The following is a 57,671-nucleotide window of genomic DNA, read 5'->3' as shown; positions in this document are numbered from 1 at the left end:
CAATAGAAGATAGTGAGAAACTCTACCGAATTCAAGGTTGGGGCGAACCGTATTTTTCGATCAATGCAGCCGGTAACGTTACAGTTTCTCCCAAGGGCGATCGCGGCGGTTCCCTCGACTTGTGCGAACTGGTAGAATCCCTGAAACAGCGAAATTTGGCTTTGCCACTGTTGATTCGATTTTCTGATATTTTGGAAGACCGGATCGAGCGCTTAAATTCTTGTTTTGCCCGAGCGATCGCTCGGTACAATTACAAAAATGTCTATCGCGGTGTCTTTCCAGTTAAATGCAACCAGCACCGACAATTGATTCAAGATTTGGTGCGTTTCGGTGAACCCCATCACTTCGGACTGGAAGCGGGATCTAAACCCGAGTTAATGATAGCTTTGGCGACCTTAAAAACCCCAGGCGCTTTGTTAATTTGTAACGGTTACAAAGACCGCGAATACATCGAAACTGCTATTTTGGCGCAGAGGCTAGGGCAAACTTCCGTAATTGTGCTGGAGCAAATAGAGGAAGTAGAACTCGCAATCGCCGCGAGCAAAGCATTAGGAATTAAACCGATTTTGGGAGTGCGAGCAAAACTCACTACCAAAGGGGTTGGTCGCTGGGGAGGTTCCACGGGCGATCGGGCAAAATTTGGCTTGACAATTCCTGAAATTATGCGTGCAGTCGGCGAACTAGAAAAAGCTGGAATGCTCAATTGTTTGCAGTTACTGCACTTCCACATCGGCTCCCAAATTTCCTCAATTAGCGTCATCAAAGACGCCATTCGAGAAGCCAGCCACATTTATGTAGAATTGGCTAAATTGGGAGCTAATATGAACTACTTGGACGTAGGCGGCGGACTCGGTGTTGACTACGACGGCTCTAAAACAAACTTCCACGCTTCCAAAAACTACAATATGCAAAACTACGCTAACGACGTAGTAGCGGGAGTGAAAGATGCCTGCGACGAGCGCAAAATCCCGGTTCCAATTATCATTAGCGAAAGCGGGCGGGCGATCGCTTCTCACCAATCAGTGTTAGTTTTTGACGTACTCGGTACTAGCGATGTCCCCAGAGAAGTACCAGAACCAGTAGATGAAAACGCGCACCAAATTCCGCGCAATCTCTACGAAATTTACCAATCTATCAGTCCCGAAAATTACCAAGAAGTTTATCACGATGCTATCCAATTCAAGGAAGAAGCAGTCAGTTTATTTAACTTAGGCTATTTGGGAATTGCGGAACGGGCGAAAACCGAACAGTTGTACTGGGCTTGCTGCGATAAAATACAGGCGATCGCGCGGCAAAAAGAATATGTATCGGAGGATTTGGAAGACTTAGAAAAAGTGATGGCGTCCATTTATTACATTAACTTATCTGTTTTCCAGTCTGTACCGGACAGTTGGGCAATTAACCAATTGTTCCCAATTATGCCAATTAACCGACTCGATGAAGAACCAACTCAACGCGGTATTTTAGCCGATCTTACCTGCGACAGCGACGGCAAAATAGACCAATTCATCGATTTGCGAGATGTAAAGTCGGTTTTGGAACTGCATACTCTCAAACCTGGAGAACCTTACTATTTGGCGCTATTTTTGGGAGGTGCTTATCAAGAAATTATGGGCAACCTTCACAACTTATTCGGCGATGCAAATGCAGTTCACATTCAGCTAACACCTTCTGGCTATCATATCGAACACGTTGTGAAAGGAGACACTATGAAAGAAGTCCTCAGCTACGTACAGTACGATTCAGAAAGTTTGGTTGAAAGCATCCGCCGTCAGACAGAAGCAGCTTTGCAGCAAAATAAAATTACTCTTTCCGAGGCCCAACTTTTGCTGCAAAATTACGAGCGGAGTCTCAGCCAATATACTTATCTTCAGTCTTAAAATGTAGGGTGCAACCTAAGCACCTTGCCAGAATTGAAAGCTGAGATAATAACCGTAAAAGTAAGGTGCGCACTGCGCACCTTACCTTGAGCAATTACCAATTACCAATTATTCAGGATGACTACCGAGAATTTCTGCGATCGCCCGCCGCTCTTCTCCGTGTTGAGTGGGTAAAACTTGGCGAGCGTCAGTAATCAGCCAATCGAGAGCCGCCGCTTGCAAATCGATCGCAGCCCCAGTTTTATCAACGCAGTAGCGCCCGAACACCAGTTTATCAACCAACCGCACCTCCGGACCCAAACGGGAATACTCAAAAATTACGCTGTTTTCCACAGTGGCACCACTGCAAAGCCAACAATTTGGCCCGATCATTGTCGGGCCGACAATTTTTGCTCCATCCTCAATGATCGTCATCCCCCCAATGTACACAGGCCCAGTAATATCAACCTTATCCCAGTTGACAGCTACATTCAAACCAGCGTAAATGCCGGGGCGCACTTCAATTCCCGGAATCGAAACATTTTTAACTTGTCCGAGCAGGACGCTCTGAATTGCCCGCCAATAGTCAGGAACTTTGCCGATATCCACCCACTCAAAGTCCATGCTAATCCCGTAAAAAGGCGCGCCTGCTGCTACTAGCGCGGGGAATAACTGCGAACCGATATCGTATTCCTTACCCGAAGGGATGTAATTGAATATTTCCGGTTCAAAAATATAAATACCAGTGTTAATGTCGGTACTCAGAGCTTCTTCTACAGAAGGTTTTTCTTGGAAAGCTTTAATTTTGCCAGAATCGTCTGTTACCACCACTCCGTAACTGGGAACCTCCTCGCGGGGAACCGATTTCATAACAATAGTAGCGATCGCCCCTTTTTCCCGGTGCCACTTCACAGCAGCAGTCAAGTCCAAGTCAATCAAAGCGTCGCCGCAGAGCACCACAAAAGTATCATCAAAAAACGGCGAGAAGTCCTGAATTCGTTTCATGCCGCCAGCCGAACCGAGAGCGTCTCCAATCATTTCTCCCTCCTCAATTCGCCCTTCAAAAGAATAGGCAATTTGTACCCCAAACTTTTGACCGTCGCGGAAGTAGTTTTCAATCACGTCTGCCAAATGGGAAACATTGACCATAATCTGGTCAAATCCGTGCTGGCGGAGTAATTCAACCAAAAACTCCATCACTGGCTTTTGCAGGATGGGAATCATCGGTTTGGGTATTGTCTGAGTAATGGGACGGACGCGAGTGCCTTTACCGGCCGCCAGAATCATCGCTTTCATTCTTAACTTCCTCAACCCTCTGTTAATTGATATAAACTCAACAATTAGATGCTAGCGGTTGCGATCGAATCGATCGATCGCAGCAAAATCCTGACCTGTTTATAGGCGACATCGTACCAGGCTATCAATCATTTATTGCTAATTTACCTAGATTTAACGAACCAGAAATCAGAAATAATATCAAGTCCGGGTGAATGCACGTACAATTGCCGTAGGAGCGGGTTCGCCTGGATAGCTGTCAAGAGTTCGAGAGACTGGTAAACCCGCCCCAAAACCCGATCTGATGCTCCTCCAAGCTCAAAGCGCGCGGATTTTGAGGTCTTGGTAAAACTCCTCTTGAAGCAACTCTACTTTAGACTGAGCCGACAGCAGCAACAACGCCCAAAAAATACCCACGCGGTCATGATTTGGCAAGTGAAATTCCCCAGTCGATACCGGGACTTCTGCGTCAACAGAGGAGTGCAAATCCTTATGATGCCAAAGTTCCAGCAGTTGTTCCAAGTCGAGCCAACCCTCGTCAATTTCCGAGCCCCGTTCTGCCAGAAACCGATCGAGTTCACTAGCAGTTTCCACCAAATTTTCTTGGTGAGCTAGCTCAAAGATAGCCTGGGCTGCTTGCGAGCGCATTTTTGAGGTAGGGCGGCGCCGGGGGGTAACTGTCTGCTCCATTGCTGCTTTCATTAGCTGCAACTGCTCGATCAGTTCTGGGAGGGTCACCGGGCGTTTTTGCGGTAGTTGAGCTACACCCCGACGGCGCAATTGCCGCTCCAAATGCTGGGGCAAGTGTCGCCCTCCTGAGTGCTCTGCGTCTTCGAGTGTCGCCTCGTCGGCCGAGTCGGAATTCGCGGGGGGTTCTGAGAGGACGATACTTTCTGCTTTGAGCAACACCAGCATTGAAGCGTACAAAAATGCTTGGCCGGAGTGAGACAAATCAGAGAAATCCGTCGTCTGATCGGCATCGCAGGCGTTCGTAAGCTTGCTCAAACATCGATCGAACACTTCAATGACCTTAACGTCCCAAGGATCGATTTCTCCCCGTTCGGCTAGGTCAATTAAAATTGCGATCCCTTCGGAAATCGTTTCTAAGCCATCTTGGTCTCGGGAAACGGCCATTAGATTTTAGATTTTAGATCTTAGATTTGAGATTTTCCCTCTCCGAAAATGAGAGAGCATATCAAGTTAATTGGCGGTCATTTCAGCAGCTTTGGCCTCAATAGCTGCTGTTTCTAAACTGATCGGTTCTGCACTTTCTAACAAAGGTTGTTTGGCTTCTACTTCTGCTTTATAGCGTTCTAGATCTTGTTCTAATTCCTGAATCCGCTGCTGTTTTTCGCGAACTTGGCGGATCTCTTGGCGCGAGGCGAGGGTTCGCTGCATTCTCGACCACAGACTGAACAGCCACGCTAGTGTTGCCCCTAATCCGGTCGCTACAATTAATTCTACGCACAGCGGAGCTTTAACTTCGACGCCTTTGATAACTTGAATCGCGACGGGCTGTGTATTTTCGATGCTGAACAATACTAGAGCCAAGCAAATCAGAAAGATAAAGAAGAAATTTAGCGATCGCATTTTCTCTGTCCCTAATTATCAATTCAGGTTAAGCAAATTGTTGGGAATTTGTCAACTGTTTTTTGGCAGATGCTCCCAGTTTTTTTGATAATATCAAATCTGCTCAATTAACCATAATATCCGGGGAGGGGCGGGTTTATTGTAGCTCTGAGAGTTGATTGAAGAGATTGGTTAACCCGCCCCTGCAGGACATATTCTCTTTAGGTTTGACCGATGTTTTGCGGTTTCTTGCCGATTCCCAGTGCGGGCAATATTTGATATTTCAAAGCAATGCCCGCCGCCACAAATAAGGCAATAATCAGCGCCCCAATTCCTACGGGACTGGGAATCCAGAATATCGCCTCCAAATAGTTAACTTCCCCGGGTTTGAGCTTCCAAACTAACTGTTTTCCCTGCTGATAGCTTTCGGGAACCAGCGCACCGGCGACAGTTTGAATACTTTCGGCGCCCCAAGGCGTGTTCAAGCTAAAGTCTAACTCCAAAAGTCCCCCCGGACTCAGCAGCAGACTGCCGTTAGAGGAAAGCAGAGAAAGAGAGCGCAAATCCAATTCTAAACTCAACCGATTTCGCAGCACCAATAACAAATTATTCTGCTTGACACTCAGGTGAGATTCAAACTTCGGCAAATCGGTTTCTAGCGGACTTGCGACCCGAGATTTTGTGGTTGGTGCGATCGGATTGTAAAATTGGTTGAACTTGTCTTGCAACTCGGCTCCATTATTGAAAGGAATTCTGACTATAACTTCTGTCTGGGAAAGCCGTTTAGTTTTTCCGTCCAGCAACCTCACCCGGCGTTCTACGCTTTTCAACCATTCTGCAACAGTTTGGCTGCTGAAGCTCGTCAACCTTTCCCCCAGTTTAATGTGCTGCACGATTTCGCCGCGAGTTTGACTTTCAAAGTTAACCCCGACATCGTACTGAACGCATCCAGTCACTAGAGTTAAAAGGCAAAAAACCAAAGGTAAAAGAAAGAAAAAGTGCTTTTTCTTCTTCCGAGTTCCATCCTTGACATTTTGCTCTTTCATTGTACCTTTTTCCCTGTTTTTCCCTATTTGCATGAATTAGCAAAGCGTTGAATGGCCGACACTGTTTCTATGTTTGTTTTGCACGTCTGGACTTACGAACCGCTTACCAAAAACCCGGTTTCTGGGTTCCAGAAAGGCGATTTCACAGAGGATTTGTGGCAGAAGCCGGTTTTGTTGACGTGAGTGCTAACATTTTGCTGGCAGCAGTGTCGGCCTTACCTGGAATTAACCGCACTGAACTTATTGCCTGGAAGCTACACCCAACTGTTGAAACAGCATACTCGGCAAATATGCCGCACCGCCTACCCATTCGGCTTCGCTGCTCAAATCTGCCAAATTTTTAAAGGCTTCAAAAATGCTGCCTGCCACCATTGTATTCTTGACGCGGCCGACTATTTTGCCTTTTTCTACTTTATAGCCTAAGTCCAAATTGACAGAAAATTCGCCAGCTAACTGATTGGACTGACCGGCACCTAAAACTTGCTCTACTATTAGACCTTCGTCCATGCTAGCAATCAAGTCTTGAGTGGCCGTATTTCCTGGGGAAATGCAAAAGTTAGTCAAATCAGGGCCTGGGCGAGACAATCCGCCACGAAAACCGTTGCCGGTCGATCGTACACCGGCGCGAGCTGCCCACCTGCGATCCCAATAAAATCCGGTGACAGTACCTTTGTCTATCAAGACTTTGCGGGTGGTGGGTGTACCTTCGTCGTCAAAGGGACAAGCAGAAGGGCCTAAAGTGGGGTCTTCAAAAAAGGTAAAGCGTTCGTCAAATAAGGTTTCGCCGATTTTGTCGGCTAGGGGAGAGGCTTTTTGAACTACTGTTTGACCTGAAAGGATGGTATCAAACAGGCTGCCGAGCGTGCTAGCTGCAGCTCTGGGGGTAAATAATACTGGGTAGGAACCGCTGATTATGGTGGCTGAATGTTCGGCGAGGCGGTATTTTTCGAGGAGTGATTGGAGGATGCTGTTGGTGTCCAGGGGCCGATCGCGCGCGACATCGTAACTGTATGCTTGCATAAAGTCTTCTCCCTGTACCAAATTTCCCGCGATCGAGCCGCTGACTATTTGGCTGCTTCTTTCGGCATACAGGTCTTGCGTGGTGGCAATTTTCACTCTGCCGCTGCGGACGTGAAAGCCCACATCTACCATAATATCGGGATTGTAGGCGTGAACTTGCTCGATCAGGTTTTTGCCGTTTTCGACTAATTCTTGAGTTGTGGGCGGAGTGTAGGTGGTTTCCGGGCCTTTAAGGTGGAAGTTGGAGGCTAGTTCAAATTCTGCGGGGTCGCCGATTTCGGCTGTTTGAATCGCTGCATCTACTAAATCGTCTATCCGCGTTAAATCTGTGGAACTAGCAAAACCGATTTTGCCATTGTAAATCAGCCGGAGTGCTACGCCTTGCAGTGCTTTGGTTTGCAGGGATTTGAGGCGATTGTTTTCAAATTCGATGGGGGTGTCTTGACTCGACAGGTAGTATACTTCAGCGGCATCCGCGCGTTGAGAGGCCAATTTCAAAATCTGTTCTATGGTTGAATCGCTCACAATAATAGCCTTTCTGGTTTGGTCTTTTTTTTATTTTAGCAATTATCGCTATTCAACTTCTGACCAAGAATTTCTTGATGGTACCCGCCACGTGATTTATCCGTGGAATCAATCCAAAATCGCAAATCGAAAATCCTCAAGCCCCCGCATTTATCCGTGGGGTCAATCTAAAATCTAAAATCTAAAATCTAAAATCGATTGACTCCTGCCTCATGCTCGATAATTAATCCGTGTTTCCGTGTCAAAATCAGTTTCGTTCCTTACTTCTTCCTTCTCCTATAATTGTAATTCACACTGTTTAAAAACATAGTTAACGGCTGCAAACAACCGCTCTAAGTCCTGAATTGTATAGAAAATTTTATTTTGAGTAAACATTTCTAATTTGAGCTTGCCAAACTGCCACATTGCCCCATTAGAAACAATACCAAAGATAGTTTGTTCGGGTTCATTGTTAAGTCGCTGCACGGCGATCATTTCTGCCAAACACTGCCCCCATCCTTCATCAAAGGCGCTCTCTTTCTTGGCTTCAACTAATATGAAATAGGGCTTGTCAAAAACTACTGTGCCGAGGGGTGAGCGCTTCGCCAATATATAATCTGGAATTCCGGACAGATTCTCATTATAGACTAAGGTTTGGTGACTCCAGAGGAGAAAATTACTTCGATAATTTTTCCAAACTTCTTTTAATACAGGATAAATGATATTTTCACAAAGGGCGATTTCCGAGTTGTCAAATACTCCGTCATTGAAAATCAATTCTAATTCATTCCGAAAAACTTCGCTGACTGCAAATTCTGTTTCGACAATGAAATTATCCCGTAGGTAATTAATTTGGAATTCTTTGGCGACGGCGCTGATACTTTTATAATTGCTAAAAGGCATTGCTTAATTTCTCTCAGTGGGGGTGAGGTGCGCGGCCAGGCGCACCCTAGAGATAGAGTTTGTGCGAATGAAAAAATGATTAATAACTAATAAATAAGCCGCCTAAAATTAGCCCTATCGCAATTAACGCCACCCAAATAAACCTATTATCTTTCGTATTAACCTGACTCAAATCTACGGGTTCTGGTACGGCTGGCTGGGGTTTAGCGTACTTGATATCAGCGTTCGGATTGGCTTGAAAACTGATTGATTGATTTTCATCTAAAGCTGCCAAATCAGGGATTTTCACCATCCATTCAGGAGGGATAGTGAGTTTGGGAGCTTCGAGAATGAACAGCAAGCGCTTTGCTTGCTGGCGGGTTTCTTGGCGGGGATGGCGGGTGAGCGAACGGCAAAGCTCGATCGCCCTTTCTGTATTGCCAGAGGCTTCGTAGGCTGTCACTAGCCACATCTGCACCTCGCCGCCCAACCGGGAATTTCGATCGACTAAACCGGTAGCTGTTTCTAAACTTTGCACAGCTTCAGCATACCGGCCACTCTCAAAAGCTACTTGCCCAGCTTGGTACTCAGTTTGAACAATTTCTAACTTTTCTGAAGTCACGAGCACCCACCCAATTCACAAATATTACTTCCCAAATTCCCCAAACGCTAGAATTCGCTGTTGTGTTGCGACATACCCGACTCGTTGTCGCGTTTGGAACCCAGCAAGTCTAAATGGTCTACCTTAATTACCGGCTTCGAGCGATTTGAACCCGTATTGCGGTCTTGCCAGCGATCGAACTTCAAAGATCCTGTTACGCCAATTAGAGACCCTTTGCGAACGTAGTCAGCAGCAATCTGCGCTGTTTTGCCCCAGATTTCCAGATTGAACCAGTCTGGTTGATCGCTGTTCTTGGTTCTCCGGTTCACTGCCAGCGTCAAACTACACTTAACTGTACCCGACTCAAAATACTTGACGTCCGGGTCGCCGCCGACGCGGCCTACTAAAGTCACAACATTAAGACTCATAAACTTTTTTGGGAATGTGGTCGATCGGTGATGTAGTTAAACAGTCCACACGCGCACTAGCCTCCAAATTGAACTTGGAATAGCGCTTCTGAGGGCTTCATCCTGATTTTACACCCAGTTAGCAGAACATATTGATGGTGGATGATTGGCAAGTCTGCGCTCAACCTGAGCTCGACAATGTACATTTCTGACTAGACTCAGGATGAAAAACGTAATAGAATCCACCTCGGTTACACTTTTGTAACAACATTATTGCACACAATAGTATTTTAGTTTTTGGGGGGGGTACAAATCAGTGGGTCTTCTCAATCGATTTTCGTTATCTAGAGATATGGGTATCGACCTCGGTACTGCTAACACGCTCGTTTATGTATCGGGCAAAGGTATTGTTCTGCAGGAACCTTCTGTAGTCGCTATCGACCAAGATTTAAAAATACCGCTGGCTGTTGGAGAAGAAGCCAAAAAAATGCTCGGGCGCACGCCAGGGAACGTCATAGCACTGCGCCCGCTTCGCGACGGGGTAATTGCAGACTTCGATACGGCGGAACTGATGCTCAAGACTTTTATCCGCAGGGTTCACGAAGGCCGAAGCTTAGTTTCGCCGCGGATAATTATTGGCATCCCCAGCGGTGTCACCGGAGTCGAGAGACGTGCTGTCATTGAGGCGGCGACTCAAGCCGGTGCTAGAGAAGTACGGTTAATTGATGAACCCATCGCCGCGGCGATCGGAGCTGGACTGCCTGTTGCTGAGGCGACTGGCAATATGATTATAGATATAGGCGGAGGTACGACGGAAGTTGCGGTTTTGAGTTTGCAAGGTACGGTGATCAGTGAGTCTGTGCGGGTAGCCGGCGACGAACTCAATGAGGCGATCGTCCAATACATGAAAAAAGTTCACAATTTGGTCATCGGCGAACGCACTGCTGAAGAAATTAAGATTCAGGTGGGTTCTGCATATCCAACTCCAGAGGATGACGATGTAATGATGGAAGTGCGGGGCTTGCACTTACTGTCGGGTCTGCCGCGAACTGTTACTATCAAAGGCCCAGAAATTCGCGAAAGTATGTCGGAACCGCTTTCAGTAATTGTGGAAGCTGTCAAGCGTACTTTGGAACGCACCCCGCCGGAATTAGCAGCAGATATTATTGACAGGGGAATTATGCTGGCTGGTGGTGGCGCGCTGATGAAAGGTTTAGATACTCTGATCAGTCACGAAACAGGAATTGTCACCCACGTGGCAGCAGATCCGCTGTGCTGTGTGGTTTTGGGAACTGGTAGGGTATTGGAAAACAAACAGTTGGAACGGGTTTTCAGCGGGCAGTCGTCGCGTAATATGTAGTTAACAAATTTGGGATTGTGGATTTAGAAATACGGCTGCAATCTCAAATCTAAAATCCTGACTTAACAATTTTAGATTAGTGAAATTATGCTAAAAAATACATTCCGAAAGTGGTGGGATCTGCGGCTGCAAATTGCTCTTTTAGGTTTAGCTGTAACTGCCGCTTGGGGAGTTCGACAAACACAAGGTGCGGCAGTATTTGAAGTTTACAATTGGGTGACTCGTCCGTTTCACGCCAACGGCTCTGGCCAAGAGGAACTCATCTCGGCGCGCACTCAAGAATTGCAAGCGCAGCTATTAGAATTAGAAAATCAAAATCAGAAGCTAAAAGAGCTTTTAGGTTACGTTTCGGGTAAGAAACCTCAAGGAATTGTAGCTCCTATTGTCGGTCGCAGCGCCGACCACTGGTGGCAGCAAGTAACCTTGGGGCGCGGCAGTAACGATGGGATTAAAACAGATTTTACTGTGATGGGTCCCGGCGGTTTAGTAGGCAGGGTTGTCAGCGTTACTCCTAATACTAGCTTGGTGCTGTTAGTCAGCGACGCTACGAGTCAATTGGGTGTGGGAATTACCCGCAGTCGCCACATGGGTTTTATGCGCGGGAAAGGCGGAAATCAGGCTGTGATGGAGTTTTTTGATAATGTTCCCAATGTCAAGCCTGGGGATGTGGTTTCAACTTCTTCTTTTAGTCAGTTGTTCCCTCCTGGTTTGCCGGTGGGAAAAGTGGTTTCAGTGGATATGAATAAAACTCCGGCTCCAGAAGCTGTAGTTGAGTTCTCTGCACCGATGAATGCTCTGGAGTGGGCGGTGGTTTACCCCCACTCTAAGCAAGCCGAACCGAATGATTCACAGAGTCAATCTTCAGCAGCATCTGAGGGAGCACAGAAACAATGAAAGCTTTATCTCGGATGTCTTCGCGATCGCGCCAATTTCTCAATTTCGCAGTTACATTTCTATCTGTGATGCTGTGCATACTGATATTGCCCACTCGGATGCCGGGAATGGAATTGCTGGGAATTGGACCTAACTGGCTGTTAATTTGGTTGGTAGCTTGGAGTATTAAGCGGAAACGTACAGTTTGGGGAGCTGCTAGCATGGGCTTGGTTTTGGGGTTTCTTCAAGATGCGATGACGGCTCCTCATCCCACCCACGCTGTCAGTCTAGTTGTTGTAGGAGTCTTAACAGTTGTTTTGCAGAAAACCTGGTCGATTCCGGCAGATATTGTTGAGAGAGATCCGATTCCGATCGCGTTAATTGTGTTTGGGATGGCGGTGGTAGCGGAAACGGTGATGGGGCTGCAATTTTTTGCTATGGGCGATCGGGCTTTACTGGAAATTTGGAGCTATCACCAGCGAGTGGCTTTGTGTTCTGCTATTCTTAGCAGTCTTTGGGCTCCGGTGATTTATTTTCCCCTCAATCGCTTGTGGGAAATGACCAGGAATGTAGAAAAGCCTTAGTTAGTCATTAGTCCTCAGTCAAAAGTTAACAGTCAACAGTCAACATTTAACTGTTAACTCATTACTGTTAACTAGAATCATTCTACTATTACTTGCTGGCCGGAACCTAATAAGTGATGAACGGCAATAATCAAGTCGCTGAGAATGAAATTAGGTTGGTGCTTTTGTAGTTGATAGCGGCTGCGAATTCCGCAGGTAACGGCAATTGTAGGTATTCCTAATGCTTGTCCTGCGAGGATGTCTGCTTCTGTATCTCCGATCATCCAAGCCGAACCCAGCGATGACTCAAATTCTTCTGCAACTTCAGCCAGCAATTCAGTTTTTAAGGCTGTATAGTTGTGATAGGCGGCATCCGCCATCTGAGTTCCGCGAATGGTGGTAAACAGTCTGGCTAAACCGTAATTTTGTAACAGTTGAACGGCTTGATTTCTCGGCCGCAGGGTGACTAAAATCAGTCGCACGCCGCGAGAGTGCAGAAGTCCGATCGCCCATTGCACTCCCGGCTGGATGCGATCTAAGTGCAACAAGTCTGGCTGATTGACAATCTGACTCACGCATCCGAGAAAAACGTGAATTTCTTCTCCCGACAAGCCGGAACTTTTGGCTATTTCAGCATCGGGCACTCGGTTCTGTTTCATTTGCCAAAACTGCTGTTTGCTGAGGATTTGGAGGTTGAGGTTGATTCCCCTAGCAAGATAAGCTGCTTGAGTGTCGGCCAATCCCTGTTGATAGGTGGCATAGTAGCGATCGGACACATCGACTATGGGCCCGTCTAAATCGCAAAATACCGTCATCCGGGGGGATGAGTCAGTCTCTGATGGTAGCTTGTACTGAAGGTTTTCGGAGTCTTGGGCGACAGCAGTTAACATAAAACGTTAAGTAAATCAAGGGAGCTATACATTTCTTGACTGTAGCAAAAAATGTATAAGTTATAATACATAATTTTTAATGACTTTATTAAAAAAACCTATGAAATTTTTGAGGATGGGGTTCAATAAAGGCGATCGAGCCTGCGCGTGGATAAATTCAAGGGAAAAAGTGATTTTTGTGGCTGTTGATATGTGCTTTAGCCATTAAAGTTTAGAATTAAGTTTTTAGTCTTTTGTAATTTACCCATGCTCAAACAAAGCGATTTTGTTAGGAATTCGGACACTAATCGAGTAGAGGTGCTGTCCGAAGCACTGCCTTACATTCAACACTTTGCCGGTCGCACCATAGTGGTCAAATATGGCGGTGCGGCGATGAAAGATAGCAATCTCAAAGACAAGGTGGTTCGGGATATTGTGCTGCTAGCTTGCGTGGGGATGCGTCCGGTTGTGGTTCACGGCGGCGGCCCGGAAATTAATATTTGGCTGGAAAAATTAGGAATTGAGCCCCAATTTAAGGATGGTTTGAGAGTGACTGATGCGGCGACAATGGAAGTTGTAGAAATGGTTTTGGTGGGGAAAGTAAATAAGGAAATTGTTTCGTTAATCAACCAAGCTGGCGGCAAAGCAGTGGGATTGTGCGGCAAGGATGCCAATCTGATTCAAGCTCGTCCGGACGGCCGGGAGGGCATTGGGTTTGTTGGTGAAGTCAGCAGCGTGAAAATCCAGATTTTGGAGTCTTTGGTGAACAGCGGTTATATTCCGGTGGTGTCGAGCGTGGCAGCCGATGAAAACGGTCAATCTTACAACATTAATGCTGACACAGTGGCTGGCGAAATTGCGGCTGGTTTGGGAGCGGAAAAGTTGATTTTGATGACCGATACTGCGGGAATTTTGGAGGATTATCACAAGCCGGATAGTCTGATTGCTAAGTTAGATATTCAAGAAGCAAGAGAGTTGGTTGAGTCGGGAGTTGTGTCTGGGGGAATGATTCCGAAAGTTAATTGTTGTGTGCGGAGTTTGGCTCAGGGTGTAAAGGGTGCTCACATTATTGACGGTCGAATTCCTCATGCTTTACTGCAAGAAATATTTACGGATGCGGGGATTGGGTCGATGATTGTGGCTTCTGAGTTTAGCAGCGCGAACTTAAGGCCTAAGTAAGGGGTAAATTCTAGCGTGGGGAGGGCGGGTGCGTGAAATGGGTAAACTCGCTGGGAGAGCGCGTATATCCTAACTAAACCTGCCCCTACAAACCTTGAGAAGGTACTTCTGGGAAATTACTTCAACTAATTCTAACCGTTGTTGGATTTCAGCTTTTCTTAAACTACGATCAAACACTTTAGAGTTTTGGATTCTGTTGCGATTCTCAAGCCAATTTCAATTACGCGATTAGCGCTAGTCGAACCAGAATACGCATCTATTTCTAGTTTGCCAGTTGGACTTGTGGGAACTATTATTGAAGTGTATGATACGGGAAAGGAATGCAGTATTTAGTAGAGTTTGCTGATAGTCAAGGGAGTGAATATGCTATGGCTATGCTAAAAGCCGATGAAATTTTAGTTCTGCAATATGAACTTGCAGTTGCTTAGTAATGTGAGGGGAATAGAAGTTAGATAAGGGCGATCGCACTTGGGGACAGAAAGGGCGATCGCCCCTCCACAGAGAGGCAAAAATGTTAATAATCTTATAGCTGATAGTTTGAGAAGGAACTTTTTGATAAGATATCAAAATTAAAACTGTCTTACCGCTCCGATTTTACCTAAAACAATAAAATCAGTCAAAATTATGTCTCGATTAAGTATCAGATCGAAAAATAAAGCTCTGGGCTTTGTCCTTGGTTTATTAATTTTTGTCATTTTCATTCCCGGATGTTGGGCTTTAACAACTAATATTGCTCCCACAGCAGCACGGCAAGTAGATAACAAAGTAGCTGTGCGTGCAGATGTACAAAATACATCAAATTCTCGCTCTTCTTTAGGAGTTGGGCTTAGTGGTATTGCTGACTACTCCACACAATTACCCTTTTTAGATGCTTTTAAATCTTCTAGACAATGGATAACTCAATGCGTCACCGGACAACCAAACTGTAAAGGTGAATGGGATACAGAGGAGTATAATCTTTTAAACCTTGATGAAAATGGGTGGGTGAAGTCTCTTCCGTCTCCCGAAGATGCTCCTAAATATACTAGGGTAAGTACCCTATTACTGAGGGAAATCCCCAATCGCTATCCTTCAGGGCAATATATTGTTACTTATGAGGGTGAAGGTGCGATCGAATATACCTATGATGCCAAAAAAGATGAGGCTGCGTCGAAACCCGGGAGGGATATCATTAATGTGGATGCCACACAAGGCGGAGGCATAATGATTACAATTACTGCTACCGATCCCAAGAAAACAGGGAACTATATCCGGAATATTAAAGTTGTTCGCTCCCAAGATGAACAGCTTTATCAAAGCGGTGAAATTTTTAATCCCCTGTTTATAGAAAAAATTAAAAAGTTTAAAGTTTTGCGTTTTATGGACTGGATGGGGACAAATGATTCTCAACAAAAAGCATGGTTAAACCGACCTAAACCCGATAGTTTATCCTATGCTTACAGAGGAAATGTTCCCCTAGAAGTTATGGTGAACTTAGCTAACAAAGTCCAAGCAGAACCCTGGTTTAATATGCCACATCAGGCTACGGATGAATATATGACTAACTTTGCTAAAATGGTAAAAGATAGTTTAGATCCAAAGCTGAAAGTTTATGTAGAGTATTCTAATGAGGTTTGGAATTGGTCCTTTCCACAAGCGAATTATGCTTTGGAACAAGGTAAAGCGAAGTGGGGAGATAAAGGCGATGCTTTTATGCAATGGTACGGAATGCGTACTGCTCAAATGTGCGATATCTGGAAAGGTGTTTTTGAGGATCAAAAGAATCGAGTTGTCTGCGTGTTAGGAGTTCAAAGAGGCTGGAGAGAGTTAGAAACTTATGCTTTAGAGTGTTCCTCTTGGGTAGCTGAGGGCAATAAACCTTGTTATCAACACGGCATTGATGCCGTAGCCATAGCTGGATATTTTAGCGGCAACTTGGGCGGGAAAGAAAGTGTCAGCACAGTAGAGTCTTGGTTGAAGGACGCAGATGGCGGGTTTGGGAAAGCTTTTAAGCAATTAAGAGAGGGCGGGTTACTTCCTGGCTTTAAAGATAGTTTGCCAGATGTTGATAATGACTTTAAGTATTTTTTAGATGTGGCTCAGAAAAAAGGTCTCAAGTTATTTGTTTACGAGGGGGGTCAACATATTGTAGGTACGGGCGGAGTGGAGAATAACGAAAAACTGACTGAGTTTTTTATGGAATTAAATAGGCGTCCCGAAATGTATGATATGTACACCCAATTACTGAATAGTTGGAAACAAGCTGGAGGCAGTCTTTTTATGCACTTTGTGGACGTGGGTGGATTTAGTAAGTGGGGAAGTTGGGGGGCTTTGGAATATGTTGAACAAAAGGGTTCGCCTAAGTATGATGCTTTGATGGATTTTATTGATAAAAATCCTTGCTGGTGGGATGGGTGTGCTGTGGAGGGATGATGAGGAATTGGGTAGAATCAAGAATCGTTCGATCGCACTTCCTCAAACTCTTCAGCATCCCCCGGTAAACCCGAACCCTCGCTACCCCTCAACCGTGGCGATTCCCCATTACTCGCACCCGCACCGTAAGCCCCAGAATACCTATCCTCCAAACCCGAATCCCTCAGCGAAATCGCACTTCTTTGACTCGGCGACAATCTCTCTGTCGATCGGCGATTTGTCCCAGACACGGGCGGCTTCCGAGTTAAAGTTTTCCAAGCAGCCTTAATCCCAGTAACCACGCTGCGAGTTGTTACCTGCACGTTTTGCGCCTGCTTTTTAGCGCTACCAATACTTCGATCGACCTGTTTGACAACCTCCCCCGCACTTTGTACTCCCTCGCTGACATCATCCGTCAACTCGCTAATTTCCAGCCCCGTCAACCGAATCGCCTCCAAAGTGGGCGGAAATTCGCGAGAAAGCGTGTCAGCGAGCTTTTCCACGCTGCGGGCCGCCCGTGCCAGCGCTTGCACTGCAGGTATTAAAGTCACTAAAACAGCAGTCAGGCTAACTGCCACTAGCAAAATCGAAAGTCCTAGCCAAAATATGGGATCGCTCACTTGAATCTGGGATTTGGGGTTTGGGATTTCATGTCATTTAGCGGACGGGAGGGCGCGACGGGGGACTCACTTCGACTTCAGTTTCCGACAGCGTTTGGCGTTCCCGCTGAGTCGCTTCCAAACCAGCCGCGATCGCCTCTTTGAGTCTAATCAAAGTTTCGTCCCAATTTCTGATTGCAGTTTCAGAAAGTCGATCGGCCTGCAACTGCACGCTAGTCGATAAATCCTCCGCCAACTCCGGCAAAGCATCGGCCGATTTTTTCAATATCTGCCGCGTCTCCTTGCCCGTTCGCGGTGCCATCAGCAACCCAGTCACTGCCCCGATCGCAGAACCCACAAGCAAACCGCCAATAAATAATCCTGAACGTTTAGTTGACATTTTTATAACTTCTCTCCATACACCAATTTTAGGCACGTTTGCCCGATCGCAGCCCTTTACAAAGGTAGAAATATTGTTGACAATCCTAGGGAGTCAGCACGGGCGACAGTTTTAGGATAGCTTACCTCAAAGGTCGAGCGCGCCTGGGCCAAAGCGTCCGTCCCAAACCCAGCAATCCCAAAAGTTGCTGAACCTGTTGCAGTTGCAATTCTAGTTGTTGATAACGCCGTCGCAGTTGGAGGGCACCTTGCTGCCTTTTAGCAAGAAAATCCGGCGACGTGCTGAGGACATTGCTGCTACAGCGTTCGATTGCTGCGATCCGAATTTCCAAACGTGCGATCGTCCGCCTGATTTTCCACACCTTAGCAGCTATATAAAAGCAGACCCCAGATATTAGTAGATTGATAATTACAACAGCAGTCAGCATTTATTACTTGTTTTTAAACTACTAACATATTCCGCTTTTTTTAGCGGGCTCAGAGCAACGGCTCACCAGATATGTTTTAGGGACACAACAATGTTGTGTCCCGATCTATGTTCTAGGGACACAACAATGTTGTGTCCTGAACTATGTGTCCCTATCCATAAGCTGGATCAATTTTTAAGCCTGAGACATAGCAGGCAAACAAACCTTAGTACCGCCCAAACCGCAATAACCGTTCGGGTTTTTAGCAAGATACTGCTGATGATAGCTTTCTGCGTAATAAAACTCAGGAGCATCAATAATTTCAGTGGTAATCTTGCCGTAACCGGCCGCCGTCAAAGCCGGCTGGTAAGCATCTCGCGAAGCTTCAGCTTGCTGCATTTGGGTAGCTGAATAGGTGTAAATGCCCGATCGGTACTGAGTACCAGAATCATTGCCCTGTCGCATTCCTTGAGTAGGATTGTGACTTTCCCAAAAAACTTTGAGGAGTGTTTCGTAACTAATTAATTTCGGATCGAACACAACCAGAACTACTTCATTGTGTCCCGTCATCCCGCTGCAAACTTCGTTGTAAGTAGGATTTGGAGTAATCCCGGCTGCGTAGCCAACAGCCGTCGAAAAAACTCCATTTTGCTGCCAAAATTTGCGTTCTGCTCCCCAAAAACAGCCCAGGCCAAACACGGCAGTCTCCATACCGTTTGGAAAGGGAGGTTTGAGCGGATTGCCGTTAACAAAGTGAGTTGCCGGTACCGACATCGACTCTGCCCGTCCCGGTAATGCCTCTTGGGGAGAGGGCAGGCTCGACTTTTTGCCAAATCCAAATAGCACCATAAGTTTGTGAGGGGGATCTCTGATAAACGTCTTTACCTTACTTAATAATATCAGATCTACACTAAAAATAGTCGCCCTCTTGAAGGTAGAATGTAAAAGCCAGAAGGCGGATTTTTTTTACGGAAAGCTTTTGGTGATACTGCTCACTGCAAACGCAGTTTAAAATCACATTAGGCCGCTGCTCGCTGTCACCCAATCATACCTAAAATATCACCTATTGTTGAGGTATAAATCACGCGGATTTTAGGCAAAACAGCCGATTATTAAAAGTATGGTGTTGTAGTAGTTATTCAATACCACTTATTGGGAGTTTGTAGAAATGGCCGCTAAACCTTGCAGTCAACCTTTAAAATCTAATCCCTTTATTACTTACCGCGACCCGATTACAGGCAAGTGGATTGTGATAAGTCAAAATTTGGCTCAAGCAGCAGAACAAGCACAGCTAGCAGCAGCTTGAGTTCTCCTATTAATTTTACCTGAAAAATCAACCCTTCTTTCCAACTTCAGGACTTACGCAAAAAGTTATTTGACGCGCTACTTATAGTCGTAAGCTGCTTAGGTTGCACCCTACATAAGTAGCATCATACTTTTAAACCTTCCTCATGTCTTTTTGCAGTTCCAAATACCGATAGAGATATTCCGAAATTATCCCGTGCAAAAACAAGTCGCGTGCCGCATTAAACGGACTGTTGGGCGCTAGCGGGTGGCGGTTAACAATTACATGATTCCAGTCGCAATTCCCGGTAATCTCGCTGACATACAGTCCGAAGTTTTCATCTAACTGAAGTGACATCACTGCTCGCGCAAATTCGTCACTTGTCAAACACAGAGAATAAAATACTTTAAACAATTCGATCGCAGATTCTAAATCCAGAATTTTTAGCCATCTGCGTTTTTCAAAGTCTATTGCAACTTCTACAGGTTGAATACTATCATAATTTACTCCCCGTTTTTTGACGACCTGCAACCAGTTAGGATTTGTCAGCATTGCCTGGTTGTAATCCCAGACAAAGTTATAGAGAATTAAGTCGTGTTCGAGAAACGCATTGTCAGCTAAATCGCTAACTGTGCGCGGATAAAGCTTTGACTTTTCAATCTGGGTGTCGGGCCCGTTGTCAATCAAGAAGTTGATAATGTTGGAGCCGGCGCAGATGTGCCGGACAATTAAATAACAAGCTTCTGGCGAGACAAAGTTATTCAGGAAAAATGCAGCAGATTTGTGCATTAAAGTGTAAGCGCGAAATTGAAAGGGCAACAGGCGCTTTGTTGTCATAATTACCGCCAGCAATACGTTAGCAATTACTTTGATTGGGATGAGCAAATAATTGCGAGTCCAGCTTTGCAAATCCCGTATCATATAGGCTTTTGCCACTAAATCGACGGGAATAGATCGATCGCAAAACAGCACGTCCCAAACATTCGGATCTCGGCGGTTGTAGGGTTTGGTAGCGTAAGGGATTTTTCGCTCATCTGGGAGATTTTCGGTATCTTGTTTTTGCAGCTTTTGCATTAGCGAATTTCCTCCAATTGCAGCAAATATAAACGAGCAGTAACGCGAGCGGTTTTGACAATACCACGGGCAATATCATCTGTCATCCATTCGGCATTAATCAAATTTTCCAGTTTGGCTAAATGCGACTCGTCATTAGATCCGTGATAAGCTAAAAACGATACTTGTTCGTCTTGCAAACCGAGAGTTTCTTGAATTTGTTTTGCCCACTTTCCCGCCAACCGATTGCCCAATCCTTCGATAATAAACATACTGCCAATTAAATCAACCGGATTTTCCCGCGATGCTTGGTGGAAGATAAAAGCTGATAGTGCTTCGCTGCCAATATTCTTATCATATTCCACAATTTTTGCCAATTCACCGCCCACAGAAACATAATTTTGTTCTAGCATTTGATAGTCGCGGTGTTCGTCTTGGGCATGGCCGATAAAAGTCGATCGCAGGCGAAAGTCACTCATGTTAGAAGCAGCGCGAGCAATCCAGCGAGATCCCTCTACAACTTGCGGCCGGAGATTGCACAGCAAAGCTTGATAATCTTCTATTGTAAACTCTCCTCGGTACAATTTGCGGACAATGGGAACAGAACGAATTTCGCGATCGAACTTCAGCCAAATCCATGCTAACTCCCGCAACAAATAAGCTTGCGGAGAGTTGGGGTGTTCTGGTTTAAGGGTTTCGAGAGGCGAAGCTTCGGGAACCTCATGAAAGTTAGAAATTTGAGAACTCATAGGCTTATGGGTATTTTCCACAGCAGTTAACATAATATATGCCGTTGTAAAGCGGCCGCTTTCCGGGACAAAACAAAAGATTTTCTGTCCAGGTTGCAACTTGTCCGAATTCAACAATTCCTCTAACATTAAATAAATCGAGGCGCAGCCTGTATTTCCCCGACTGTACAAGTTGGTAAACCATTTTTCTTCAGGAATCATGCAGCCTGCTTGTTCCAGAAGTTCTACAATTTGCCCCCGGAAAAAGTGAGACGAATAGTGGCACAGCAGCCAGTCGATTTCTTGCGGACAAACTCTCCCTGTTTTAATCAGCTGCAGCCAACCTTCAACGCCTAATTTCATTACATTGTCCAGCAAGCGAATATTCTGCCGCAAGTCAAAAGCTCCCGCTGTGGCTGCATCGAGGTAGGAGGAATAATCCAGCCAGCTTTTGGTTGATGTTTCGTTTGCTAATCCTGAATACATACAAACAGGATAGGCGTTGGCGTGAGAAACGAGTTCAATCCATTCTATTTTTAAACTAATTCCCGTGGAGTTGGGATGGTTTTGCAGCAAAAAGGCTCCGGCACCGTCTGATAGCATCCAGCGCAAAAATTCTGTATCGAAAGGCAGGGGTTTTCCCGCTTGCACTGAAGTCTCTGCTTCAAACTTGGTGCTTTTGAACAGGCGCGAGGGAAATTCGGAAGCGACGGCAATTGCTGTTTGTTTTTTGCCGAGTTCGATTTGGGATGCGGCGTAATTTAAAGCACTAACTCCGGCACAGCAAACTCCTTGAGTTGAAACTATTTCTAGGGGAGATAATTCGGAAAGTTCCCCGTGTACTGTGCTGGCAAATCCCGGTACTAATAAGTCTGGTAAAGTGGTAGCGCAGGCCAGTAAGTCGATCGCCCCTGGTTCCAGATTTGACTGGGCGATCGCGTCGCGGACGGCAAACGCTGCCATTTGGCTGTTAGAATATAGTGTTTGCTGCTGTTTGTCGATCGCGTAGTAGCGCTGTTGAATGCCGTTGCTGTTGAGAATTCGCTGCCTGACTCTTGAAGGGCGCGAGGCAATTTGGCCCAGATACTCTTCCATCTCATCATTATTAATTGGCGAGCCCGGTAAAAATTTGCCAATCCGATTGATATAAGCACTGTACATGGGGTAAACCTCTAAAGTTGCTAATTTACTCGGGTGCGTTGTTTTGTTAAATCAAGCCAGAAAATATCTAAAATTGATTGTGGCTTGGGAAGCAGTGAAGTTGCAACGAGAAACTAGCTATCTTGTCAAGCTTCTCGAAATCACAGAAATCGAGCAACGGCAAGCACAACTCACCTGAAGCATGGTGAAGTTTTTTCGGAAAGTGAGCCAATATGTAAGTAGAGTTCCTTCACTGCTTGGCAACTACAATGGATTTGGAAGAAATAAATGTTTGGTATTCTCAATCTCAACGACGCACGGCTGTCTCGCTGTTGATGAAACGAGTCGGCGTAACTCGCACTAGGGCTGAATGCTTTATCAGGCTGTGGATTTACTTATTGGTTAAACAGCTTCAGGAAAATCAGCCCCGCCTCAAACCACCGCTGGCGAAACTGGAAGTGCCAGCAACAGAAGTGCAGTGCACTCACCGGGAAGCCGCCGAACTATTTTACTGCGATTCCGATCGCGGGAGCGATCGCGCCGCCGGAATGATGTTAGATAAATTAGCAGCCCTGGGATTAATTAAAAAACACTTTGACGGTAACACTACCGAAATAGAAATTCAACCCGTTCCAGAAATTTTAAATTTCCCCGAATATCAAAATTCCGTACAACTGGAATTAGATAATTTTGACCCCCGGTGCGACCCGATTCCCGTTGCACATTTATTAGCCACCAATTACAACTGGATGAACCGCAACACTAACGCCGTTCCCTACAAAATTGCTAAAATCCTCCGGCTTTTGGCTTGTCAATACTCAAAGGGAATGCGAGTTTTGCGCCGATCCGATAATCTCAATCCAGTCGGGTTTTACTTACTTTATCCCACCGCTAGCGAATCTGAAGTAAATTTTTTTAACGCTCCTAGCAAAAGCCTTCATTTAAGTTCAATTTCCGATATCGATCCTTTCAATATGGCGCTACCAGGAGATCCAAATTGCCAGTCTGTATTTGTCCGCAGTTGGATGATCGATCCGCAGTATTTGTCAGAATACCGAATTGCTTTCCTCGAAGACACACAAAAATTTTTAGTCGAAATGCAAACAGATTTTCCCAATCTTTGCGACTTGTACACGCTGATGATTCACCCCATGTACGAAAAACAGGCTCTGGCTTTGGGGTTTCACAAGACTAGCAGTGACAGTCAGTTATCTGTTTACTGGATGTATCTCGCATTGGATAGATTTTTAGCGCTGGATATTAAGGAAGCTCTAAGAAATTTGTAATATAGTATCAATTCCGGCTGCGCCGGAATGATATAGAGGATACGGCAGTGCCGTATCCCTACGGTGATAAATTGTAGGGACACGGCACTGCCGTGTCCTGATTTCGGGTAATATTAATTCCGATGCAACCGGAATTAATATTACTCGGCGATTTCAATGGCCTAGTGACTTATAAAACCTCGCGTCCCAAGTATTGTTGCAGCACTTCCGGCACTTTTACAGTTCCGTCTGGCTGCTGGTAATTCTCCAAAATTGCTGCCATTGTGCGGCCCACAGCTAAACCGGAACCGTTGAGGGCGTGAACGAATTGAGTGCCTTTTTTACCCGCTTCTTTAAAGCGAATATTTGCCCGCCGCGCCTGAAAATCTGCAACGTTGGAACAACTGGAAATCTCGCGGTATTTGCCAGCAGATGGCAGCCACACCTCTAAATCGTAGGTTTTGGCGGCCGCGAAACCTAAGTCGCCGGTACACAGTTCGATCGCCCGGTAAGGCAATTTCAGCGCCTGCAAAACTGCCTCAGCATCCTGCACTAACTTTTCGTGCTCTGCCTCGGAGGTACTCGGATGCACGAGTTTTACCAATTCTACTTTATTAAATTGATGCAATCGAATTAATCCCCTCGTATCTTTGCCGTAACTGCCAGCTTCGCGGCGAAAACAAGGAGTATAAGAACAGTGATAAATTGGCAACTGTTCTGCTGTCAATATTTCACCTCTGTACAAATTGACAACCGGAACTTCGGAAGTAGGAATTAACCACAAATCGTCTTGGTCGCATTTAAAACTTTCTTCGGCAAATTTTGGCAGTTGACCTGTGGCTGTGAGAGATTCAGTGTTGACTAAAAATGGGGGAATTACTTCTACATAACCTGCTTTTGTGTGGCGGTCGAGCATAAATTGAATTATCGCTCTTTCCAGGGCTGCACCAGCTCCTATTAAGCTCACAAAGCGGGGCTGAGCGATTTTTACTGCGCGTTCAAAGTTGAGAATTCCTAATTTTTCGCCGATTTCCCAGTGCGGTAAAATACCGGGATTTTGGGGAATGTATTCGTCTCCCCAGCGCCGGATTTCGACGTTTTCCTCTTCATTTTTGCCGATCGGCGTTGAGGAAGCAGGCAAGTTTGGCAGCGGCAGCAATAAAGCTTCTATTTGAGCTTTTAGGTCTTTTTCCTGTGCTTGCAGTTCGTTCGACTCGGTGCCGACTGCGTTGCCTTCTGCTTGCAGTTCCTGAATTTCGGGAGATTCTAGGGGTAAACCCGATTTTCTTTTTTGACCGATGAGTTTGGCAATTTCGTTGCTGCGGGCTTGTAGTTGCGATCGCTTCCCTTCCAACTCGCGCTGCTGTTTGTCTAACTGCACGATCGGCTCGATTTCATAGTTACCTCCGCGCAGGTTGAGGCTGTCTTGCACGGCTTGCGGGTTTTCTCGGATTAATTTGAGGTCTAGCACAGATTTATTCTAAATTTTAAATTTTATCGGACTTGCGCTCATAAACCCGGTTTCTTGGAAAATCTTGGCTTTGGCAAGCATAAATCTATGAATTAACAAGGTTTCTGAGGATTCCTGCGTCTGTCCTATCTTAGGTTAAGGGGGACAATCCGCTCGGACACACAAGTTTTATCTATCTTTTATAACCTCAAGTATAATTTATTCTAATTTAAAAATTTTCCAGGGTGTAACCAATCAGGGGTGACACCCCACAATAGATGCTATAGTAAGCACATTAGTAGATGCACCCTGATAATTTTCTACCCCAGCCAGCGATGGTAGGGGTTTTTTGTTGTGTGGCATGGAATTGAAGCTCTGGATGCACTATCAGTCTAAAAAACCCGGTTTCTTGTGATTATCGTCTCAAATGAGGCAATTACGTCAAGAAACTGGGTTTTTGCGTCCAGGACTAGGTTAGTAAAATATCTTTCCGGTTAAAAGTTAAAGCCCGTGCGGAGCAACCAAACCCATTGAGTGTCGTTGCGGCTGTCATTCTCAGGATTAACAACGGCCCAAACACCAGGGGTGATGGAAATGTTGTCGTTGACCTGAAAGCGATAGAACGCTTCAATGTGATAGGAAGTATCTCGCTCGCGGCGCACATTACTGCTCGTCACGCGACCTGGCAAACCCACCAAAATCCCGGGTAGGTTGCCTTCACCTCCTACATCTGGGAAACTTATCCCGATCGCTGCATACACAATATCGGCGCGATCGCCGCCGTCAACATTTAGCAAAACCACGCCACCTCTACCATCAGAAAGGCTGCTAACACCGGAATTTTCTGCATTGGCGCGAGTATAAACCCCCCAACCGTGAACTTGCAAGCGGGGAGCAAGGCGGTAGAATCCTTGTACGGCTACAGAATCGCTGGATGTAGCAATATTGTCCCCAAACGGTCGCGCAGCCAGAAAACTGCCCGTACCGCCTGTGAGGTCGGCTTTACCGCTTGGTGCAAAGGTACGAGAATAGGCTACGCCAATTGCTCCGCGATCGCCCCGGTAGGCAAGCTGAACCAGAGCATTGTACGAACCGTTGAATAAACCGTTACTTTGCTGCGAGAGATTGGGATTCCCGGCTACATAGCCCACAGTCAGGGTGAGGTTTTTGACGATCGTCCAGTTGACAGCAGCACCGCCACCTCCCCGGCGGTAGAGGGGGCTGTATTGTCCGAACTTCGAGGGAATTCCCTCACTATCGCTGGCGATCGTGGGAGGAGTCAGCAAATCGGTAATATCGGAATACCCAACACCTGTCGGGCCGACGGTCAGCGAGAGATTAGAGGTCAGCGGGGTGACATACAATATGTGAGGGACGGTGATTGTGTTATCGACATTGCCATCAAAGTTCAAGGCCGTCATATTTGTACCCGTCTTGTCGGCAATTCTGCCCAAGTTGCCGAATTCCAAACGGGTTCTCAGCATATCGCGACCGGTGAAACTGGTTTCAAAATTTAATCGCCCCCGGTTGGCAAGAATCGTGTTGGTGCGATCGCGCGAATCCCCAACACTGTTGCCGGAGGTATCTGTTACCACCACGATAATTTCGGCATTCAGCTTAGTTGTAGTCGAGAACTGATTCGCTTCTAGTTGTGCCGTGCGTGCATCGAGAGCATCGACTCGACCCCGCAACACCGATAATTCAGTTGCAAATTCTGCTTGCAGTTTTTGGACGATCGCTAAATCTTCCCCAGTAATCTGGTTGGTTGTTCCTGTGGCAATTAGTTCGCTGACTCGATCGAGACAGCTATTCAATCCTGCTGCAAATTCGTACCGCGTCATCGCGCGGTTTCCTCTGTAGGTGCCGTCGGGATAACCGGCAATGCAGCCGTAGCGTTCTACTAGAGATTGCAGCGCCTGAAACGCCCAGTCAGTGGGTTTTACATCCGAGAGTTGAGAGACAGAATTCACCTGCGCGAAGGGGTCTTCTGCCAAGGTATTTAACGGTTCAGGAGCTACCGTTTCAGTTGACTGAGGAGTAACTGAGCTATCAAGTGGTGCACCAAAACTTGGGGATGATGTTAGTAGAAATACAGCAGGTAATCCCAGGATAAAAGCAGTAATCAGGTGAGAAAAAAGCTGGATCTGCATATGACAACAAAGCTCCGCATAAGGAACCGACCGACAGAATTAGCAATACCTTTACGCAGCGCTTGAACCGGTGCGAACTTTGTCAATCGTCACTGCGATAATTATCACCAGACCTTTGACCACTAATTGCCAGAAGAAAGACACGTTCATGAGAGTTAGTCCATTGTTGAGCAGGGCAATAATTAAAGCCCCGAGCAAAGTACCCCAAATAGTGCCAATTCCACCTGTGAAACTCGTTCCTCCCAAAATTACAGCAGCGATCGCATCTAATTCGTAGCCTTGCCCTAACATTCCCGTCGCACTGTAGAGACGTGAGGCGCTCATAATTCCACCTAAACCAGAAAGCAACCCACTCACGCCATAGACAAATAACAGCACCCGACTCACCTTAATACCTGTCAATCGTGCTGCCCGGATGTTGCCTCCCACGGCGTAAATATGCCTCCCTAGAACAGTCCGCCGCAAGACAAACCAACTCGCTAAAACTGCGAGAAAAGCGATAATAACTAACCAGGGAATAGGACCAACATAGCTGTTACCTATCCAAGCGAAATTTAGATTTCTATTGATAACTGTAGTGCCGTTAGCTACTAAATAAGCAACTCCCCGCAAAGCAGTGTAAGAACCGAGGGTTACGATGAACGGAGGCAAACCTAAATAGGCAATTAGCGAGCCGTTAAGCAATCCCAAACAGACTCCCGCTATTAACGCAGCGGGTACGGCAAACCAACCGAGACCTGGAACTAAGGAAACCAGCACCCCGACAACTGCCGTCACGCCCAAAATTGACCCAACAGAAAGGTCAATTCCGCCCGTCAAAATCACAAAAGTCATGCCGGTAGCAAGGACAATATTGATCGATGCTTGCCGAATGACGTTGATCAAATTTCCTAATGAAAGAAAGTTGGGCGTTACCAGGGAAAAAATTATACAGATGGCAATCAAAATCGGCAGGATACCCGCCACTTGGATAAAATTTCTCCAAGCTTGAGCTTTGCTGGCTTTTTGGCGATCGCTTGATTGATTTCTGGTGCTTTTTACTTCTGTTTGACTCATGATTTTTTTACCTCTGTTGCCCCGGTGGCATAAGCCATAATGTTCTCTTGCGTAATTGCTTCCCCAGTCGCTCCGCCTACTTCACCGACGAGGCTTCCTGCTCGCATCACTAAGACGCGATCGCTCATTCCCACAATTTCCGGCAACTCGCTGGAAATCATCAAAATAGCTACACCCTGTGCTGCCAAATCGCTAATAATTCGATAAATTTCGCTTTTTGCGCCAATGTCCACACCTCGCGTCGGTTCATCAAGCAAAAGTACCTTTGGATTAATGGCTAACCAACGTGCTAGTAATAACTTCTGCTGATTTCCCCCAGATAAATCCATTGCCCTGATGCCGGGACTGGCAAGACGAATGCCTAAGTCTTTAATAGCATCAGTCACAACTCGGGCCAGGTTTTTGGAATTGATAATCCCAGCTTTTGTCTCTCGATCCAAAATATTTAGCGTGATATTTTCCCCCGAACTCATGTCTAGAAATAAACCTAGATTTTTGCGGTCTTCGGGTACATAGGCAATTCCTGCTTCAATTGCATCATCTGGGCTCAAGATGTTTAATGAAGGTCGCTCTTTGATATCTTCGGGTACATAGGCAATTCCTGATTCAATTGCATTGGTTGGTTCAGAAATATTGAGATTACGACCTTCCAGTTTTATTTTACCGCTTGTCTTTCGATCGGCACCAAAAATCAGGCGGGCAAGTTCTGTTCTGCCCGCGCCAACTAAACCCGCTAAACCCACAATTTCGCCTGCATGAAGTTGAAAAGTGGCCGGCTTTACTTTGCGGCCGTCGCTTAAATTTGTTACCTCAAGAACAACTGCACCGCGTGTTGTTTGATGCTTGTGTTCGTACAAATCCTGTAAAGAACGACCCACCATCATTTCCACCAGGCGCTCGGCAGAAATTTCGTGCTTTTCCAGAGAGCCAATATATCCGCCATCTCGGATGACGCTCACGCGATCGGCAAGAGCATAAATCTCTTCCATCCGGTGGCTGATGTAAATAATAGCAATGCCTTCGTTCCGCAAGCGGCGCACCACTTCAAAAAGCTTCTCTGTTTCGCGGTCTGAAAGCGCCGCTGTCGGCTCGTCCATCACTAAAATTCGGCTCTGATCTTTGAGGGCCCTAGCTATTTCCACTTGCTGCTGTTCGGCAATGGAAAGTGTGGAAACTAGGTCTCCAGCATCAAAACTTGCGTCGAGGTTTGTTAATACCTCAGCAGCCCTACGCCGCATTCCATCTTGGTCAATGAGAGTACCTCCTTTGGTAAGCTCGCTACCCATAAAAATGTTTTCAGCAACTGTTAGATTGGGGGCGAGATTCAGCTCTTGATAAATAATGGCTATACCCAAATCTCTAGCTTGACGGGGGTCTGTCATTTTCACAGCTTGACCGTCAATTCTGATTTCGCCTGCATCGGCTATGTAGGCTCCCGCCAGAATTTTCATCAGCGTACTTTTGCCCGCACCGTTTTCACCCATCAGGGCGTGGACTTCGCCCGGGTAAACCGTGATATTTACATCGTGCAAGGCTGTAAAACCGTGAAAGGTCTTTGTAATACCTTGCATTTCGAGAACGGGCTTGGTGTTAATTGAATTGTGAGTGCTATTTACCATCGCCAATACCGTAATTTTATGCGAATTACAATGTGATGTTTGCTCCATCAATTTAGGGAATTAACGGCAGGTATATCTGTATGGTGCAATGCGCACCTCACCCCTACCAATCGCAGAAAGACTACTAAAAAGAAGTAATTTCGCAAACAACTCGGTTGCCAGTAAGTCCTAGTTTATTCACTTGTCCAGCCTTTATGTTGATTGACGTTTTCGCGAGTAATCAGCGCGACTGGAATCAGAATGTTTGGATTGGCTGGCTTGTTTCCTTTGAGAATGTCGTTGCCGACTTCAACTGCCTTGGCTGCCATGCGAAATGGATCTTGAGCTGCTGTAGCCACAAATAAACTGTTGTTCTGCTTGAGCGCATCTAAAGCTTCAGGTGCACCATCGACTCCAACAATAAAGAACTCACTCCTTTGTGCCTGTTTGGCTGCTAATTCTGCACCAATGGCACAGGGGTCATTAATTGCAAAAACAGCATCAATTTTTGGGAAGGAAGTAAGCAAATCGCTCATCACTCTCAACCCGCCATCGCGGCTGCCTTCTGCGTTCTGATCTTTGGAAAGAACCTTGAGATTGGGATATTTGGAGAAGACACTTTGGCACCCCTGAACTCGCTCTACCACTGAAGCGACGGGAGGCCCGTTGATAATCACAACGCTGCCTTTTCCTTGCAAGCGATCGGCTATATATTGACAGCTTACTTCGCCAGCTTGCACGTTATTTGAAGTAACTGTGGCATCAACGCCTCCCTCGGCGGCGGTATCAACTGCAATTATCGGAATTCCGGCTTGCTTGGCTTTTTCGACAGCGGGTGCAATGCCTTTGGTGTCCGCAGCATTGAGTACAATCATGCTGACCTTAGAGGCAATAAAGTTTTCGATTTGATTGAATTGCTGATTTAAATCATCGCCGCTGGAAACAAGAGTTGTCCTCACGTTTGCACCGCCGATTTTCTTGGCTTCGGCCTCAGCGCCCTTGCCAACTTGTACGAAGAATGGATTGCCGAGGTCGCGGACTGCTACAGCAACTGATGAAAGTTCGGAGCTGCTTGGTTTTATACTGTTTTGAGCGTTCCGGGAAGCTGCTGTGCAACTTGCCAGAGTGCTGCTGAGTAGGCTAAAAAGACTGAGTGCGATCGTTACTCGTTTCACCTCAAACTCCAATGAATGCTCGTTTGGAGAGAGTCGCTCGTACATATGACGTTGCCAACCTAAGATTAGCTTTTGTCAGGTTTAAGCTCGAATACCTAATGTTTTAGGTAACAGGCTTTTCTTCGTACATGATTGTACGAGACTGTGTTTCTTTTTTGCTAGTAAAATTTTCTCGCTCGGCTCGTTAGATTGCTTTGGTAAACGGAAAAGATATGAATATTTAATCTCTATCCTCGTTGCCAAAATAATCAACGATTTTGATGTTTTTAAATGCTGTATGAGCATTAATTTTATCAGTGTGTGAGAAAACTTTAGGAGAATATTTTCGACAAAATCTTTCAGAAATTGTTTTTTAAACCTGGCCGAGTCATAGTGAATTTAACTCTCTATGTTTGCTGATGATAACAGTTAAAAACAACCTCCATATCTATCTTTGGATAGACAATACTTTTACCGAAAACTAAAGATGCGAGATCCTCGATCGGCACCGATCTGCTAATCCTCAGTTTGGTCGGACGCGCGGCGCCAACTCAATAAATCTTAAATTTTGCTTGGTGCATAATTTTGTAAAAAATCATTAAGTTTACAGTAAATTACGGTAGATTATAGTAAACTTCAACCAAAGCCTCGCACTCACCCATGCAGCTAGTTAAAAAGCCCTAGTTAAAAAGCCGATAGTCGCTCAAAACCAACGGTGAGAGTAGATAAGTCCAATATTTTGCTGTAAAACGTGCAACTACAGTCATCTTCACATGGTTTAAAAGCTCTGAATAATGGCGATCGCCCTTTTTTGCAAAGCCACTATATAGAAATAATTGTCTGCGCTGTCAATGGGTAAATCACAGATGCGATCGACAAATTACGTGTTCTGTTTCCTAGAAATATTTGCTAGCGAAGGCGGCATTCAATCCTACGTTCAAGACATTTTCAAAGCTTATGCGTCAATAACCCCAAAGACAAACTCGCCGCCGCAAGCTGAAGTTTTGCTGTTGCGAGATACCCCAGACTGCAACAATCCTTACGAATCAAAAAATCTGAAATTTTATTACCTCAAAACCGAGAATCTCTGGTTGGGCCGTCTTAAGTTTGCTACAGTATTACTAACTCGCTTGCTGCAAAAACGACCGGAACGGGTTTTTTGCGGTCACATCAAACTCGCACCGCTAATTCAAACTTTATGCCAGCCGCTGGGAATTCCCTACACAATTTTAACTTACGGCAAGGAAGTGTGGGAACCGCTTCCGCCCAAATATCAAACAGCAATGAGACAAGCTGACAGTATTTGGACTATTAGCAGGTACACGCGCGATCGCACTTGCGAAATTAACAACTTAAATCCCGAAAATTTCCACATAGTGCCTTGTACTGTAGATAAAAATATATTTACGACTGAGCCCAAGCCACAGGATTTATTAGAGCAGTACAATCTGGTTGGTGCTAAAATATTGATGACTGTAGCCAGATTGCGATCGACGGATATTTACAAAGGCATCGATGTCACAATTCAAGCTTTGCCCCAAATAGCCAAAAATTTTCCGAATGTGAAATACTTAGTTATTGGCAGAGGAGACGATCGACCGAGATTAGTCAAACTCGCTGATGATTTGGGAGTTACCGAAAGAGTAATATTTGCGGGTTTTGTACCCACAGAAAATTTAGCAGCACATTACCAGTTAGCCGATGCTTATGTAATGCCCTCCCAGGAAGGGTTCGGTATAGTTTATTTGGAAGCGCTGGCTTGCGGAGTACCCGTACTCGCGGGAGACGCGGACGGGTCGGCCGATCCGCTGCAAGATGGTAAACTGGGATGGAGAGTTCCCCACCGAGATTCGGCAGCAGTAGCGGTTGCTTGTGTGGAAATGCTGCGAGGGGAGGATAAAAGGTGCGATCGCTACTGGTTGAGGGAACAAACCCTCGCAAGATTTAGTTTTGAATGCCTTTGTCAATCCTTACAAGGAATTTTTCAACCCTCTCACTGAGATTAACTTATAACGTAGAGAGCGGTTTCTCCCTGTATGATGGGAAGATTAACTCGAACAACTGCGTGATTTTCTCAGTAGGATAGAGTTATGCCTACGTGCAAAGACACCCAAGGAGACCACCGTGAACCAAGGCACCCCCAAAATATCTTTAAAGCTACCCCGTATTAGCAATTGGCTGATACTGCTGGGCATCGCGTGTTTGTTGGTGTCTATTGGTTTGGGTTGGGTAGTTAAATCATTGTTGATTGTAGTAGCTTTTTTGCTGCTGACACCTGTAGTCGCATTTTTCGCGCTTCAGTGGTGGCTGAAACGCAATTTAATAGAAGACAAGTGTCCAGTTTGTCAATACGAATTTACAGCTTTAAATCAAACTCAGTTTCAGTGTGCCAACTGTGGCGAACCTCTGCAAATAGAGGAAGGTCATTTTAGTCGCTTGACACCGCCCGGTACGATCGATGTTACCGCAGTTGAAGTATCATCGGTTCAACAGTTGGAAGATTAACCATTGGGAATTGGGAATTGGGAATTGGGCATGGGGCATCGGGCATGAGTTAGTTGTTGATTATTATTTGTTTGTTGTTATTTGCTATTTGTTACTTGTTGGTTCTAATAACCAATTCTCCATGCCCGATGCCCTATGCGCGATGCCCGATGCCCAAAATTACTTTTCCAATCGCACTGCATACCACTGCAAAAATTTTCCAGGCCCAACATCTAATTCACAATAAGTATTAATTAAATACTTGGCTTGAGCTTCCAGGCCAGATATTTTCTGCACGTCCTGGGGCAAATCTTCGTGTTCCTCGGCTAACACGGCTTTCAGCTTTTCTAACAGTTCCGCCGCACTCAAAAACTGCTCTGACTGGTTTGTTTCTAAGACCACAAAGGTGTCTTCGTCATACAGTGACATAGTTTCAATGGTTGAGGTTAATTATTTCTAAAGTTTCGTGAACTTAAGCGAGCGAAAGTATAAACTCTTAATTACAATTTTTCAGCCCCGGCTCGATCGTGTTACAATTAAGCACCATCAGAATTCCTAGCGGATTACCGTTATTAACTTACTTGTTAACTTACTTGTTAACCGAGTTGTCAACAGATCCGACACAGCATTTCTGAGGAGATTTGTCAAGTGCAAATTTGTCAAGTGTCAAATTGTCAAGAAATATTCGATCGGCTGTATCTAATTATAACTGGCACTATACATTCCCATGATCACATCTTCCACTTCAACCCCTGTTGCGCGCAAACCCTCTAAATCAGAAGGTCTTAAAGAACGCAGCAACTATTTACGAGAACCCGTTGCGACTGAACTGTTACAAGAAACTACCCACTTCACCGAAGACGGGATTCAGATTCTCAAATTTCACGGCTCGTACCAGCAAGACAACCGCGACAATCGAGTTAAAGGACAAGAAAAAGATTATCAGTTCATGCTCCGCACCCGCAATCCCGGCGGGTTCACTCCGCCGCAATTATACCTAGCCTTAGACAAGCTATCTGAAGAATACGGCAACCACACGATCCGCATTACAACGCGCCAAGGTTTCCAACTGCACGGCGTGTTGAAGAAAAATCTTAAAGCAGTGTTTTCCTCAATTATTAAAAATATGGGGTCAACCTTGGGAGCTTGCGGCGACTTGAACCGCAACGTCATGGCACCGCCAGCACCCTACAAAAATCGCCCCGAATACAAGTATGCGCTGGAATACGCCAACAATGTCGCCGATTTGCTGACGCCGCAAACAGGTGCTTATTATGAAATTTGGCTGGACGGCGAAAAAGCTGTTTCGGCAGAGGAAGACCCCGCAGTGAAGGCCGCGAGACAGAAAAACGGCAACGGCACAATCTTTAGCGACGACAAAGAAGAACCGATTTACGGCAGCCATTATATGCCGCGCAAGTTCAAGTGTTCCGTTACCGTGCCGGGAGACAATTCAATTGACTTGTACTCTCAGGATTTGAGCTTGGTGGTAATTACCAATAAAGCTGGCGAGTTGCAAGGTTTTGACGTGTTTGCCGGCGGCGGTTTGGGCCGCACTCACAACAAAGAAGAGACTTTTGCGCGGGTTGCGGATGAGATTTGCTATGTTGCCAAGGATGATGTTTACTATTTGGTCAAGGCAATTGTAGCAACGCAAAGAGATTACGGCGATCGCACAGACAGACGGCACGCGCGGCTAAAGTACCTGATTAACGACAAAGGCCTAGAGTGGTTCCGGGCAAAGGTGGCCGAGTATTTTGGCAAACCCCTAGAAGCCTTTAAACCGCTGCCTGAGTGGAAGTATTTTGATTTCTTGGGCTGGCACGAACAGGGAGACGGTAAACTGTTTGTCGGCATTTCTGTGGATAATGGCCGGATCAAGGATGAAGGTTCATTTCAGCTAAAAACGGCTTTGCGGGAAATTGTGCAGAAGTACAACTTGCCGATACTGGCGACGCCGCACCAAAACGTGCTGATTTACGATATTTCGCCGGATATCAAACAAGAAATTCAGGGAATACTCGATCGATGCGGCATTCAGCGAGAAACTGCGATCGACCCCTTAGTGCGCTATGCAATGGCGTGTCCGGCAATGCCGACTTGCGGGCTGGCGATTACCGAGTCTGAGCGCGTGATTCCCAGCATTTTAGAGCGGATTCGGGCACTTTTGACCAAAGTTGGCTTGAAAGACGAGCATTTAGTGGTGCGGATGACTGGTTGCCCAAATGGATGCGCCCGCCCTTATATGGCAGAATTGGGGTTTGTCGGGAGTTCCCCAGAATCCTACCAGATTTGGCTGGGCGGTTCTCCAGAACAAACGCGGCTGGCAAAACCAATTGAGGAAAAGCTGCACGTCAAGGATTTTGAAGCTTTTCTGGAGCCGATTTTTGTTTATTTCAAGCAAAAACGGCAACTGAGCGAGAGTTTTGGCAATTTTTGCGATCGCGTCGGGTTAGAATCTATCCGTCAATTTGTAACCAACTACCAATCTACTGACTCGATGACAACAGATATTAATGATTTAGATGTTACGTCTAGTAACGATGACGGGAACGAGACTGCCACTGCTAGCGGTGGCAAAGTCCGCCGTCGAATTAGCGTCCGCGATGAAATCTACAACGAGCTCAAGGAAGAAGCTGCCCGTCAGGGCAAGCCGATTACACAGCTAGCTACAGAAGCGATTTCTACTTATTTAAAAAAGATCAAGGAGGAAGCATAAGCTGATTTTCGATTTTCAATTTGTGATTTTCGATTGTATTCAATAGACTTCTGGCAAAAGTAATATAAAGGCAGAGCATTTGCAGAAAAAAACTTGAATTTGTAAGATAATTCCGGTTGTAGATGCTCTGCCTTTATTATTTTTGAGCGGTTGAAACTCAGCCTGCCTATCTCCTCTCTTTCTCTCTTTCTCTGCGTTCTCTGCGTTCTCTGCGGTTAAATAAAAAAATCTAATAGAAAACGAACAATCCCAAATTTAATGCCTCAATTACAAAGATTAGCAGTTACTGCCGCTCAAATTTGCGATCGCAAAATCGACTTAACTAGAGAACAGCAGCATTATTTAAACCGAGTGCTGCGTTTGAGTGAGGGCGATCGATTTATTGCGATGGACGGCCGGGGACATTGGTGGTGTGCCGTCCTAGAAGTGCGGGAAACCGGGTTATTTGCCTCGATAGCAGAGGAGATTTCTGTGAACAGGGAGCTACCCGTGGAAGTAACTTTGATGGCGGCATTGCCCAAGGGAAACGGCTTTGATGAGGTTGTGAGACAGGCGACGGAGTTGGGTGTGGCAAGTATTGTTCCGGTGACGAGCGATCGAACTTTGCTCAAACCGAGTTCTCAGAAGGTCGATCGGTGGAGAAGGATTGCTGCGGAGGCGGCGGAACAGTCGGAACGCCAATTTGTGCCGACGATTTTAGAGCCTATTTCGTTTGAATTTGCTGTGAAAGATTGCGGTCAAAAAAATCGATTTATCTGTGTTGCTCGCGGGGGCAATCGGCATTTGTGGGATTGTTTGAAGGGTTTAGAACCCCCCCAGCCCCCCTTGTTAAGGGGGGAGCAAGATGGAGCGACTGGTTTCGCTCCCGCCCAGCCCTCCTTAATAAGGGGGGAGCAAGAACAAGAGGAATTAGCGATTGTGATTGCTGTTGGGCCGGAGGGTGGATGGACTGATGGTGAGGTGGAAAGGGCGATCAAATTTGGTTTTGAAGCTGTTTCTTTGGGGAGTAGAATTCTCAGGGCGGTGACTGCGCCGATAGTTGCTTTATCATTGGTGGGCGCGGCTTTTGAGAAGTGCTAATATCATAGTCTTGGACGCGGGTGGCCAGAAACCGGGTTTTTTTCCTTGGGTGCGGGCTGTAACGCGTATTCTCAACAAAAAACCCGGTTTCTTTGGTTTTAATGCGTAAGTCTCGATCGCAAAATCACCAAAAATTTATAAAATAATTAGGTTGAGAGCCAATGAAAATAGAGTTGACGAAAGGTCGATCGCTCTTTTGGTCGATTCCCTACGGGATAGCTTCGCTTCACGCGCTTTTGGCAATTTTCGGTACAACATCAGTTTCTGCACAATCTCCTAGCTTTCCCATTGCTCAACAGATTAATTGCGATCGCCCTCAAGGAGATGCGCAAGTCAGAACTTGTATTCGGTTGAAGTATGAGGCATCGGATCAACGACTGAACGAGGTTTACAAACAACTGATGTCCCAATTGAGCGGCGAAGAGCGATCGCTACTTTCCGAAGCACAATTAGGATGGATTAAGTTAAGAGATAAAACCTGTGAATTTGAAGTTTATAAAAATCGTGGCGGTACGGGTTATGGAGGTTTCCTCAATGAATGTTTGGATCGCATGACTAAACAGCGCACTGCGGAGCTAGAACAGTATTTAATAAAACAGAGATAAAATACGAAGTAGACCGTACAACACCTGACAATAATAAATAGAAACAAGTATTTATGAAAAGCCGATCGCCCTTCACCCTCGCCCTCACGATCATCTCAGCAATTGTAACCACCACCGTCCCAGCAGTTTTCGCCCAGCCACAGCCATCAGCCAACGAAATCTACATCGATAAAAATTGCAATCGCAACCAGCAATTATCGCAACTTGAAAGATTAACTATCTTTAGCAGAAACGAATTTACAACTAACGGTCAAAACTATTTGTTCTACGCCGCCCGCTATCAAGATGGAGCCGTGCTTTTCTGTATCTCAAAACCCAACTTTAACCAACCTAAACTTCTAACAGCCAAACAAATACAATCCCAATTTATTGACAAAATAGTCCGATATCCCAACAACAAAACAGGCTTTATCATCGCAGTCAGAGAAGGAAATGGCCCCGGGGCCCCCGTGACAAATTACGGCTTAAATTTGAGCAATGTCGATCGACCAAAACTCACATCCCTTTCCATCTTACAGCAGCGGGGAACCCTCACAGACGGCGAATCCCGCCAACACACATTTCAAGGACGGACAGGTCAATCTATTACGATCGACCTCAAAAGCAGAGCATTCGACCACAACATAACACTGTTGGACACTAGCGACAAAATTATTGCCCAAAAAACAGGCAACTCCCAGAATGGCCGAGAGTCTCTACTCACCGTAAAATTGCCTAGTAACGGCACTTATAAAATAGTTGTTAAAGGAGGCGATCGCACAAGCAAAGGTACTTACACATTAAGCATAAATTCCAATCAGCTTTAACTGAACTTTAACCAACCCCTAAACAAATTCAAAAACAGGTGTTTCAATCACCCTAGTCGGCTTTCTATCTTCCCAAATCATCTTCTGCAACTGTTCCACAGTTTCAGGCAAAAAAAATCGCTCTCCTGTTTCCAAACACACTCTAGCTGGAACATTTTCAATAATAATAAACTTACCATTTATTTCAAGCGTATAATTTACTTTTTGTTCCACCATTGTTTCTTGCAATTTGACACGTATTTTTTCAATGCTTGTCATAGTTTCATATCATATCTATAAGTTAACACAAGAGCCAAAATTGTTAACCAGTAGCGGAACCAACCAAACATCAGCCAAGATAGAAACAACGCCATTCCCGCAACCGCCATGACAGACATCAACCAAATAGCCGCCGCCCTAGATGGCAAAGAATACAAACAAGCAGCCCAACTCATCAAACAACTGCAAAAAGAATCCCCCGAAAATCCGTGGGTGCAATACTACATCGGCCGTTACTACGAACTCACCAACAACCTCGAAAAAGCCCAAATAACCTACAAACAAATACTCCGCGACATCACCAACCCCAAAATCGTCTCCCAGACCCGCCAAGGCATTCAACGGATTGAAATCGCCCAACAAAACGTCCGCCAACAAGCCATACAAACCGCCAAAAACGACCCCAGCAACCTTGAACCCGGACTCCTCATCCTCGAACCAGTTAGCCCCGAAAACAAACCCGCAGCCATTCAAAATATCAGCAGAATCTTCAAAATCGACGCATACACAACCCGGATGCAAATCCAAAGCCGCGGCTGGAGACTCTACAAAACTGGTCCCATCGCCGAACTCAGAATTTACGGTCAAGAACTCCTCAACGCGGGCATTCCCGTATTTTGGGCCACCCTAACCGATATTCAAAAAATCCAAATCTTCCGAGTGCAACACTTCAAGTCTCTCTCTTCCCCAGCCGTTGTTTGCAAAGATCAACTCGATCGACTCGGTGCGATCGAATTTAACTGGTCAGAAGTTACCCAAAGAGTAGAAGGCTTGTTGCCGATGTTCATCGAAGTCATGGACTACTCCCCCAACCGAAGAACCGAGCAATTTCGCCACAGAGAAATCAGGCAAGATTACGCTCAAATCTGTGACTTGCACATTCCCAGCAGAAACTGCATTCTGCGAATTTGCGACCAAAGTTACGAATTTCAACAAGGAGTTGACTTCACCAAAGCTTCTGCCGATCTCCCCACTTCACCGAACCCGAAAAACAAAACATCCAGAGTCAAAAACTCTCAACAGATTCCTCAAAGTACCACCAGAATTAACTGGAATCACTTACTGGAAATATTCGAGCGCCAGCTTGACGTTACAGTTTGGTCAGAATTTACGCCCTTTGCCGAGACAGTGCTCGATTACACTAATATGTTGAGCAAGATCGAATCTCATATAGAAGTCGATCGCAAATCCGAAACTCCTTGGGACTCAGCTTTTCAGCTATACAGCGGATTAGCCTTCCTCAGAAACCAAGAAAATAGGGAATAGAACAAAGAGTTAAAATTAAAAATCAGGAATCCCATTTTTAATTTTTTAACGCCAGCATTGGGAATTCTCCAATGCCCAATTCCCTATTATCAATTCCCAATTTCCTACTTCGTTTTCACCTGACGAGCCATTTCCCGAAAATTGTTCATGCTGGGGCCAGGGCTCCGACGACTTGCATTTGATGTCGGCATTAAATTATTAGGAGCAAAAGTCCGAATCGGTTCAGCTTGACTCGGCACTTTCCCGTTATTTGCAGCAGCAGGTACCTTCGCGGGTTCTGGAGTATTGGCAGGAACGCTAGCGGCTGGTTCCTTTTCTTTCTTAGACTTTTTCTCTACCTTAGCCTTTTTAGCTGGTTCAGACTTCTCAGACTTTTCAGACTTCTCAGACTTCTCAGACTTCTCAGACTTAACAGGCTCAACTTTTGCCGGTGCGATCGTAGCAGTCTCAGCCTTCTTGGCAACAGCAGTGTCAACCTTCGCAGGCTCAACTTTTGCTGGTTGCTTCGCTCCCGACTCGCCCAAATCTAGGAAATATTCAGACTTTTTCAAGCCCAAAAGTCTGCCGAAAAAGCCGAAAATACCGCCGAAGAAATTTTTGATAAAACCAAACATTAGACTTACTCCTTTTGTTCTTTAAGAGAAATTTGTACAAGCTTGTCAACAAAGTTAGACTACGAGGTAAGGCAACTTTTGTCTACATTTCTTAATCAAAATTTACATTTGGCTGTATTTAAGCTACCTCATCCAAGCTAATTTTAGGTATAAATACCATCACAGCTTTGCACTTATTTACAAGTATCTCAGAATTTGTTAGCGATTCCCACTAATTGTCGATCGTACCTCGATCCGATTCGCTAGCTGTCCTAGTAGGGGTAAAACTCCCTAGGGGAGTGATTTATGCTGTAATCAGCAAGCAATTTTTCCCCAAAATGAACAGTTCGCTCGATCGCAATCCCGTCATCCTCCTACACGGCATCTGGGACACAAAGATTATTTTCAGCAAAATGTCCGCCCGCCTCACCCAACTCGGATGGTCAGTCCACAGCCTCAACCTCACCCCCAACGACGGCAGCCTCGGGCTCGACTTACTGGCCAAGCAACTCGCAGACTACATCTCTGAAACCTTCGATCCAGAACAGCCTTTAGACATAGTAGGCTACAGCATGGGGGGCATCGTCAGCCGCTACTACGTCCAGCGACTCGGAGGAATCAACCGCGTACAGCGTTTCATCACCCTATCTTCCCCTCACCACGGCACCCTCACAGCCTATTCCCTACGCCTACCAGGATACCTGGATATGCGCCCCGATAGTGGCTTGCTGCGCGATTTAAATCAAGATGTGACAATGCTCAAACGCATAAACTTTACATCAATGTGGACGCCATTTGACATAATGATTGTACCGTCGAACAGCTCCCAAATGCCAGTAGGTAAAGAAGTTAAAGTCAACGTTTTGCTGCACCGCCAAATGGTGACAGAACCCATAAGTATTAACGCATTAGTAGAAGAACTAAAAGCACCTCTTGAAAATAAAATTTCCACTTAAACATGAATAGCAATTTCAGCCGCAATCCAGTCTTGCTAATTCACGGAATCTTCAGAAAATCGGGAATTTTTTACAAAATGTCTGCCTACCTGACCCACCTGGGATGGTCAGTTTACACCCTCAATCTCTCGCCCCATTGGGGCAACGCCAGCATAGACGAATTAGCCCAACAAATAGCAGATTATATAGACAAAACCTTTGCGCCCGAACAGCATATAGATATAGTAGGATTGAGCATGGGCGGTTTAGTAACTCGCTACTACCTGCAAAGGTTAGGCGGCCTTAACCGAGTGCAGCGCTTTATTGCCATATCTTCTCCTCACAGCGGTACTTGGATGGCTTATACTCTGTGGGGAAAAGGCTGCGTTCAAATGCGCCCGGGCAGTGCTTTTCTGGAAGATTTAAATCGAGATGCTGCTTTGTTGGAAAAGCTTAATTTTACTTCGATTTGGACAGATTGGGATTTCATTATTGTACCCGCTTCTAGTTCCCAAATATCTGCTGCGAAAGAAGTAAAATTGTCCGTATTCGCCCATGCCATGATGGCGAGGCATTCCAGCAGTTTAAAAGCTGTAGCTGAAGCATTGTCGGAACCATTGAAAATTAATAATTAACTGGTAGAATGCGTCATCCGAAAGTTTTTTATAAAATAAATAATATTATTGTGACGAACCCTAAGAGGCTTTTTAACGAACGCCGAAGTAGTAGAGTGCGTCAGCAGAGAACTTCTCAATTACAGAAAAAATTAGACTCTGCTGACGCACCAGAATCACGACTAAAAATTTTAGACCAAAGTTCAAGCTCCCTCATTCATGTTTGGAGCCAATTCTTCAATCTAAAATCTAAAATCTAAAATCTAAAATCGACTGACGCACCCTAAGAAGCTACTACTAAACTGCATCGCCCACTTCAGCGTATTCGCTGCGGCCAAAAATTGCTTCAGCTTCGCAGTAATACTTGAACTCCAGTATATTGTGGAAAGGGTCTTCTAAGAAGAAAGTACGGTGTTCTGTAGGCAAACCGACAAATCGCCGTCTCGGTTCTTGATAGAAATTTAAGTGGTTTTGCTGGGCTTTTTCTAGCAACCCTTCCCAGTCAGCTTCGGAAGTAAAAATTAACCCAAAATGCCGGGGATAAATGCCTCGCTGAGGCGTCAAAGGTTCGTGGCTGACGTGGGCGACAATTTGATGGCCGCACAAACCCATAATCGCAGAATTCGGCGATTCGCGACCTAGTTCGCAGCCGAGCCCGTCTACATAGAACGCTTTTGTTTGCGCAATATCGGTCACGGGGAAGGCAAGATGAAATAATACTTGGCTCATGGAGGTACTAAATGCAGAATTCAGAATTGTTCTTTAATTATTTATCTTGGTCTAATCCTTGGTTGGTGGCGATCGCCCTAAATACAGTTTTACTCGCGATCGGCATCATTGCTCCTAAAAAATTGCTCACTCCCGCTGGCCAATTTCACGGCTGGGTATTGGGCGTCCTCATCTGGGGCTGTTTGGGATGGCAAGGCTATGCTGTGGTGATGTTTTATTTTCTTGTGGGATCGGGAGTTACCAGCATCGGCAAAGCCCAAAAAGAAGCAGAAGGCATAGCTGAAAAGCGTTCAGGCGCCCGAGGCCCGGAAAATGTCTGGGGTTCTGCTTTAACCGCTACTCTTTGTGCTTTGGGAGTTTTGGCATTATCTATTTTAGGAGAGACAGGCAAGATGCCTGTGCCGCAAGATGCTATTTCCCTGTTATTGCTGGGTTACGCCGCGAGTTTTTGCACCAAACTTTCGGATACCTGCGCTAGCGAAATCGGCAAAGCTTACGGGAAGCGGACTTTTTTGATTACCAGCTTGCAGCCTGTACCTAGGGGTACCGAAGGGGCCGTAAGTTTGGAAGGAACAATTGCGGGTATTGTCGGCTCAATTCTGATTGCGCTGTTGAGTTGGGCAGTCGGTTTAATTGACTTGACAGGAATTGTTTTTTGTGTTATTGCAGCTTTTATTGCCACGAACATCGAGAGCGTGATTGGGGCGACGGTGCAATCAAAGTTTGAGTGGCTGACCAACGAGGTAGTAAATTTTTTTAATACACTCATAGGAGCGATCGCAGCGATCGTTTTAGCGGCGACCTGGAGAGCTTTTTTAGCTTAGTTAATCGTCGAGGCATTCGCGACCCAAGAAACCGACTTTTTTACGATAATTCAAGGCATTAACGCAGTATTTTTTGAAAAAAACCCGGTTTCTTCCTTCAGGGCTATTAGTTATTAGTTATTAATCATTAGTCTCCAGCAATCAACTCATGACTAATGATTAATAACTAATCGAACTAAGCGTCGTCTTGCGGCCCAAAAACCATTTGTACAATCATCGTCGGTTCGCCCTGCTTGTGATAGCGATCGGCCCAATTGCGAATAATCTCATCTAATTCCTCAAGGGCTTGGTCGAGGCGTTCCGGCGGAATATCCAAAGTCTCCATAACTCGCATCACCTTCGGTTGTTTTTCCGCCCAATCCTTCATCAGCCGGAAATATCTAGCTGTATCCTCCACCATAGTAAATGTCCGCTCTTCCTGCTCTGCCGGAGAGTAAGTAGCGCGGCTGAGGGCATAAAACGGCATTCCCCAGGGAGCATCAATGCGAGTAACTGTTCCCGAATAGATCAAGCGCCGCTTGATGTGTTCTGCTAAAGCTTCGCTCAAAGGCATTCGCCTTTCTGGAGGCATATCTTCTTGCGATCGCCTGTGCAGAAACTCGATCAACTCCATAAACTGAAAAGAATTGATCAGTTGAGCGTCAGGGGGATTCGGAGGAATTTTGCCTTCGAGATATTTTTTTTCATCCGCAGTCAAGCTGTTTCCCGGAATGCGAGGGCGTCCCGGCAACCAACCATACTGTTCCAGCCAGACATAAGGAAACTGAATCAAATATCGAGGTTCTTGGGAACCCAACATTTTCAGCAATTTTCCTTGAGTCAGAGCTTCCTGGACTTCCTCAACAATCACCTTCACCCGTTTAGGCTCAATGTGATGCAAGTGTCCAGTCATCCGCAGGTTGTTTTTCTCCTCAATATAGGTCATGTAAATAGCACACTTAGCCGCCGTTGCGGCCGCGTCTAGAAACGCCCCGTGCCTGTGCCCACTGGTTCTCATGGCGCTAAACGCCAGATATAGCATGATCTGATCCATTGCACTAGGGCTGAGGCTTTTGACCAGATCCAAAGAGTCATTTTTCATCACTATCCCCGAAATAGCCAAACTTGGAGGCATCTTGTCGTCCTCCATTAAATTATTGCGAGAGCGCCGAATCAAGCATAGCCGACTGTCGCCGGAAAGCTTACCAGCTACCCTAATATTCAGGTTAGTTAATTTCCCTGAGGTAACAGGGGCATGGGCTTAAAGGCGATCCACACCGCATAAGTGGTTCTTATTGGTGGCGAATTTAAGTAGATTGCTGCACCCTCTGCGCTGACAGTTTACCTATATATAAATTAGTGATCGCACGTTAATTATAGTGCAGCCATTGAAAATTAAACCCCACCTGCGGCGGGGAGACAGTAAATAACTGTTGCGATCGGAGGAATTTGAGGCGACTCCGAGCTGATAATGTTTGAATAGTTATGGATGTCAAAACCCGGTTCGATCGATCAAAATAAGGGGTGGAGGGCAAGGCATATCGGTTGAAAGACCCGGATGCTCCCAGGCCTGTCGGTAACTCCTGTTTAATTGAAGAGTTTTCAATACAAAACCGCCATATACTAGAATCTATATCTAGGTAGATGGCGGTTCCAGGTTTATATGCTATCATCGATCACACAAAAAACAATCTCCTCATAACAGTCAACAAAAAGTTCAGTTGTCGCTTAACCTGAAAAACTAGAATCCCAGAAAATCCGATCGCTCGAATCAACAGCCCGAACCAAGTCAGTTGCGATCATCGCTTACGTCCATTGCCATTAGAAATCTTGTAGCGGATGAGTGTAAACATTAGGCTCGGTAAAATCCCTGCGTCCGCTGCCCCTATGAGGAACGCGCTCAGCCTTTTGTTGAGTTTGGGCGGATAACATATATTGGGGGGTGGCAGTTTCGAGCATTGAGAGTGGAGATTCAAAAGCTCGAGCGGCATTGGCACTCAAGGTAATGCCCAACAGGCTCAGTAAAGCAATTGCAGTATAGGTTTGCATGGGTAGTATCCGTGTCAGTGTCTATTACGTGATACGGACTTGCCCCGATCTATCAGGATAGATATCTCTACAATTTTCGGATCTCTGCAAAAAACCTTACCTCTTCAATTCTACTGATACCGACAGTAGCCAAGCACCGGCAAAATTCAGCCTGCCCCATACTGTCAGAGGCTTTTCGGTTTCGCACTTCTGTAAAAATCTGTCGGTTTCCGAGTCCAAAGTCACGAGTTGCCAAGTTTGACCGGCTAAGGATGTGGGGCTTGTCAGCATTAGCGTCCAGTCTTGTTCGCCGAGGCGGCGGAAAATCCCCGAAAATTCGCTGTGAGTATTTGCTGTTTGACTGCTTTGTTTCTCTACTGAGAAAGGACATTTGCCGCTGGCGGGATATGCTTGAGGTCGATCGAGATAATAGCGCTGCCAGTCGAGCCAATCCGATCGATCCCGTGTCAAATTAAATAAAGGAATAACCGCCGCACTCGCCTCGGAATCTTGCAGCAAAGCTTCCTGCAAAACTCTCACCGGCAAATCCCGCGGCTGACATCCAGATTCCGCGCACAAAGCCGCCGCCATCCCAGCAGCCTGTCCGATGTTCATGACAACTGGCTGCAAGCGAGTTGCACCGTTGGCGATGTGAGAGACGGAAATATTTTTTTCGCAGGCTAGCAAACCGTCTACACTCGCAGGAATTAGCGCGCTGTAAGGAATGGTAAACGGAGTTCCCGTCCAGCGGCCGCCCCAGCGGAGGGATTTGGGCTGCAAGGGAATGTCGCCACTGGTGTAGTGGTGGTCGTTGGCATAGTTGCCGATCGCAATTGTTTCACAAATGCCCTGACAATTTATCGGCAACTTCGCGACTCTTCCACCGACAACAGGCAAAATATCTTGTTCTCTGATTGTTTGTACTCCCCGCAAACGGCGGCTTTCTCGGTAGTAAGGATGTAAGGCGAAGGAAGGAAGAAGGGAAGAATTTTGTTGATTTTCGATCGTGGAAATCGGGAAAATGTTCTGTGCTAAGCCGTAGCGGGGGCCGAGTTGCGTTTGAATGAAGCGGGCAAAACTTTGAGTGTGCCACAGACTTTCTTGCAGGAATTCTTGTCGAGATGCTTCAGATTTAATGAGTCGATCGACCCCTTCACCATAATCATTACCTCGAATCGGCCAATTAATCATCAACAATCCCCCCGGAAGCCTGCCGTAATCGAGAAATTGTTCGGGAGTGTAACCGTCCCAAGCACCGATAAATCGATCGGGATTTTCAACAGGCGGCGCGGGAATTTCTGGCCCGGCTGCACCTTTACCAAAATCCTGCATGATTGCCACCCAAGTCGGAGCTTGCACCGAATAGCGCTCTGTGAGAGCATTAGAGGTAGCCGGCGCGCTGGGTTCTCCCCACTCGGCTTGGAATTCCCAACCCCAGCGGTGTCCAACTTCCGCTAAAGCCAGCAAATCTCCCAATTCCGTTGCATCTAAAGTGATTTTGGCGGAAACCGTAAAATCTGCAAACCGAACGCCAGCAATGCGATCGCCTTCCAATAGCACATCTTGAGCGATTTGTCCAGAAATCCAGTGCAAGTTCGGCAAACATTTAACCCAATCAGCAAAAATTTCAGCACCGGTGCGGGGATCGTAAGTAAAAAAACTGACCCAGCCCCAATCCAAACCTCCCGGCTGTCGCTGCTGGAGTTCCCGGAGAAACGCGCCCCACAAACCGGTTTGAAAAGCTGCTAATTCATTGCCATCGGGGGCAGAAACGCCTGCGGAAGTCAGCATTCCTCCCAGCCAGGGGAATTCGCTGACTAAAATAGTTTTGGCACCTCGGCGGGCTGCTTGGACGGCAGCAGCGGTACCGCCGGTGCCGCCACCGACTACCAAAACATCTGCTTTTAAAACGGAAGACATAGGCAATACCATTTGAGATTTTAGGTTTTAGATTGCGAAAGGCTCAGTCAGGCGATCGGTTCGCTAGGGATAGATGTTCGGTGTTGGCGATCGCGCATAGAATGTAAGGTGCACGGCCCGGCGCATCCTACGGATTTTAAGATTACCTATTTCTCATCTTCCCTCTTCCTCTGTGTCCTCTGCGTCCTCTGCGGTTAATAAAAAAATTAGTTATTGTGAAAGTCAGATCGCATCTCAAATTAAAAAGAATCAGAACATGGGGAACCGCGACAGTAAAATAATACGTCGCGTAATTTCCCCACTATTCACTACTAACCAAGCAATTGAAAATGGAAAAAGGTTTTATTTTGTGGTTCACCGGGCTGAGCGGTTCCGGCAAGACAACTATCACCAAAGCTCTCGAACCCGAATTGAAGGCAAGAGGTTGCAAAGTTGAAATATTGGATGGAGATGTCGTTCGCACCAACTTGTCAAAAGGTTTGGGATTTAGCCAAGAAGACCGAGATACTAATATTCGGCGGATTGGATTTGTAGCCAACTTACTGAGTCGCAATGGAGTTGTGGCAATTACGGCAGCTATTAGCCCCTACAGAGCAATTCGCGATGAAATTAGAGCAATCGAGCCAAATTTTGTGGAAGTATATGTCACAGCGCCGTTAGAAGTGTGCGAAAGTCGCGATGTCAAGGGACTATACGCTAAGGCGAGAGCAGGAGAAATTAAGGGTTTTACGGGAATTGACGATCCTTATGAAGAACCGCTCAATCCTGAGATTATTTGTGACACAGAGCGAGAAAGTGTGGAAGAGAGTGTTAAAAAAGTTCTGAGCAAGTTAGAAGAGTTGGGTTACATTTGATGGTGGCGGGGTAGGAAGCGGATAGGGGCAAAAGGCGATGGCGAGCAAAAACTATTCAAAATTCAATACTGTCAAAGGTTTCACGGTCAAAATTTTAACAGTTTCAGCGCTGGCTGCGGGTTCATCTCCGGCGATGGCCCAGTTTTTGCCTCCTCCTCCTCCTCCTCCTGGCTCTTCTGTTCCCGTACCCGTGCCCGCAGTTCCAGGATTTCCGGCGCTTCCGGCAAGTGCACCTTCAAGTGTAAGATCGGAAGTTTACACTTTAGGCGCGGGCGATCGCATTCAAATGGACATCTTCAACGTCCCGGAATACAGCGGCCCCAACGGTCAACACCAAGTACAGGCGGACGGTTCCTTGAGTTTGCCGTTAATTGGCAGCGTTTCGGTGTACGGGATGACCTTAGAACAAGCTTCTAATGTTGTTAAAGACAGATACGGCAAATACCTCAAACGTCCTTGGATTACGCTGAAATTGCTGGCACCGCGTCCTTTGCAAATTGCGATCGCGGGCGAAATCAACCGCCCCGGAGCCTATACAATATCCTCAGCAGCAGGCCCCGGAGGCACAGCAGAGCAAATGGGAACTCAAATGCCAACGATATCGCGGGCTCTGCGAATGGCCGGCGGAATTACCCAGTCAGCAGACGTGCGCCAAATCAAAATCCGCCGCCCCCAGCGCAACGCACCGGAACAAATTATTAGTGTGGATTTGTGGGAATTATTGCAAAACGGCGATTTGCGGGCCGATATGACTTTGCGCGACGGCGATACTATATTTATTCCCACTGTAACTAGCCTCAACCGCCAAGAAGCACCGACTTTAGCAGTAGCTAACATTACCGGACAAAGCACTCAACCAATTAATATTGCTGTGGTGGGCGAAGTAACTCGCCCCGGTACTTATACTTTGGCAAAAGAGGCTCAAAGTAGGGTACAAGAGAATGAAATGGGTGCAAATTCTGGTTTGTTTGCTGCCAGCGAAACCAACGGCGGGGAAACTGTTTTGCAGCAAACTGTAACGAGGGCAATTAAAATGGCGGGCGGCATTACGCCTGTAGCTGATATCAGACAAATACAAGTTCGCCGCCTGACGCGGGCGGGTACAGAACAAATTATTAATGTGAATTTGTGGCAACTTTTGGAAGCAGCAGATGTATCCCAAGATTTAGCGCTGCAACAGGGAGATACGGTAATCGTTCCCAAAGCCGAAAATCTCGATGCAGCCCAAGACGAACAAGTTGCTAATTCTAATTTTTCACCGGATACGATTAAGGTGAATATTGTGGGAGAAGTCGTGAAACCGGGAGCGATTGCGGTGCTGCCCAACACTACTTTAAATCAAGCGCTGGTAGCAGCGGGAGGTTTTAATAAAGCGCGGGCCCAAATGGATTCGGTGGATTTAATTCGCCTCAATCCTAACGGCACTGTTTCGCAGCTAAAAGTTCAGGTTAATTTTTCCGCAACAGCCAATGAAGAAACTAATCCCAAACTGCAAAATAATGATGTAATTATGGTAAGGCGATCGGGCCGCGCTACGTTCTCGGATAATGTAGGCGGGACTCTCGCTCCTTTAAGCCCGCTGTTAGGAATATTTCGGTTGTTCAATATTTTTCAGTAATTTGAATAGACTAGCATTAAGGCTTCATAAACCCGCTTTCTAGAAAAAAATCGGTTGGGTAACTAAATATCTAGGAATCAACCGGATAGCTGAAACTACGCAAGCGGTACAGACGTTTAAACTAATAAGTTGTAGAAATCAAATGAAACCAGGGAAAAAATCTCAACTAGCACTTTTTAATAACCATAAAAAAGTCGCCGATCTGCAAAAAACATCTTCCGTCCTTTATGAACAAGAGCAATTTTTAGGCAGAGACCAAATAGAGGAAGAAGAGTTAAGTTTTTGGGAAGTTTGCCGCAGTCGCTCCATCTTAGTCATCGGCGTAGCAGCGGCAGTGACCACGGGGGTTTTTGCCTGGACGCTGAATCAAAAAAGTGAGTACGAAGGGCGCTTTCAATTATTAGTAGAACCCGCAGTTACGCAAAATACCTTAGCAAAAATATACTCCGGTGAGCTGAAACTGCAACCAGCGGCCCCCGCGACGACAGAAAAGCCAGATTTTGATTACGAATCGCAAATTCAAGTTTTGCAAAGCCCGCAAGTGATGTCGCCGATTATTAAAGAGTTGCAGGCTAAATATCCCGAAATAAATTACAATTACCTCTTAAACCAAAAAGCAGATAATTTGCCCTTTTCTAAGCAAACGAGGCTGTCAATTAATCGCTTCAAAAATACCAAGATTATCGAAGTTAGATATCGGGATTATGACCCGAAAAAAATTCAGTTTGTTTTGGGAAAAGTGGCGCTAGGCTACCGCAACTACAGCGTGCAAGATACCACAACTCAAATTAGTCAGACTCTGGATTTTGTGAAATCGCAAATTCCCAACCAGCAAAAGCGCCAACAAGCTCTGCAAACAGAAATTCAAAAGTTGCGGCAGCAGTACAATTTCATCGACCCGCAAATTCAAACCCAACAACTCGCCGAGCAAATCAGCCAACTTCAAACGCAAAGATTAGATGCGCAAACGCAGCTCAATCAGCAGAGATTGCTCTATTCCAATCTGCAAAATCAGCTCGGGTTAAACCAGAAGCAAGCGCTGATGGCCTCGGCTCTGAGTCAAGCTCCCCGCTATCAAGCGATGCTGACTCAATTGCAGCAATTAGAAGGGCAAATTGCGATTAACTCGGCTACGTTTACAGACCAAACTCCGCAAATGCAATTGTTGCGAGAACAGCAAAAAAACCTAATTCCTTTGTTAAAGAAAGAAGCCCAACAGGTTCTGGGAACTGATTTGGCTAAGGTAAGTTCGCAAGTGCTGGCTTTTCAAGATCCGGTGCGGATTAAGTTAATCGAGCAGTTTATCGGTACTGCTAATTTAATTCAGGTGCTGGGCGTGCGGAATCAAGTTTTGGAACAAGCTGCTAAGCAGTTGAATCAATACTCTCAAGGATTACCGGTGATTTTGCGGCGCTATTCCGATTTGCAGCGCGAGTTGGATTTGACTAACAATACGCTGAATGGTTTGCTGGCAAAACAACAAGCTTTGCAGCTTGAAGCTGTGGGTAAAAAAGAGGTGGCTTGGGAAATTATTGCTAAGCCGGAAATTCCGCGCTACAAAAATGGCGAGTTGATGGCTGTTTCTCCAATTATGCCTTTGAATTTGGCTTTGGGGGGATTGGCTGGTTTGCTGTTCGGTATGCTGGCGGCGCAATTGGCGGAACGGTTTAACAATAAAACGGTGTTCCACACTCCCGAGGATGTCAAACATTCGATTCGGCTGCCTTTGTTGGGGGTGATTCCTGCTAGCGATAAAATTTTGAGGCTTCCTCCTGCTGAGACAAGTCCGGTGGATGTGGCAAGTTCGCCGGTGCCTACAGATGCTTTTCAAGAAGCTTTTCGATCGCTCAATGCTAATATTCGCTTACTAAACGTTGATAGTCCGATCAATTCTTGTGTCATTACTTCTTGTCAAGTAGCTGACGGCAAGTCTACTGTCGCAGTAAATCTGGCGCGGGCGGCGGCTGCAATGGGCCAGCAAGTGCTGTTGGTGGATGCGGATTTACGGCGGCCGCAGGTGCACGAAATGCTGGGTTTACCGAATTGGCAAGGCTTGCACAATGCGATCGCGGATGATGTGGATGTGGAACAGTTGATTTTGCGATCGCCCCGCGATGAAAATTTGTTTGTGTTAACTTCCGGCCCGGTTCCTCTCGATCCCACAAAGGTGCTTTCTTCCAAAAAAATGCAGCATTTAATGGCAGCTTTGTCAAGTCATTTTGACTTAGTTATTTACGATACTGCGCCGCTTTTGGGTTTGGCGGATGCGAATTTGTTGGCGGCTCACACTAACGGATTGATGCTGGTAGTGGGGCTGAATCAAACTGAGCGGGAGGCGCTGTTGTTGGCTTTTGAAGATTTGAAAATGGCGGGGATTCCGCTGTTGGGAATGGTGGCGAATAACGATAAAGGCAGCAGGTATTACTATCAGTCTTACGTGCAGGATTACATTCAGGAACAGTCTGTTTGAGGGAGAAGGCTTGAGAAATGTATAATAGTGGAACAGGCCTTCGGGCCTGTTAAGCGAGAATGCTGCAAGATGTCTGTTTTAATTTTTAACTTTGTATCGAAGTCTCGCTCCTCCTAAACCTCCCTTAAAAAGGGGGACTTTAAGAGATGATTGGGATCTTGAAATTGCTGCTGAGACTCAAACGAAGTCAGCACAACGCGAGATTAAGAGAGCCAGTTGAAGAACGAATTTTCTTAAGATTTGCGATCGAGACTCTGCACTATAATTAAAAGTTGAGAGTTTTAAACAAATCCCGACACTTGCCAATTGGCATGACCTGAAAACGTGGCTGGTAAATTCCCATTTTGTAATACATTGATACAACTCCCCGCCTAGCTTGAAAACAAGAGGGGAGTTTTGTGTTTTTCATACAGGAGAGGAAACAATGGCTATTGCTACTATCAACCCGGCAACGGGAGAAACGCTGAAAACTTTCGAGGCGATCGCGGATGAGGCAATAGAAGCTAAGCTGGAATTAGCACAGCAAGCTTTTAACAAATACCGCTACCTGCCGTTTGAGCAGCGATCTCTGTGGATGCAGAAAGCCGCAGACATCTTAGAGCGCGATCGCGAAATTTACGCTGAAATGATGACTCTGGAAATGGGGAAAACGCTCAAATCTGCGATCGGCGAAGTGGAAAAATGCGCTTTAGTTTGCCGCTATTACGCCAAAAATGCTGCTCAATTTATGGCAGACGTACCGGCAACCACCGACGCTAGCAGCAGCTTTGTCCGCTACCAACCGCTGGGCGCTATTTTAGCCGTCATGCCCTGGAATTTCCCATTTTGGCAAGTTTTTCGGTTTGCGGCGCCGGCGCTGATGGCGGGCAATGTGGGCTTGCTCAAACACGCTTCCAACGTGCCGCAGTGCGCTTTGAAAATCGAAGAAATTTTCGCGCTTGCTGGCTTTCCCGAAGGAGTTTTTCAAACTTTGTTAGTGGGTTCGGACAAGGTAGCTAAGATAGTTGCGGACGATCGCATCAAAGCAGCAACCCTCACCGGCAGCGAACCAGCAGGTGCTAGTTTAGCAGCAAATGCGGGCAAAAGCTTGAAAAAAGTTGTACTGGAATTAGGAGGAAGCGACCCCTTTATCGTGATGTCCAGTGCTGATTTAGCAGCAGCTTTATCAACTGCTGTGACATCCCGGATGCTAAATAACGGTCAATCTTGCATCGCCGCCAAACGCTTTATTTTAGCAGAAGATATCGCAGACGAATTCATCAAAGGATTTGTCGAAAAAATCGAGCAATTAAAAGTAGGCGATCCGATGTTGCCCGAAACCGATATCGGCCCTTTAGCTACTCCCGCAATCCTCAAAGACTTGGACAATCAAGTGCAAACTTGCATCCAATCGGGAGCAAAACTTCTGACAGGCGGCCGCCCATTGTCAGAGAAAGCGGGCAATTTCTACTTGCCAACTATTCTGGCAGACATTCCTCCGGATGCTGCGGCGCGTCAAGAAGAGTTTTTCGGTCCAGTAGCTTTAGTATTCCGAGTTGCAGGCATCGATGAGGCGATCGAACTCGCAAACAGCACATCTTTTGGCTTGGGTGCGACGGCTTGGACTACAGTAAACTCAGAGAGCGATCGGTTTATTTCCGAACTAGAAGCAGGCGCCGTATTCATCAACGGCTTAGTAAAATCAGACCCCAGATTGCCCTTTGGCGGCATCAAACGCTCCGGTTACGGACGCGAATTGAGCATCCAAGGAATGCACGAATTTGTCAACATTAAAACAGTGTGGGTAAAATAAGTAAAGCTCGATACACTGCTCGTAAAAATATCAATTAATCTGCGTTAATCCGCGTTTGTCTGCGGTTAATTAAAATTAATTGAGTATTTTTACGAGAATTTGACCAAGAGAAAAAATCCACACTTACAGAGGCAAAAACGGAAATGAACACTGCTGAACTACTCGTAAAATGTTTAGAAAACGAAGGAGTAGAATACGTCTTCGGACTTCCAGGCGAAGAAAATTTAGAAGTTCTAGAAGCCCTGAGAAAATCTTCAATTAAATTTATTACTACTCGGCACGAACAAGGCGCAGCCTTCATGGCAGACGTTTACGGTCGCCTCACGGGCAAAGCCGGCGTTTGTTTGTCCACCTTGGGGCCGGGCGCAACTAACTTAATGACAGGAGTTGCTGATGCTAACTTAGACGGGGCTCCTTTAGTAGCAATTACCGGACAAGTCGGCACAGACAGAATGCACATAGAATCGCACCAATATTTAGATTTGGTTGCCATGTTTGCGCCAGTTACTAAGTGGAATGCTCAAATTGTCCGACCCAGCACGACGCCAGAAATTGTCCGCAAAGCCTTTAAAGTAGCTCAAAGTGAAAAGCCGGGAGCAGTTCATATTGACTTGCCAGAAAACATCGCAGCAATGGCTGGTGAAGGAAATCCGCTAACCAAAGACAACCGCGAAAAAACTTTTGGCGCTTACCAAAGCCTGAATAAAGCCGCTGTGGCAATTTCCAAAGCAAAAAGTCCTCTCCTATTAGTAGGAAATGGCGCTATCCGCGCGAATGCCAGCGATGCTTTGACACAATTTGCTACTCGATTGAATATTCCCGTAGCTAATACTTTCATGGGCAAAGGCGTAATTCCTTACACTCATCCTTTGGCACTTTGGACGACGGGATTGCAAAAACGGGATTACATTAGCTGTGCTTTTGAAGAAACGGATTTAGTGATTGCTGTTGGGTACGATTTGATTGAATATTCCCCGAAGAAGTGGAATCCAGACGGGAAAATTCCGATTATTCACATAGGAGCTCTGCCAGCAGAAATTGACAGCAGTTATATTCCTCTGGTAGAAGTTGTGGGGGATATTTCTGATTCCCTCAATGAAATTTTGCAGCGTGCCGATCGCATGGAGAAAATAGACCCTTTTGCTAAGCAATTGCGGGCGGATATTCGCGCTGGGTACGAACAATATGCAGCCGACGACGGTTTCCCGATCAAGCCGCAAAAACTCATTTACGATTTGCGGCAAGTCTTGGGCCCGGAAGATATTCTTATATCTGATGTGGGAGCTCACAAAATGTGGATTGCGCGGCACTATCATTGCGATCGCCCGAATACCTGTTTGATTTCCAACGGATTTGCGGCGATGGGAATTGCGATTCCGGGTGCGGTGGCTGCAAAACTGGTTTATCCCGATCGCAAAGTAGTAGCAGCCACCGGAGACGGTGGCTTTATGATGAATTGCCAAGAATTAGAAACTGCTTTGCGAGTCGGTACTAATTTTGTGACACTCATCTTTAATGACGGCGGTTACGGCTTAATTGAATGGAAGCAGCAAGATTATTTTGGTCATTCAGATTTCATCAAATTTGGCAATCCCGACTTTGTGAAATTTGCCGAAAGTATGGGCTTAAAAGGCTATCGAGTTGAATCTGCAACTGATTTAATTCCTGTCTTAAAAGAAGCCCTGGCTCAAGATGTCCCTTGCGTGATTGACTGTCCGGTAGACTACCGGGAAAACGCGCGTTTCAGTCAACTATCTGGGGATATGAGTTGCCCTTTGTAAGAGTAGCCCGAAATCAGGAAACGGCACTGCCGTTTCCTCCATCGCCCTGTTGTTGAGGGTTATATCCGATCGCCCTTAAATCGCGCTTTTTGACAAATTGGGATGTAAGGGCGATCGGGTTTTACGTTTCTATAATTAATGAGTTTGGTACTTATAAAGTTACCGGAAATCAGGACACGGCAGTGCCGTTTCCCTACAATTAATCTGTCGATGGTCACATCCTAAAAGTGCGATCGATTATTTTGGGGTAGGGAAACGGCATTGCCGTTTCCTCCATCGCTTGTTGATGGTTATATCCGATCGCGCTCTGAGGACTTTTTGACAATTTGGGATGTAAGGGCGATCGGGCTTTTGCTCTCATGCCTCACTCTATTGACCTCTCGTCAGCAATAACTATGATATAGTATAAAATACGATATTTGTAAAAGCCATGTCTCAAGCAACATTAACTGATGTTTCCTTAGATCCAATATTAGAGCGCTTGACGCAACTTGCCCAACTAGAACCTGATTGGGATTCTTATGGTGCATTGCCCGTTTCGCCCGTTGCTTTTGTAAAAGCCTGTCAGTTGCTTATTCATATCAAATACTCTCTTTCGCCTTTAGTTGGCGATCTAATTTTACCCTATGATGCAGCACCAATTGCTAATGGTAGCCTACAACTGGAATGGCGAAGCCCACACGGCAATCTAGAAGTGGAAATTAAACCTGATATGAGTTTCAGCTATCTACTAATTAAGGGAGAAGGAAACGATAGAAAATTTGAGGAAAAAAACCAGGTATCATTATCTGAAGTCCTGAATGTGGTGTCTCAGCTATTGATTCCCTAAGTCAGGATGAGATAATGCTAGAAGAAATTGCAGACAATGATATTTTTTATCGTCGAATTCCTAATGTACATATTTATGAGGATGGTACTGTAAAATCAGTTGCTTTCCAGGTTAGAGGAAAACCTGATAACAGTATCTCAGTTGAGTTAGCGAGGCTAACAACTCCCCAAGAAGTTTTAGCTGGTGCGAGAAATCCTGACACTACAAAAGTGGGTGTGTTGGTAGCAGGATATGCCCGTTCTTTAGGTTTCATTATCCGCCACGATCCTTTGCAGGATAATCCTGCTCATTGTCTTATTGAGGGGGAAAACAATAAAGTCAAGTGTAAACTTTTGGCTGAGGCTACAACTATTTTGACTTTCCATGAATAAAGGCGATCGCGCTTTTTAGATGGCTATTAGGTCATTATTCCGCACTGTTTGCTACAATTATTTAAGTCAGCTTTAAAAACTGCCATGACCCAAGCTACCTCAATAACAACTGAATATCAAATAACTGTGAGTTCTCCAGTTTGGCAAAAAGTTGAGCAAATTGCCGGAGAATTTAACTTGTCAGTTTCTGAACTATTGGAACAGATATAGCGATCGCAAATGGTTTGTAAATCATAAATCCTGTATTATGAGGTATAGCGGTTCTCAAAAAAGTGAGGTATGCCCTATGCCCTATGCCCTATGCCCTATACCCTATGCCCTATGCCGGATAGTACCTCATCTTTCAGAGAAAGGCTATATGTGAATCTAAGTAGGAGTTGAAATGACTCAAAAGAAATCGTCAGAAAAAATCGGAGAGGATGAAGTCGAAGCCT

Annotated in this window: 56 protein-coding genes (1 of these 56 running past the window's edge); 27 read left to right on the top strand and 29 right to left on the bottom strand. The window is 45.8% G+C overall.

Annotation, left to right across the window (positions count from 1 at the left end; genetic code table 11):
* Positions 1–1,880, top strand: partial view of a biosynthetic arginine decarboxylase gene (gene speA, locus QUA78_RS14060; RefSeq protein ID WP_333304404.1) — the 3' portion only. It extends 130 nt beyond the left edge of the window; 1,880 of the gene's 2,010 nt are visible here — the last part of the coding sequence; its start codon lies off the left edge, out of view; its stop codon occupies positions 1,878–1,880.
* A 108-nt stretch (positions 1,881–1,988) separates the two neighbouring features.
* On the opposite strand, the gene QUA78_RS14055 is transcribed toward speA, so the two are convergent.
* The 4 genes from QUA78_RS14055 to QUA78_RS14040 form a co-directional block, all read right to left on the bottom strand.
* Positions 1,989–3,155: an NDP-sugar synthase gene (locus tag QUA78_RS14055; protein WP_333304405.1), complete on the bottom strand. Its 1,167-nt coding sequence runs from the start codon at positions 3,153–3,155 to the stop codon at positions 1,989–1,991.
* Between the two features lie 297 nt (positions 3,156–3,452).
* Entirely contained in the window at positions 3,453–4,268 is an 816-nt protein-coding gene (locus QUA78_RS14050) for a segregation/condensation protein A (RefSeq protein ID WP_333304406.1), read from the bottom strand.
* Between the two features lie 66 nt (positions 4,269–4,334).
* Positions 4,335–4,724: a LapA family protein gene (locus QUA78_RS14045; protein WP_333304407.1), complete on the bottom strand. Its 390-nt coding sequence runs from the start codon at positions 4,722–4,724 to the stop codon at positions 4,335–4,337.
* 200 nt (positions 4,725–4,924) lie between these two features.
* Complete coding sequence (locus QUA78_RS14040) at positions 4,925–5,749, bottom strand: DUF3153 domain-containing protein (protein WP_333304408.1); 825 nt, start codon at positions 5,747–5,749, stop codon at positions 4,925–4,927.
* Between the two features lie 51 nt (positions 5,750–5,800).
* On the opposite strand from QUA78_RS14040, the gene QUA78_RS14035 reads away from it, so the two are divergent.
* A complete protein-coding gene (locus tag QUA78_RS14035; protein WP_333304409.1) occupies positions 5,801–5,932 on the top strand; it encodes a hypothetical protein in 132 nt (43 codons plus the stop codon).
* Between the two features lie 57 nt (positions 5,933–5,989).
* Here QUA78_RS14035 and QUA78_RS14030 read toward each other — a convergent pair whose 3' ends face one another.
* The 4 genes from QUA78_RS14030 to QUA78_RS14015 form a co-directional block, all read right to left on the bottom strand.
* Entirely contained in the window at positions 5,990–7,294 is a 1,305-nt protein-coding gene (locus QUA78_RS14030; RefSeq protein WP_333304410.1) for a TldD/PmbA family protein, read from the bottom strand.
* Between the two features lie 276 nt (positions 7,295–7,570).
* Complete coding sequence (locus tag QUA78_RS14025; protein WP_333304411.1) at positions 7,571–8,176, bottom strand: hypothetical protein; 606 nt, start codon at positions 8,174–8,176, stop codon at positions 7,571–7,573.
* 79 nt (positions 8,177–8,255) lie between these two features.
* Complete coding sequence (locus QUA78_RS14020; protein WP_333398873.1) at positions 8,256–8,777, bottom strand: tetratricopeptide repeat protein; 522 nt, start codon at positions 8,775–8,777, stop codon at positions 8,256–8,258.
* A gap of 47 nt (positions 8,778–8,824) precedes the next feature.
* Complete coding sequence (locus QUA78_RS14015) at positions 8,825–9,184, bottom strand: single-stranded DNA-binding protein (protein WP_190663675.1); 360 nt, start codon at positions 9,182–9,184, stop codon at positions 8,825–8,827.
* 331 nt (positions 9,185–9,515) lie between these two features.
* Here QUA78_RS14015 and QUA78_RS14010 point away from each other — a divergent pair, with 331 nt between their 5' ends.
* The 3 genes from QUA78_RS14010 (at position 9,516) to mreD (ending at position 11,980) form a co-directional block, all read left to right on the top strand.
* Positions 9,516–10,523 (top strand): rod shape-determining protein, encoded by a 1,008-nt coding sequence (locus tag QUA78_RS14010; RefSeq protein ID WP_006632285.1) that lies wholly within the window; start codon positions 9,516–9,518, stop codon positions 10,521–10,523.
* 87 nt (positions 10,524–10,610) lie between these two features.
* A complete protein-coding gene (gene mreC / locus QUA78_RS14005; RefSeq protein ID WP_333398872.1) occupies positions 10,611–11,417 on the top strand; it encodes a rod shape-determining protein MreC in 807 nt (268 codons plus the stop codon).
* The gene (mreD, locus tag QUA78_RS14000) at positions 11,414–11,980 is read left to right on the top strand and encodes a rod shape-determining protein MreD (protein ID WP_333302669.1); all 567 of its coding nucleotides are present in this window, start codon (positions 11,414–11,416) and stop codon (positions 11,978–11,980) included. The genes mreC and mreD overlap by 4 nt, the downstream gene beginning before the upstream one ends.
* Positions 11,981–12,057: 77 nt before the next feature.
* Here the strand turns inward: mreD and QUA78_RS13995 are convergent, their stop codons facing one another.
* On the bottom strand, positions 12,058–12,849 hold the full coding sequence (locus QUA78_RS13995; protein WP_333302671.1) for an HAD family hydrolase: 792 nt from the start codon (positions 12,847–12,849) through the stop codon (positions 12,058–12,060).
* 246 nt (positions 12,850–13,095) lie between these two features.
* On the opposite strand from QUA78_RS13995, the gene argB reads away from it, so the two are divergent.
* Positions 13,096–14,007: an acetylglutamate kinase gene (gene argB / locus QUA78_RS13990; protein WP_333302673.1), complete on the top strand. Its 912-nt coding sequence runs from the start codon at positions 13,096–13,098 to the stop codon at positions 14,005–14,007.
* Positions 14,008–14,379: 372 nt separating this feature from the next.
* Here the strand turns inward: argB and QUA78_RS13985 are convergent, their stop codons facing one another.
* Positions 14,380–14,574 carry a hypothetical protein gene (locus tag QUA78_RS13985; RefSeq protein WP_333302676.1) on the bottom strand — a complete coding sequence of 65 codons (195 nt, stop codon included), beginning with the start codon at positions 14,572–14,574 and terminating at the stop codon, positions 14,380–14,382.
* A 57-nt stretch (positions 14,575–14,631) separates the two neighbouring features.
* Here QUA78_RS13985 and QUA78_RS13980 point away from each other — a divergent pair, with 57 nt between their 5' ends.
* Entirely contained in the window at positions 14,632–16,419 is a 1,788-nt protein-coding gene (locus tag QUA78_RS13980; protein ID WP_333302678.1) for a cellulose-binding protein, read from the top strand.
* 17 nt (positions 16,420–16,436) lie between these two features.
* Here QUA78_RS13980 and QUA78_RS13975 read toward each other — a convergent pair whose 3' ends face one another.
* From QUA78_RS13975 to msrA, 4 genes are all read right to left on the bottom strand, one after another.
* The gene (locus tag QUA78_RS13975; RefSeq protein ID WP_333302679.1) at positions 16,437–17,018 is read right to left on the bottom strand and encodes a DUF948 domain-containing protein; all 582 of its coding nucleotides are present in this window, start codon (positions 17,016–17,018) and stop codon (positions 16,437–16,439) included.
* 37 nt (positions 17,019–17,055) lie between these two features.
* Positions 17,056–17,397: a YtxH domain-containing protein gene (locus tag QUA78_RS13970; RefSeq protein ID WP_333302681.1), complete on the bottom strand. Its 342-nt coding sequence runs from the start codon at positions 17,395–17,397 to the stop codon at positions 17,056–17,058.
* A 121-nt stretch (positions 17,398–17,518) separates the two neighbouring features.
* Positions 17,519–17,824 carry a hypothetical protein gene (locus QUA78_RS13965; protein WP_333302682.1) on the bottom strand — a complete coding sequence of 102 codons (306 nt, stop codon included), beginning with the start codon at positions 17,822–17,824 and terminating at the stop codon, positions 17,519–17,521.
* 174 nt (positions 17,825–17,998) lie between these two features.
* Positions 17,999–18,652 (bottom strand): peptide-methionine (S)-S-oxide reductase MsrA, encoded by a 654-nt coding sequence (msrA, locus tag QUA78_RS13960; RefSeq protein WP_333302684.1) that lies wholly within the window; start codon positions 18,650–18,652, stop codon positions 17,999–18,001.
* 319 nt (positions 18,653–18,971) lie between these two features.
* Here msrA and QUA78_RS13955 point away from each other — a divergent pair, with 319 nt between their 5' ends.
* Positions 18,972–19,109 (top strand): hypothetical protein, encoded by a 138-nt coding sequence (locus QUA78_RS13955; protein WP_333302685.1) that lies wholly within the window; start codon positions 18,972–18,974, stop codon positions 19,107–19,109.
* 132 nt (positions 19,110–19,241) lie between these two features.
* Here the strand turns inward: QUA78_RS13955 and QUA78_RS13950 are convergent, their stop codons facing one another.
* Together QUA78_RS13950 and QUA78_RS13945 are read right to left on the bottom strand one after the other, a co-directional pair.
* Positions 19,242–20,162, bottom strand: coding sequence for a DUF6999 family protein (locus tag QUA78_RS13950; RefSeq protein ID WP_333302687.1), 921 nt, complete (start codon positions 20,160–20,162; stop codon positions 19,242–19,244).
* Positions 20,162–22,030 (bottom strand): 3-oxoacyl-[acyl-carrier-protein] synthase III C-terminal domain-containing protein, encoded by a 1,869-nt coding sequence (locus QUA78_RS13945; protein WP_333302688.1) that lies wholly within the window; start codon positions 22,028–22,030, stop codon positions 20,162–20,164. The genes QUA78_RS13950 and QUA78_RS13945 overlap by 1 nt, the downstream gene beginning before the upstream one ends.
* Positions 22,031–22,073: 43 nt before the next feature.
* Here QUA78_RS13945 and QUA78_RS13940 point away from each other — a divergent pair, with 43 nt between their 5' ends.
* Entirely contained in the window at positions 22,074–22,208 is a 135-nt protein-coding gene (locus tag QUA78_RS13940) for a hypothetical protein (RefSeq protein WP_333398871.1), read from the top strand.
* A gap of 70 nt (positions 22,209–22,278) precedes the next feature.
* On the top strand, positions 22,279–23,295 hold the full coding sequence (locus tag QUA78_RS13935) for a hypothetical protein (protein ID WP_333302690.1): 1,017 nt from the start codon (positions 22,279–22,281) through the stop codon (positions 23,293–23,295).
* A 169-nt stretch (positions 23,296–23,464) separates the two neighbouring features.
* Here the strand turns inward: QUA78_RS13935 and serS are convergent, their stop codons facing one another.
* From serS to QUA78_RS13910, 5 genes are all read right to left on the bottom strand, one after another.
* On the bottom strand, positions 23,465–24,745 hold the full coding sequence (serS, locus tag QUA78_RS13930) for a serine--tRNA ligase (RefSeq protein WP_333302692.1): 1,281 nt from the start codon (positions 24,743–24,745) through the stop codon (positions 23,465–23,467).
* Positions 24,746–25,218: 473 nt separating this feature from the next.
* Positions 25,219–26,874 (bottom strand): iron uptake porin, encoded by a 1,656-nt coding sequence (locus QUA78_RS13925; protein WP_333302693.1) that lies wholly within the window; start codon positions 26,872–26,874, stop codon positions 25,219–25,221.
* A gap of 51 nt (positions 26,875–26,925) precedes the next feature.
* The gene (locus QUA78_RS13920; RefSeq protein ID WP_333302694.1) at positions 26,926–27,930 is read right to left on the bottom strand and encodes an ABC transporter permease subunit; all 1,005 of its coding nucleotides are present in this window, start codon (positions 27,928–27,930) and stop codon (positions 26,926–26,928) included.
* Positions 27,927–29,549: a sugar ABC transporter ATP-binding protein gene (locus QUA78_RS13915; RefSeq protein WP_333302696.1), complete on the bottom strand. Its 1,623-nt coding sequence runs from the start codon at positions 29,547–29,549 to the stop codon at positions 27,927–27,929. The genes QUA78_RS13920 and QUA78_RS13915 overlap by 4 nt, the downstream gene beginning before the upstream one ends.
* A 173-nt stretch (positions 29,550–29,722) precedes the next feature.
* Positions 29,723–30,748, bottom strand: coding sequence for an ABC transporter substrate-binding protein (locus QUA78_RS13910; protein WP_333302698.1), 1,026 nt, complete (start codon positions 30,746–30,748; stop codon positions 29,723–29,725).
* 785 nt (positions 30,749–31,533) lie between these two features.
* Here QUA78_RS13910 and QUA78_RS13905 point away from each other — a divergent pair.
* On the top strand, positions 31,534–32,682 hold the full coding sequence (locus QUA78_RS13905; protein ID WP_333302700.1) for a glycosyltransferase family 4 protein: 1,149 nt from the start codon (positions 31,534–31,536) through the stop codon (positions 32,680–32,682).
* 124 nt (positions 32,683–32,806) lie between these two features.
* The gene (locus QUA78_RS13900; RefSeq protein WP_333302701.1) at positions 32,807–33,187 is read left to right on the top strand and encodes a hypothetical protein; all 381 of its coding nucleotides are present in this window, start codon (positions 32,807–32,809) and stop codon (positions 33,185–33,187) included.
* Between the two features lie 159 nt (positions 33,188–33,346).
* On the opposite strand, the gene QUA78_RS13895 is transcribed toward QUA78_RS13900, so the two are convergent.
* Positions 33,347–33,595 carry a chlororespiratory reduction protein 7 gene (locus QUA78_RS13895; protein ID WP_333302702.1) on the bottom strand — a complete coding sequence of 83 codons (249 nt, stop codon included), beginning with the start codon at positions 33,593–33,595 and terminating at the stop codon, positions 33,347–33,349.
* Between the two features lie 298 nt (positions 33,596–33,893).
* Here QUA78_RS13895 and sir point away from each other — a divergent pair, with 298 nt between their 5' ends.
* The 4 genes from sir (at position 33,894) to QUA78_RS13875 (ending at position 38,376) form a co-directional block, all read left to right on the top strand.
* On the top strand, positions 33,894–35,885 hold the full coding sequence (gene sir / locus QUA78_RS13890; protein ID WP_333302704.1) for a sulfite reductase, ferredoxin dependent: 1,992 nt from the start codon (positions 33,894–33,896) through the stop codon (positions 35,883–35,885).
* A gap of 258 nt (positions 35,886–36,143) precedes the next feature.
* The gene (locus QUA78_RS13885) at positions 36,144–36,965 is read left to right on the top strand and encodes a 16S rRNA (uracil(1498)-N(3))-methyltransferase (RefSeq protein ID WP_333302705.1); all 822 of its coding nucleotides are present in this window, start codon (positions 36,144–36,146) and stop codon (positions 36,963–36,965) included.
* A 161-nt stretch (positions 36,966–37,126) separates the two neighbouring features.
* Entirely contained in the window at positions 37,127–37,570 is a 444-nt protein-coding gene (locus tag QUA78_RS13880; RefSeq protein ID WP_333302707.1) for a lysozyme inhibitor LprI family protein, read from the top strand.
* A 53-nt stretch (positions 37,571–37,623) separates the two neighbouring features.
* Entirely contained in the window at positions 37,624–38,376 is a 753-nt protein-coding gene (locus QUA78_RS13875; RefSeq protein WP_333302709.1) for a PPC domain-containing protein, read from the top strand.
* A gap of 18 nt (positions 38,377–38,394) precedes the next feature.
* On the opposite strand, the gene QUA78_RS13870 is transcribed toward QUA78_RS13875, so the two are convergent.
* Entirely contained in the window at positions 38,395–38,634 is a 240-nt protein-coding gene (locus tag QUA78_RS13870; RefSeq protein WP_333302711.1) for a YgiT-type zinc finger protein, read from the bottom strand.
* A gap of 108 nt (positions 38,635–38,742) precedes the next feature.
* Between QUA78_RS13870 and QUA78_RS13865 the strand changes: the two genes are divergently transcribed.
* Entirely contained in the window at positions 38,743–39,900 is a 1,158-nt protein-coding gene (locus QUA78_RS13865) for a tetratricopeptide repeat protein (protein ID WP_333302712.1), read from the top strand.
* A gap of 104 nt (positions 39,901–40,004) precedes the next feature.
* Here the strand turns inward: QUA78_RS13865 and QUA78_RS13860 are convergent, their stop codons facing one another.
* Positions 40,005–40,514 (bottom strand): hypothetical protein, encoded by a 510-nt coding sequence (locus QUA78_RS13860; RefSeq protein ID WP_333302713.1) that lies wholly within the window; start codon positions 40,512–40,514, stop codon positions 40,005–40,007.
* A gap of 317 nt (positions 40,515–40,831) precedes the next feature.
* On the opposite strand from QUA78_RS13860, the gene QUA78_RS13855 reads away from it, so the two are divergent.
* Both QUA78_RS13855 and QUA78_RS13850 read left to right on the top strand, forming a co-directional pair.
* The gene (locus QUA78_RS13855) at positions 40,832–41,449 is read left to right on the top strand and encodes a triacylglycerol lipase (protein WP_333302715.1); all 618 of its coding nucleotides are present in this window, start codon (positions 40,832–40,834) and stop codon (positions 41,447–41,449) included.
* Between the two features lie 2 nt (positions 41,450–41,451).
* Entirely contained in the window at positions 41,452–42,063 is a 612-nt protein-coding gene (locus tag QUA78_RS13850) for an alpha/beta fold hydrolase (RefSeq protein WP_333302716.1), read from the top strand.
* 276 nt (positions 42,064–42,339) lie between these two features.
* On the opposite strand, the gene QUA78_RS13845 is transcribed toward QUA78_RS13850, so the two are convergent.
* Entirely contained in the window at positions 42,340–42,771 is a 432-nt protein-coding gene (locus QUA78_RS13845) for a VOC family protein (protein ID WP_333203643.1), read from the bottom strand.
* 11 nt (positions 42,772–42,782) lie between these two features.
* Here QUA78_RS13845 and QUA78_RS13840 point away from each other — a divergent pair, with 11 nt between their 5' ends.
* Entirely contained in the window at positions 42,783–43,595 is an 813-nt protein-coding gene (locus QUA78_RS13840; protein ID WP_333304688.1) for a TIGR00297 family protein, read from the top strand.
* Positions 43,596–43,770: 175 nt separating this feature from the next.
* On the opposite strand, the gene hetR is transcribed toward QUA78_RS13840, so the two are convergent.
* The 3 genes from hetR to QUA78_RS13825 form a co-directional block, all read right to left on the bottom strand.
* Positions 43,771–44,676 (bottom strand): heterocyst differentiation master regulator HetR, encoded by a 906-nt coding sequence (gene hetR, locus QUA78_RS13835; RefSeq protein WP_172184509.1) that lies wholly within the window; start codon positions 44,674–44,676, stop codon positions 43,771–43,773.
* A gap of 719 nt (positions 44,677–45,395) precedes the next feature.
* On the bottom strand, positions 45,396–45,623 hold the full coding sequence (patX, locus tag QUA78_RS13830) for a heterocyst-inhibiting protein PatX (RefSeq protein WP_333304689.1): 228 nt from the start codon (positions 45,621–45,623) through the stop codon (positions 45,396–45,398).
* Between the two features lie 96 nt (positions 45,624–45,719).
* The gene (locus QUA78_RS13825) at positions 45,720–47,522 is read right to left on the bottom strand and encodes an FAD-dependent oxidoreductase (RefSeq protein WP_333304691.1); all 1,803 of its coding nucleotides are present in this window, start codon (positions 47,520–47,522) and stop codon (positions 45,720–45,722) included.
* Between the two features lie 329 nt (positions 47,523–47,851).
* On the opposite strand from QUA78_RS13825, the gene cysC reads away from it, so the two are divergent.
* From cysC to QUA78_RS13800, 5 genes are all read left to right on the top strand, one after another.
* Positions 47,852–48,376 (top strand): adenylyl-sulfate kinase, encoded by a 525-nt coding sequence (gene cysC / locus QUA78_RS13820; RefSeq protein WP_333304692.1) that lies wholly within the window; start codon positions 47,852–47,854, stop codon positions 48,374–48,376.
* Positions 48,377–48,413: 37 nt separating this feature from the next.
* Positions 48,414–49,994, top strand: a complete 1,581-nt coding sequence (locus QUA78_RS13815; protein ID WP_333304693.1) for an SLBB domain-containing protein — start codon at positions 48,414–48,416, stop codon at positions 49,992–49,994.
* Positions 49,995–50,136: 142 nt separating this feature from the next.
* Entirely contained in the window at positions 50,137–52,464 is a 2,328-nt protein-coding gene (locus tag QUA78_RS13810; RefSeq protein ID WP_333304694.1) for a polysaccharide biosynthesis tyrosine autokinase, read from the top strand.
* Positions 52,465–52,888: 424 nt separating this feature from the next.
* Positions 52,889–54,256, top strand: a complete 1,368-nt coding sequence (locus QUA78_RS13805; protein ID WP_333304695.1) for an NAD-dependent succinate-semialdehyde dehydrogenase — start codon at positions 52,889–52,891, stop codon at positions 54,254–54,256.
* 143 nt (positions 54,257–54,399) lie between these two features.
* Positions 54,400–56,037: an acetolactate synthase large subunit gene (locus QUA78_RS13800; RefSeq protein WP_445302393.1), complete on the top strand. Its 1,638-nt coding sequence runs from the start codon at positions 54,400–54,402 to the stop codon at positions 56,035–56,037.
* 214 nt (positions 56,038–56,251) lie between these two features.
* Here QUA78_RS13800 and QUA78_RS13795 read toward each other — a convergent pair whose 3' ends face one another.
* Positions 56,252–56,398, bottom strand: coding sequence for a hypothetical protein (locus QUA78_RS13795; protein WP_333304696.1), 147 nt, complete (start codon positions 56,396–56,398; stop codon positions 56,252–56,254).
* Positions 56,399–56,467: 69 nt separating this feature from the next.
* On the opposite strand from QUA78_RS13795, the gene QUA78_RS13790 reads away from it, so the two are divergent.
* Together QUA78_RS13790 and QUA78_RS13785 are read left to right on the top strand one after the other, a co-directional pair.
* A complete protein-coding gene (locus QUA78_RS13790; protein ID WP_333304697.1) occupies positions 56,468–56,866 on the top strand; it encodes a hypothetical protein in 399 nt (132 codons plus the stop codon).
* 14 nt (positions 56,867–56,880) lie between these two features.
* Positions 56,881–57,237 carry a hypothetical protein gene (locus tag QUA78_RS13785; RefSeq protein ID WP_333304698.1) on the top strand — a complete coding sequence of 119 codons (357 nt, stop codon included), beginning with the start codon at positions 56,881–56,883 and terminating at the stop codon, positions 57,235–57,237.
* The last annotated feature ends 434 nt before the right edge of the window (positions 57,238–57,671 follow it).

The organism is Microcoleus sp. K4-B3 (assembly GCF_036704615.1).
Lineage (GTDB): Bacteria > Cyanobacteriota > Cyanobacteriia > Cyanobacteriales > Microcoleaceae > Microcoleus.
This window is presented reverse-complemented; position numbering and strand designations above follow the sequence as displayed.

Bases quoted from the DNA above. Each gene is read 5' to 3' on its own strand.
- QUA78_RS14055 (WP_333304405.1), bottom strand. From the start codon at position 3,155: ATGAAAGCGATGATTCTGGCGGCCGGTAAAGGCACTCGCGTCCGTCCC.
- QUA78_RS14050 (WP_333304406.1), bottom strand. From the start codon at position 4,268: ATGGCCGTTTCCCGAGACCAAGATGGCTTAGAAACGATTTCCGAAGGG.
- QUA78_RS14045 (WP_333304407.1), bottom strand. From the start codon at position 4,724: ATGCGATCGCTAAATTTCTTCTTTATCTTTCTGATTTGCTTGGCTCTA.
- QUA78_RS14040 (WP_333304408.1), bottom strand. From the start codon at position 5,749: ATGAAAGAGCAAAATGTCAAGGATGGAACTCGGAAGAAGAAAAAGCAC.
- QUA78_RS14035 (WP_333304409.1), top strand. From the start codon at position 5,801: ATGGCCGACACTGTTTCTATGTTTGTTTTGCACGTCTGGACTTACGAA.
- QUA78_RS14025 (WP_333304411.1), bottom strand. From the start codon at position 8,176: ATGCCTTTTAGCAATTATAAAAGTATCAGCGCCGTCGCCAAAGAATTC.
- QUA78_RS14015 (WP_190663675.1), bottom strand. From the start codon at position 9,184: ATGAGTCTTAATGTTGTGACTTTAGTAGGCCGCGTCGGCGGCGACCCG.
- QUA78_RS14010 (WP_006632285.1), top strand. From the start codon at position 9,516: ATGGGTATCGACCTCGGTACTGCTAACACGCTCGTTTATGTATCGGGC.
- mreC (WP_333398872.1), top strand. From the start codon at position 10,611: ATGCTAAAAAATACATTCCGAAAGTGGTGGGATCTGCGGCTGCAAATT.
- mreD (WP_333302669.1), top strand. From the start codon at position 11,414: ATGAAAGCTTTATCTCGGATGTCTTCGCGATCGCGCCAATTTCTCAAT.
- QUA78_RS13995 (WP_333302671.1), bottom strand. From the start codon at position 12,849: ATGTTAACTGCTGTCGCCCAAGACTCCGAAAACCTTCAGTACAAGCTA.
- argB (WP_333302673.1), top strand. From the start codon at position 13,096: ATGCTCAAACAAAGCGATTTTGTTAGGAATTCGGACACTAATCGAGTA.
- QUA78_RS13980 (WP_333302678.1), top strand. From the start codon at position 14,632: ATGTCTCGATTAAGTATCAGATCGAAAAATAAAGCTCTGGGCTTTGTC.
- QUA78_RS13970 (WP_333302681.1), bottom strand. From the start codon at position 17,397: ATGTCAACTAAACGTTCAGGATTATTTATTGGCGGTTTGCTTGTGGGT.
- QUA78_RS13965 (WP_333302682.1), bottom strand. From the start codon at position 17,824: ATGCTGACTGCTGTTGTAATTATCAATCTACTAATATCTGGGGTCTGC.
- msrA (WP_333302684.1), bottom strand. From the start codon at position 18,652: ATGGTGCTATTTGGATTTGGCAAAAAGTCGAGCCTGCCCTCTCCCCAA.
- QUA78_RS13955 (WP_333302685.1), top strand. From the start codon at position 18,972: ATGGCCGCTAAACCTTGCAGTCAACCTTTAAAATCTAATCCCTTTATT.
- QUA78_RS13950 (WP_333302687.1), bottom strand. From the start codon at position 20,162: ATGCAAAAGCTGCAAAAACAAGATACCGAAAATCTCCCAGATGAGCGA.
- QUA78_RS13945 (WP_333302688.1), bottom strand. From the start codon at position 22,030: ATGTACAGTGCTTATATCAATCGGATTGGCAAATTTTTACCGGGCTCG.
- QUA78_RS13935 (WP_333302690.1), top strand. From the start codon at position 22,279: ATGGATTTGGAAGAAATAAATGTTTGGTATTCTCAATCTCAACGACGC.
- QUA78_RS13925 (WP_333302693.1), bottom strand. From the start codon at position 26,874: ATGCAGATCCAGCTTTTTTCTCACCTGATTACTGCTTTTATCCTGGGA.
- QUA78_RS13920 (WP_333302694.1), bottom strand. From the start codon at position 27,930: ATGAGTCAAACAGAAGTAAAAAGCACCAGAAATCAATCAAGCGATCGC.
- QUA78_RS13915 (WP_333302696.1), bottom strand. From the start codon at position 29,549: ATGGTAAATAGCACTCACAATTCAATTAACACCAAGCCCGTTCTCGAA.
- QUA78_RS13910 (WP_333302698.1), bottom strand. From the start codon at position 30,748: ATGTACGAGCGACTCTCTCCAAACGAGCATTCATTGGAGTTTGAGGTG.
- QUA78_RS13905 (WP_333302700.1), top strand. From the start codon at position 31,534: ATGGGTAAATCACAGATGCGATCGACAAATTACGTGTTCTGTTTCCTA.
- QUA78_RS13895 (WP_333302702.1), bottom strand. From the start codon at position 33,595: ATGTCACTGTATGACGAAGACACCTTTGTGGTCTTAGAAACAAACCAG.
- sir (WP_333302704.1), top strand. From the start codon at position 33,894: ATGATCACATCTTCCACTTCAACCCCTGTTGCGCGCAAACCCTCTAAA.
- QUA78_RS13885 (WP_333302705.1), top strand. From the start codon at position 36,144: ATGCCTCAATTACAAAGATTAGCAGTTACTGCCGCTCAAATTTGCGAT.
- QUA78_RS13880 (WP_333302707.1), top strand. From the start codon at position 37,127: ATGAAAATAGAGTTGACGAAAGGTCGATCGCTCTTTTGGTCGATTCCC.
- QUA78_RS13875 (WP_333302709.1), top strand. From the start codon at position 37,624: ATGAAAAGCCGATCGCCCTTCACCCTCGCCCTCACGATCATCTCAGCA.
- QUA78_RS13870 (WP_333302711.1), bottom strand. From the start codon at position 38,634: ATGACAAGCATTGAAAAAATACGTGTCAAATTGCAAGAAACAATGGTG.
- QUA78_RS13865 (WP_333302712.1), top strand. From the start codon at position 38,743: ATGACAGACATCAACCAAATAGCCGCCGCCCTAGATGGCAAAGAATAC.
- QUA78_RS13860 (WP_333302713.1), bottom strand. From the start codon at position 40,514: ATGTTTGGTTTTATCAAAAATTTCTTCGGCGGTATTTTCGGCTTTTTC.
- QUA78_RS13855 (WP_333302715.1), top strand. From the start codon at position 40,832: ATGAACAGTTCGCTCGATCGCAATCCCGTCATCCTCCTACACGGCATC.
- QUA78_RS13850 (WP_333302716.1), top strand. From the start codon at position 41,452: ATGAATAGCAATTTCAGCCGCAATCCAGTCTTGCTAATTCACGGAATC.
- QUA78_RS13845 (WP_333203643.1), bottom strand. From the start codon at position 42,771: ATGAGCCAAGTATTATTTCATCTTGCCTTCCCCGTGACCGATATTGCG.
- QUA78_RS13840 (WP_333304688.1), top strand. From the start codon at position 42,783: ATGCAGAATTCAGAATTGTTCTTTAATTATTTATCTTGGTCTAATCCT.
- hetR (WP_172184509.1), bottom strand. From the start codon at position 44,676: ATGAAAAATGACTCTTTGGATCTGGTCAAAAGCCTCAGCCCTAGTGCA.
- patX (WP_333304689.1), bottom strand. From the start codon at position 45,623: ATGCAAACCTATACTGCAATTGCTTTACTGAGCCTGTTGGGCATTACC.
- QUA78_RS13825 (WP_333304691.1), bottom strand. From the start codon at position 47,522: ATGTCTTCCGTTTTAAAAGCAGATGTTTTGGTAGTCGGTGGCGGCACC.
- cysC (WP_333304692.1), top strand. From the start codon at position 47,852: ATGGAAAAAGGTTTTATTTTGTGGTTCACCGGGCTGAGCGGTTCCGGC.
- QUA78_RS13815 (WP_333304693.1), top strand. From the start codon at position 48,414: ATGGCGAGCAAAAACTATTCAAAATTCAATACTGTCAAAGGTTTCACG.
- QUA78_RS13810 (WP_333304694.1), top strand. From the start codon at position 50,137: ATGAAACCAGGGAAAAAATCTCAACTAGCACTTTTTAATAACCATAAA.
- QUA78_RS13805 (WP_333304695.1), top strand. From the start codon at position 52,889: ATGGCTATTGCTACTATCAACCCGGCAACGGGAGAAACGCTGAAAACT.
- QUA78_RS13800 (WP_445302393.1), top strand. From the start codon at position 54,400: ATGAACACTGCTGAACTACTCGTAAAATGTTTAGAAAACGAAGGAGTA.
- QUA78_RS13795 (WP_333304696.1), bottom strand. From the start codon at position 56,398: ATGAGAGCAAAAGCCCGATCGCCCTTACATCCCAAATTGTCAAAAAGT.
- QUA78_RS13790 (WP_333304697.1), top strand. From the start codon at position 56,468: ATGTCTCAAGCAACATTAACTGATGTTTCCTTAGATCCAATATTAGAG.
- QUA78_RS13785 (WP_333304698.1), top strand. From the start codon at position 56,881: ATGCTAGAAGAAATTGCAGACAATGATATTTTTTATCGTCGAATTCCT.